This is a genomic window from Rhodococcus sp. T2V (assembly GCF_029269925.1).
Lineage (GTDB): Bacteria > Actinomycetota > Actinomycetes > Mycobacteriales > Mycobacteriaceae > Rhodococcus_F > Rhodococcus_F koreensis.
The window spans coordinates 1-55,636 of the sequence record NZ_JARJBD010000020.1; the positions used below are offsets into that span (position 1 = coordinate 1).

General features: G+C 66.5%; 57 protein-coding genes and 1 pseudogene (1 of these 58 cut by a window edge). 25 read left to right on the top strand and 33 right to left on the bottom strand.

Translation table 11 applies throughout. From position 1 onward, the window contains the following. Positions 1-78: 78 nt before the first annotated feature. The 3 genes and pseudogenes from P3H15_RS18320 to P3H15_RS18330 form a co-directional block, all read left to right on the top strand. Positions 79-561: pseudogene (locus tag P3H15_RS18320) on the top strand (transposase); the annotation flags it as partial. Positions 562-654: 93 nt separating this feature from the next. After that, entirely contained in the window at positions 655-1,005 is a 351-nt protein-coding gene (locus P3H15_RS18325; RefSeq protein ID WP_276138543.1) for a peroxiredoxin, read from the top strand. 95 nt (positions 1,006-1,100) lie between these two features. Next, positions 1,101-2,066, top strand: coding sequence for a nucleoside hydrolase (locus P3H15_RS18330; RefSeq protein WP_276138544.1), 966 nt, complete (start codon positions 1,101-1,103; stop codon positions 2,064-2,066). A gap of 218 nt (positions 2,067-2,284) precedes the next feature. Here the strand turns inward: P3H15_RS18330 and P3H15_RS18335 are convergent, their stop codons facing one another. The 4 genes from P3H15_RS18335 to P3H15_RS18350 form a co-directional block, all read right to left on the bottom strand. Continuing rightward, complete coding sequence (locus P3H15_RS18335) at positions 2,285-3,004, bottom strand: DUF3105 domain-containing protein (RefSeq protein WP_276138545.1); 720 nt, start codon at positions 3,002-3,004, stop codon at positions 2,285-2,287. Further along, the gene (locus P3H15_RS18340; protein ID WP_276138546.1) at positions 3,001-3,234 is read right to left on the bottom strand and encodes a hypothetical protein; all 234 of its coding nucleotides are present in this window, start codon (positions 3,232-3,234) and stop codon (positions 3,001-3,003) included. The genes P3H15_RS18335 and P3H15_RS18340 overlap by 4 nt, the downstream gene beginning before the upstream one ends. A gap of 50 nt (positions 3,235-3,284) precedes the next feature. Next, a complete protein-coding gene (locus tag P3H15_RS18345) occupies positions 3,285-4,481 on the bottom strand; it encodes a hypothetical protein (RefSeq protein WP_276138547.1) in 1,197 nt (398 codons plus the stop codon). Between the two features lie 144 nt (positions 4,482-4,625). Next, positions 4,626-4,877: a hypothetical protein gene (locus tag P3H15_RS18350; protein WP_276138548.1), complete on the bottom strand. Its 252-nt coding sequence runs from the start codon at positions 4,875-4,877 to the stop codon at positions 4,626-4,628. Positions 4,878-5,179: 302 nt separating this feature from the next. Here P3H15_RS18350 and P3H15_RS18355 point away from each other — a divergent pair, with 302 nt between their 5' ends. From P3H15_RS18355 to P3H15_RS55515, 3 genes are all read left to right on the top strand, one after another. Then, positions 5,180-6,052 carry an alpha/beta fold hydrolase gene (locus tag P3H15_RS18355; protein WP_276138549.1) on the top strand — a complete coding sequence of 291 codons (873 nt, stop codon included), beginning with the start codon at positions 5,180-5,182 and terminating at the stop codon, positions 6,050-6,052. Between the two features lie 129 nt (positions 6,053-6,181). Continuing rightward, positions 6,182-7,372, top strand: coding sequence for a hypothetical protein (locus P3H15_RS18360; protein WP_276138550.1), 1,191 nt, complete (start codon positions 6,182-6,184; stop codon positions 7,370-7,372). A 258-nt stretch (positions 7,373-7,630) separates the two neighbouring features. Next, entirely contained in the window at positions 7,631-8,146 is a 516-nt protein-coding gene (locus tag P3H15_RS55515) for a hypothetical protein (RefSeq protein ID WP_346348788.1), read from the top strand. Positions 8,147-8,189: 43 nt separating this feature from the next. On the opposite strand, the gene P3H15_RS18370 is transcribed toward P3H15_RS55515, so the two are convergent. From P3H15_RS18370 to P3H15_RS18385, 4 genes are all read right to left on the bottom strand, one after another. Further along, a complete protein-coding gene (locus P3H15_RS18370; protein WP_276138551.1) occupies positions 8,190-8,444 on the bottom strand; it encodes a hypothetical protein in 255 nt (84 codons plus the stop codon). Between the two features lie 5 nt (positions 8,445-8,449). Continuing rightward, the gene (locus P3H15_RS18375; RefSeq protein ID WP_276138552.1) at positions 8,450-8,644 is read right to left on the bottom strand and encodes a hypothetical protein; all 195 of its coding nucleotides are present in this window, start codon (positions 8,642-8,644) and stop codon (positions 8,450-8,452) included. A gap of 97 nt (positions 8,645-8,741) precedes the next feature. Further along, positions 8,742-9,071 carry a hypothetical protein gene (locus tag P3H15_RS18380; protein ID WP_276138553.1) on the bottom strand — a complete coding sequence of 110 codons (330 nt, stop codon included), beginning with the start codon at positions 9,069-9,071 and terminating at the stop codon, positions 8,742-8,744. 221 nt (positions 9,072-9,292) lie between these two features. After that, a complete protein-coding gene (locus P3H15_RS18385) occupies positions 9,293-10,048 on the bottom strand; it encodes a GntR family transcriptional regulator (RefSeq protein WP_276138554.1) in 756 nt (251 codons plus the stop codon). Positions 10,049-10,193: 145 nt separating this feature from the next. On the opposite strand from P3H15_RS18385, the gene P3H15_RS18390 reads away from it, so the two are divergent. Beyond that, complete coding sequence (locus tag P3H15_RS18390; protein ID WP_276138555.1) at positions 10,194-10,904, top strand: tyrosine-protein phosphatase; 711 nt, start codon at positions 10,194-10,196, stop codon at positions 10,902-10,904. Positions 10,905-10,941: 37 nt separating this feature from the next. Here P3H15_RS18390 and P3H15_RS18395 read toward each other — a convergent pair whose 3' ends face one another. Beyond that, a complete protein-coding gene (locus tag P3H15_RS18395) occupies positions 10,942-11,424 on the bottom strand; it encodes a DUF1707 domain-containing protein (protein ID WP_276138556.1) in 483 nt (160 codons plus the stop codon). A 103-nt stretch (positions 11,425-11,527) separates the two neighbouring features. Here P3H15_RS18395 and P3H15_RS18400 point away from each other — a divergent pair, with 103 nt between their 5' ends. After that, the gene (locus P3H15_RS18400; protein WP_276138557.1) at positions 11,528-12,046 is read left to right on the top strand and encodes a PadR family transcriptional regulator; all 519 of its coding nucleotides are present in this window, start codon (positions 11,528-11,530) and stop codon (positions 12,044-12,046) included. Between the two features lie 39 nt (positions 12,047-12,085). On the opposite strand, the gene P3H15_RS18405 is transcribed toward P3H15_RS18400, so the two are convergent. From P3H15_RS18405 to P3H15_RS18415, 3 genes are all read right to left on the bottom strand, one after another. Then, a complete protein-coding gene (locus P3H15_RS18405) occupies positions 12,086-12,616 on the bottom strand; it encodes a hypothetical protein (protein ID WP_276138558.1) in 531 nt (176 codons plus the stop codon). Between the two features lie 78 nt (positions 12,617-12,694). Continuing rightward, positions 12,695-13,792, bottom strand: a complete 1,098-nt coding sequence (locus P3H15_RS18410; protein ID WP_276138559.1) for a calcium:proton antiporter — start codon at positions 13,790-13,792, stop codon at positions 12,695-12,697. A gap of 45 nt (positions 13,793-13,837) precedes the next feature. Further along, positions 13,838-14,437: a TetR/AcrR family transcriptional regulator gene (locus P3H15_RS18415; RefSeq protein WP_276138560.1), complete on the bottom strand. Its 600-nt coding sequence runs from the start codon at positions 14,435-14,437 to the stop codon at positions 13,838-13,840. Between the two features lie 107 nt (positions 14,438-14,544). Here P3H15_RS18415 and P3H15_RS18420 point away from each other — a divergent pair, with 107 nt between their 5' ends. Continuing rightward, positions 14,545-14,925: a hypothetical protein gene (locus P3H15_RS18420; protein ID WP_276138561.1), complete on the top strand. Its 381-nt coding sequence runs from the start codon at positions 14,545-14,547 to the stop codon at positions 14,923-14,925. 147 nt (positions 14,926-15,072) lie between these two features. On the opposite strand, the gene P3H15_RS18425 is transcribed toward P3H15_RS18420, so the two are convergent. Beyond that, the gene (locus P3H15_RS18425; RefSeq protein ID WP_276138562.1) at positions 15,073-16,458 is read right to left on the bottom strand and encodes a DUF2252 domain-containing protein; all 1,386 of its coding nucleotides are present in this window, start codon (positions 16,456-16,458) and stop codon (positions 15,073-15,075) included. 175 nt (positions 16,459-16,633) lie between these two features. Here P3H15_RS18425 and P3H15_RS18430 point away from each other — a divergent pair, with 175 nt between their 5' ends. Genes P3H15_RS18430 through upp form a run of 3 tightly spaced genes read left to right on the top strand, consistent with a single transcriptional unit; the run spans position 16,634 to position 19,817 of the window. Then, the gene (locus tag P3H15_RS18430) at positions 16,634-17,905 is read left to right on the top strand and encodes a GTP cyclohydrolase II (protein WP_276138563.1); all 1,272 of its coding nucleotides are present in this window, start codon (positions 16,634-16,636) and stop codon (positions 17,903-17,905) included. Then, entirely contained in the window at positions 17,902-19,167 is a 1,266-nt protein-coding gene (locus P3H15_RS18435) for a URC4/urg3 family protein (protein WP_276138564.1), read from the top strand. The genes P3H15_RS18430 and P3H15_RS18435 overlap by 4 nt, the downstream gene beginning before the upstream one ends. Before the next feature lie 20 nt (positions 19,168-19,187). Next, positions 19,188-19,817 carry a uracil phosphoribosyltransferase gene (gene upp / locus P3H15_RS18440; RefSeq protein WP_072943378.1) on the top strand — a complete coding sequence of 210 codons (630 nt, stop codon included), beginning with the start codon at positions 19,188-19,190 and terminating at the stop codon, positions 19,815-19,817. A gap of 106 nt (positions 19,818-19,923) precedes the next feature. On the opposite strand, the gene P3H15_RS18445 is transcribed toward upp, so the two are convergent. The 4 genes from P3H15_RS18445 to P3H15_RS18460 all read right to left on the bottom strand — a co-directional run bounded on the left by P3H15_RS18445 (position 19,924) and on the right by P3H15_RS18460 (position 24,211). Next, on the bottom strand, positions 19,924-21,336 hold the full coding sequence (locus P3H15_RS18445; RefSeq protein WP_276138565.1) for an FAD-binding oxidoreductase: 1,413 nt from the start codon (positions 21,334-21,336) through the stop codon (positions 19,924-19,926). A 7-nt stretch (positions 21,337-21,343) separates the two neighbouring features. Then, a complete protein-coding gene (locus P3H15_RS18450) occupies positions 21,344-22,813 on the bottom strand; it encodes an APC family permease (protein WP_276138680.1) in 1,470 nt (489 codons plus the stop codon). A gap of 289 nt (positions 22,814-23,102) precedes the next feature. Further along, on the bottom strand, positions 23,103-23,501 hold the full coding sequence (locus P3H15_RS18455; RefSeq protein ID WP_072943381.1) for a hypothetical protein: 399 nt from the start codon (positions 23,499-23,501) through the stop codon (positions 23,103-23,105). Positions 23,502-23,689: 188 nt separating this feature from the next. Next, positions 23,690-24,211, bottom strand: coding sequence for a DUF1931 family protein (locus P3H15_RS18460; RefSeq protein WP_276138566.1), 522 nt, complete (start codon positions 24,209-24,211; stop codon positions 23,690-23,692). A gap of 133 nt (positions 24,212-24,344) precedes the next feature. Between P3H15_RS18460 and P3H15_RS18465 the strand changes: the two genes are divergently transcribed. From P3H15_RS18465 to P3H15_RS18475, 3 genes are all read left to right on the top strand, one after another. Further along, positions 24,345-25,880, top strand: coding sequence for a hypothetical protein (locus tag P3H15_RS18465; RefSeq protein ID WP_276138567.1), 1,536 nt, complete (start codon positions 24,345-24,347; stop codon positions 25,878-25,880). Positions 25,881-26,158: 278 nt separating this feature from the next. After that, positions 26,159-27,289, top strand: a complete 1,131-nt coding sequence (locus tag P3H15_RS18470; protein ID WP_276138568.1) for a hypothetical protein — start codon at positions 26,159-26,161, stop codon at positions 27,287-27,289. 15 nt (positions 27,290-27,304) lie between these two features. Further along, on the top strand, positions 27,305-30,136 hold the full coding sequence (locus P3H15_RS18475) for an FtsW/RodA/SpoVE family cell cycle protein (RefSeq protein WP_276138569.1): 2,832 nt from the start codon (positions 27,305-27,307) through the stop codon (positions 30,134-30,136). On the opposite strand, the gene P3H15_RS18480 is transcribed toward P3H15_RS18475, so the two are convergent. From P3H15_RS18480 to P3H15_RS18490, 3 genes are all read right to left on the bottom strand, one after another. Next, a complete protein-coding gene (locus tag P3H15_RS18480; protein ID WP_276138570.1) occupies positions 30,137-31,126 on the bottom strand; it encodes a rod shape-determining protein in 990 nt (329 codons plus the stop codon). Between the two features lie 111 nt (positions 31,127-31,237). Continuing rightward, positions 31,238-32,584 carry a permease prefix domain 1-containing protein gene (locus P3H15_RS18485; RefSeq protein WP_276138571.1) on the bottom strand — a complete coding sequence of 449 codons (1,347 nt, stop codon included), beginning with the start codon at positions 32,582-32,584 and terminating at the stop codon, positions 31,238-31,240. Next, positions 32,584-32,946: a PadR family transcriptional regulator gene (locus tag P3H15_RS18490; protein ID WP_072943389.1), complete on the bottom strand. Its 363-nt coding sequence runs from the start codon at positions 32,944-32,946 to the stop codon at positions 32,584-32,586. Before P3H15_RS18490 ends, P3H15_RS18485 begins: the two co-directional genes overlap by 1 nt. 141 nt (positions 32,947-33,087) lie before the next feature. Here P3H15_RS18490 and P3H15_RS18495 point away from each other — a divergent pair, with 141 nt between their 5' ends. Beyond that, positions 33,088-33,831, top strand: coding sequence for a Clp protease N-terminal domain-containing protein (locus tag P3H15_RS18495; protein WP_276138572.1), 744 nt, complete (start codon positions 33,088-33,090; stop codon positions 33,829-33,831). An 84-nt stretch (positions 33,832-33,915) separates the two neighbouring features. Here P3H15_RS18495 and P3H15_RS18500 read toward each other — a convergent pair whose 3' ends face one another. Then, on the bottom strand, positions 33,916-34,839 hold the full coding sequence (locus P3H15_RS18500; RefSeq protein WP_276138573.1) for an AraC family transcriptional regulator: 924 nt from the start codon (positions 34,837-34,839) through the stop codon (positions 33,916-33,918). 155 nt (positions 34,840-34,994) lie between these two features. On the opposite strand from P3H15_RS18500, the gene P3H15_RS18505 reads away from it, so the two are divergent. After that, positions 34,995-36,077 carry an aldo/keto reductase gene (locus P3H15_RS18505; RefSeq protein ID WP_276138574.1) on the top strand — a complete coding sequence of 361 codons (1,083 nt, stop codon included), beginning with the start codon at positions 34,995-34,997 and terminating at the stop codon, positions 36,075-36,077. A 3-nt stretch (positions 36,078-36,080) separates the two neighbouring features. On the opposite strand, the gene P3H15_RS18510 is transcribed toward P3H15_RS18505, so the two are convergent. Genes P3H15_RS18510 through P3H15_RS18530 form a run of 5 tightly spaced genes read right to left on the bottom strand, consistent with a single transcriptional unit; the run spans position 36,081 to position 41,545 of the window. Continuing rightward, positions 36,081-36,953 (bottom strand): hypothetical protein, encoded by an 873-nt coding sequence (locus tag P3H15_RS18510; protein WP_276138575.1) that lies wholly within the window; start codon positions 36,951-36,953, stop codon positions 36,081-36,083. 57 nt (positions 36,954-37,010) lie between these two features. Next, on the bottom strand, positions 37,011-38,465 hold the full coding sequence (locus tag P3H15_RS18515) for an NAD-dependent succinate-semialdehyde dehydrogenase (protein ID WP_276138576.1): 1,455 nt from the start codon (positions 38,463-38,465) through the stop codon (positions 37,011-37,013). A gap of 48 nt (positions 38,466-38,513) precedes the next feature. Next, positions 38,514-38,789, bottom strand: a complete 276-nt coding sequence (locus P3H15_RS18520; RefSeq protein WP_276138577.1) for a hypothetical protein — start codon at positions 38,787-38,789, stop codon at positions 38,514-38,516. Positions 38,790-38,810: 21 nt separating this feature from the next. Then, positions 38,811-40,076, bottom strand: a complete 1,266-nt coding sequence (locus tag P3H15_RS18525) for a bifunctional 3,4-dihydroxy-2-butanone-4-phosphate synthase/GTP cyclohydrolase II (RefSeq protein WP_276138578.1) — start codon at positions 40,074-40,076, stop codon at positions 38,811-38,813. Continuing rightward, entirely contained in the window at positions 40,073-41,545 is a 1,473-nt protein-coding gene (locus P3H15_RS18530) for a cytosine permease (RefSeq protein ID WP_276138579.1), read from the bottom strand. Before P3H15_RS18530 ends, P3H15_RS18525 begins: the two co-directional genes overlap by 4 nt. Before the next feature lie 261 nt (positions 41,546-41,806). Between P3H15_RS18530 and P3H15_RS18535 the strand changes: the two genes are divergently transcribed. Continuing rightward, positions 41,807-42,466 carry a GntR family transcriptional regulator gene (locus P3H15_RS18535; RefSeq protein ID WP_276138580.1) on the top strand — a complete coding sequence of 220 codons (660 nt, stop codon included), beginning with the start codon at positions 41,807-41,809 and terminating at the stop codon, positions 42,464-42,466. Between the two features lie 88 nt (positions 42,467-42,554). On the opposite strand, the gene P3H15_RS18540 is transcribed toward P3H15_RS18535, so the two are convergent. From P3H15_RS18540 to P3H15_RS18550, 3 genes are read right to left on the bottom strand one after another with little or no spacing between them, the layout of a single operon-like run. Further along, positions 42,555-43,058 carry a flavin reductase family protein gene (locus P3H15_RS18540; RefSeq protein ID WP_276138581.1) on the bottom strand — a complete coding sequence of 168 codons (504 nt, stop codon included), beginning with the start codon at positions 43,056-43,058 and terminating at the stop codon, positions 42,555-42,557. Between the two features lie 28 nt (positions 43,059-43,086). Next, a complete protein-coding gene (locus tag P3H15_RS18545; RefSeq protein WP_276138582.1) occupies positions 43,087-43,512 on the bottom strand; it encodes an ester cyclase in 426 nt (141 codons plus the stop codon). Beyond that, the gene (locus tag P3H15_RS18550) at positions 43,509-45,080 is read right to left on the bottom strand and encodes a BCCT family transporter (RefSeq protein WP_276138583.1); all 1,572 of its coding nucleotides are present in this window, start codon (positions 45,078-45,080) and stop codon (positions 43,509-43,511) included. Before P3H15_RS18550 ends, P3H15_RS18545 begins: the two co-directional genes overlap by 4 nt. 300 nt (positions 45,081-45,380) lie before the next feature. Here P3H15_RS18550 and P3H15_RS18555 point away from each other — a divergent pair, with 300 nt between their 5' ends. The 7 genes from P3H15_RS18555 (at position 45,381) to P3H15_RS18585 (ending at position 51,258) form a co-directional block, all read left to right on the top strand. Further along, positions 45,381-46,010, top strand: coding sequence for an amino acid synthesis family protein (locus P3H15_RS18555; RefSeq protein WP_276138584.1), 630 nt, complete (start codon positions 45,381-45,383; stop codon positions 46,008-46,010). Continuing rightward, positions 46,007-46,558 carry an amino acid synthesis family protein gene (locus P3H15_RS18560; protein WP_276138585.1) on the top strand — a complete coding sequence of 184 codons (552 nt, stop codon included), beginning with the start codon at positions 46,007-46,009 and terminating at the stop codon, positions 46,556-46,558. The genes P3H15_RS18555 and P3H15_RS18560 overlap by 4 nt, the downstream gene beginning before the upstream one ends. Before the next feature lie 13 nt (positions 46,559-46,571). Continuing rightward, positions 46,572-47,303, top strand: coding sequence for an alpha/beta fold hydrolase (locus P3H15_RS18565; RefSeq protein WP_276138586.1), 732 nt, complete (start codon positions 46,572-46,574; stop codon positions 47,301-47,303). After that, on the top strand, positions 47,296-48,783 hold the full coding sequence (locus tag P3H15_RS18570; RefSeq protein WP_276138587.1) for an aldehyde dehydrogenase: 1,488 nt from the start codon (positions 47,296-47,298) through the stop codon (positions 48,781-48,783). Before P3H15_RS18565 ends, P3H15_RS18570 begins: the two co-directional genes overlap by 8 nt. A 91-nt stretch (positions 48,784-48,874) precedes the next feature. Next, complete coding sequence (locus P3H15_RS18575) at positions 48,875-49,918, top strand: LLM class flavin-dependent oxidoreductase (RefSeq protein WP_276138588.1); 1,044 nt, start codon at positions 48,875-48,877, stop codon at positions 49,916-49,918. A gap of 172 nt (positions 49,919-50,090) precedes the next feature. Continuing rightward, positions 50,091-50,762 (top strand): GntR family transcriptional regulator, encoded by a 672-nt coding sequence (locus tag P3H15_RS18580; protein WP_276138589.1) that lies wholly within the window; start codon positions 50,091-50,093, stop codon positions 50,760-50,762. A gap of 70 nt (positions 50,763-50,832) precedes the next feature. Then, on the top strand, positions 50,833-51,258 hold the full coding sequence (locus P3H15_RS18585) for a hypothetical protein (RefSeq protein WP_276138590.1): 426 nt from the start codon (positions 50,833-50,835) through the stop codon (positions 51,256-51,258). Positions 51,259-51,302: 44 nt separating this feature from the next. Here P3H15_RS18585 and P3H15_RS18590 read toward each other — a convergent pair whose 3' ends face one another. The 4 genes in view from P3H15_RS18590 to P3H15_RS18605 are tightly spaced (at most 38 nt apart) and all read right to left on the bottom strand, a layout consistent with a single transcriptional unit that may run on beyond the window. Further along, complete coding sequence (locus P3H15_RS18590) at positions 51,303-52,313, bottom strand: substrate-binding domain-containing protein (protein WP_276138591.1); 1,011 nt, start codon at positions 52,311-52,313, stop codon at positions 51,303-51,305. 38 nt (positions 52,314-52,351) lie between these two features. After that, positions 52,352-53,776 (bottom strand): sugar porter family MFS transporter, encoded by a 1,425-nt coding sequence (locus P3H15_RS18595; RefSeq protein ID WP_276138592.1) that lies wholly within the window; start codon positions 53,774-53,776, stop codon positions 52,352-52,354. 24 nt (positions 53,777-53,800) lie between these two features. Then, positions 53,801-54,751 (bottom strand): sugar phosphate isomerase/epimerase, encoded by a 951-nt coding sequence (locus P3H15_RS18600; protein ID WP_276138593.1) that lies wholly within the window; start codon positions 54,749-54,751, stop codon positions 53,801-53,803. 28 nt (positions 54,752-54,779) lie between these two features. Next, positions 54,780-55,636: the 3' portion of a Gfo/Idh/MocA family protein gene (locus tag P3H15_RS18605; RefSeq protein WP_276138594.1), read on the bottom strand. The gene runs 313 nt beyond the window's last position; 857 of the gene's 1,170 nt are visible here — the last part of the coding sequence; its start codon lies off the right edge, out of view; the stop codon is at positions 54,780-54,782.

Below are 55,636 nucleotides of genomic sequence, written 5' to 3' on the forward strand. Positions count from 1 at the left end.
GCCACCCACCACAACTACCCGGCAGGAATCACCCACGAATGAGTCAGTAGGGCCCCAAAACAACACTTTATTATCTTACAGTCACATTACTCGACGAATCTGATGGCGCAGACCCCGAAGGCCTCGTGGCCTTGGGTGAAGACGTTGCTGCACTCGGTCTACGACCAACCCGACTCCGATTCTGTTCATGCCCAATATGATCGAATCATCGACGCCCTGTCGGAGAAGCTGCCGAAGGTCGCCGACCACCTCGACGCCGCACGGTCGGACCTGTTGGCATTCACCGCATTTCCCAAGCAGATCTGGAGGCAGATCTGGAGCAACAATCCGCAGGAGCGCCTAAATAGGGAAATCCGCAGGAGAACCGATGTGGTCGGGATCTTCCCCGATCGCACCGCCCTGATCCGGCTCGTCGGGGCGGTCCTCGCCGAGCAACACGACGAGTGGATCGAAGGACGCCGCTACCTCGGACTCGACGTACTCGCCCGATCCCGCGGCGACAACACCACCACTACCGAACCGAACCAGGAGGTGACACCACCCGCGGAACTGACCGCATAACCCCACGAGGAGTCACACGACGACTTCGTACACCACGCCCCGGGACTTGACCGGTGTCGCGCGGCGAAGACTCGGATCCATGACTAATAAGCAGTGGTCAGTCTCACCACCGGTCTCGAGGACGCCGAGAAGGTGACGGTTGCGTTTCTGGTCGCGGTCGGCGCGGCAGAACAACAGCGCCAGACGCTGATATTTCTCACGAAGGAAGCGGTACGGCTCGCGCTCGACGGCACGATCCAGGGCGTCGCCTGCGAGGGTTGCCCGCCGCTTCCTGATCTGGCTGCACGATTCGAGAGCGCGGGCGGCTCGTGCATGGTGTGTCCGATCTGCTTCGAGGCCAAGCACCTCGACAAGGACGCGCTGGTATCCAATGCCGAACTCGCCGGCACGGTTCCGATGTGGAAGTGGATCGGTGACGAGGGGGCGGTCACGTTCAGTTACTGAAGCGGCAGGGGTGCGAGCGCTGCTGACTCGGTTACACTGCGCGCGAGTGCATTCGAGTCCGATCCGATGGCGGATCGCGGGGACAGGACGGGGCAGTGGTCGATCGCTACGTACTCGTCGACACCGACGCCGGCGTCGACGATGCCCTTGCCCTGCTTACCATTGCGCACGACCCCTGCGCCGAGATCGTCGGTGTCGGAAGCGTGTTCGGCAACTGCACCGAAACACAGGCCGCGTCGAATGCCCTCACTGTCCTGTCCGTCGTCGGCCTTCGCGACGTTCCGGTGTGTATCGGACTGCCGCGTCCCGGGCCTCCGCCCGCAACTCCGTCCGCACACGGTGTCGACGGACTCGGCGACCGCGGCCATCGACCACCGCCGGGCATCGGTCCGGCGTCCGGTTCCGCCGTCGAGCAACTTTTCCGCGCCGCGGAAGACCGGCCCGGATCGGTGGACCTGCTGTGTCTGGGACCGCTGGCCAACATCGCCGCCGCCGTCACACGCGACCCACAGATCCTGACGCGGTTCCGGTCCGTCACCATCATGGGCGGAATGGGAGCCGCCTCGCGGAGAAGTGCCGAGGCCGCATTGCAACCACCGTTCCTCGGCAAAGGCGACACGAACACCAACCACGATCCGGTCGCGGCCGCGACCGTCGCGGCGGCGCCGGGGCCGATCACGTGGGTGGGAACGAATGTCACCGGCCGACTTCGACTGAACTGGGCCGACCTGGTCGCTTGCTCCGCATCGGGGAAGGTCGCGACCTTCGTCCGCGACATCACCGAGGACTACCACCGGTACTGCACCAGCGCCTACCGCGCAGCGCACCCGATCTACACCTCACACGATTCCGTCGCAGCCGCCGTGATGCTCGACCCGAGGGTCGTGCTGTCCGCCACCGACGCCCAACCCCGGGTACACCGGGTGGACGGGCGGTCGAGTGTGTGGGGCGTCACTCCGACGCGGGGGCCTGTGCACCGTTTCGTGACCGACGTCGATTACCGCTCGATCAGAGACCGGATCGCCGCCACGCTCGACGCAGACATTCCCCGAAGCGACTGACGGTACGCGCGCCGCGGCGGACACTGGCGCTCATACGGTGGCATCGAGCAGATGCAGTTCATCCGCCACGATCAGATCGACCTCGTCACTGGTCAGACCTGACAACAGATGTGCCGACAACATCGCTCTCACCTCCTCATTGTGCTTCTATCAATGAGTCGAACGAGCAATCGCGATATCGACACCGTCGCCGAAATTCTCGGCAGGAATTTCCGGCGCTAGTTGCCGTTCACCGGAACTGCATCCGCACCCGGTGCGGAGGGATCGAACGGCGGCGGATCGGCGGGGTCGAATCCGCCGCGCACCGTCGAGCAGGTCGCTCCGGGCTCCGGGTACGTGTTCGGGTTCTGTCGCAGAGCTAGGAGGAAGTCGGCGATCCGCTGGTCGCGGACATCGTCGAGTCGGAGTTGGTGACCCCACGACTGCAGCGACACCGCCGAACCGAGACCCGGGTACGGCGACATCAGGGTGTACGGTTCGCCTTCGACGTGCGCCGCCAGTGCGGTGATGTCGTCGGCGCTCAGACGATCCGGGTCGTAGGTCACCCACACGGCCCCGTGCTCGAGGGAATGCACGGCGTTCTCGGTGCGGATCGCTTCGGGATAGACAATTCCGGTGCACGTCGCCCAGTACTGATCGTGTGCGCCACCGAACGGCGGACTCTGGTCGTAGGCCACGCGTTGCGGTGCCTGAACATGGTCGGCGGGCGGATAGTCGACGGTGACGATCCCTTCGATTCCCAGCGACGGGTCAGGGTTGTCCGCGCTGGGAGTGAAGTCGTGGGCTTCATGGGCGTCGTCGGGTCCGGCGGTCAACGCATACACACCGACGGCGACCGCCGCCACCGCCACCACGGCGGCCACCAGCCAGGACAGGCGCCGCCGCGGGCCGCCCGGCTTCGGGTGGGATTGCGGGCTCTCGCTGCGGTCGTTCGTCATCGCCGATCCTTCGTCTCACCGGGCGCCCAGACCGCGCATCCCATCTGCGAAGGATGGTAGCGGACGGGTGCGGTGGGTCCGGTTGCACGACGGTGCGGGTGATCTACCGCAGCGCCATTGCCGCGCTCCGAAGCGCGCGCGAGTTCGTAGTCGACGATGCGCAGCATGTCCCGGCCGTTCTGGGCCAGGAACCGGATGCCCTCGTTGGTGGCGATCGTGTCGGCGATCACCAGCGGGACAGGGTATTCACGATAGCGCGGTCACGCTGCTTCGCGCACGGTCAATGCTGCGCAGAGCGCGAGGATCGATCAGCGCGAATTGTCCGGAGACGCTGAACCAGGAGGCCGATCAAGACGCGCGGCACACGCGGCGCAACTTCCAGGAGCAACCACCGGTACTCGAGAATTCGCTGCTCGCGGGGAGTGCGGTCGAGGATGCGTTGCAGAGCGGCTTCCAGCTCGGCGTCGTGGATTCCCCGGGCGCGCATCGCGTCGAGGTTCTCCTTCGCGAAGGGAAAAGCCCCCGATGTGACGTGCATGCGGTTCATTCTCTCGATCGGGATCGTATGGGGAAGCGTCTCACACCGTTTCAGTCCTCCGGCGATGTACAGGTTGATCATTGTGCGGATGCACTTTTCGCACTTGCCGCAGTTGTAGTCGCCGTCCCAGTTCAAATTGCACACGCGCAGGTGGCGCATCGCCAGGTCGCTGTCCTTGATGGCCTCGGCCTTGTCGATCCGGTTGGCCTCCGTACCATCCTGAACGATTTCGAGGTTTCCGCTCGACCACAGCGGATCGAGATCCGGATGACTCCCGTGCGGGGTCATGTTGCCCGTGTCGTAGGACCCGGACGCGGCCACAATCACCTTGCGCAGGTGGGGTGAGAGAAGGAGCGCCACGTGTGCGAGCGCAGCGCCATGTGCGGTGCTACCCCAGTTGTTTCCGTGTCTCGTGTGGAGAAACTGGAGGTCGGTACGAATCTCGATCAGCTCTACTCCCATCGCGACAGCAACTTCGCGCGCACCTGCCGATATTCGCTCGTATGGTTTCGGGCGACGAGGATCGATGTCGAATCCGTGCACCAGGATGAGATGCGTGATCTCGGCTCGATTCTTCAGAACGGAGTAGAACGCGTCGAGACCGCCACTGAAGAAGCATCCGACGCCGCCGCCCTCACGATCGCTTGTTGACATGACGGGCGCGACGACGCTCGGGGTGTGGAGTTGTGGGTACCACGAGTGCAGTAGGTCACGTGCCTGTTCGGCACCGGACAGTGCGGCAGGATCGACGGGGGCGTCGAGCGTCAAGTCCTGCTCGGTCGTCATCGCCACCACGACTCCCGGGGGCAGCCATGGCGTTCCGCTCCGATCCAGGGAAACGTTGGCCGATGTCTGCACGGTGAAGTGCTTGCCATCGATGGAGAACACCGATTTGATGACGTTCACCTCGACGAGGTCGATGGATGCTTGCACTGCCATGCCTTGATCCCTCTCTTCACGGTGATGATGCCAGGCACGCGCGTCCCCGGTCATCACACCACCGAATCCCGATTCCACCGTCTTCCGTCGAAGTGTGCCGGACTGGCACGATCTTCCCGAACGTGACCCGCAAAGTAACCCCGCTCAGCTGTGTTCAGGCTGATCGAGCTCCGGCGCGGATCGCACGGTCGCTGCGTACGGTACAGGCTGTGTCGACCACTGGGTCAACGGGTTGGCAGTTACAGCAATGGTTTTGAGTGGTGATGACGCCGCGGACGTCGGGACCTCGACGCGCCCCTCGGCAGTGGCGGCCTCGATACCTTGCTCGGGTACCCGCAAACCAACCCCGCGCTCGCGCAGTTGCGCGTCGAAGGTGGTCAGGTGGGTGCAGCGCATCGACCCGACGGTCCGAGTCCAATTTCGAAGGGGTAGTGCAAAGTTCCAGTTCGTGAGTTCGCCCGGTAACCGACCTGAGGTATTGGAGATCCGTGAATTCCCGCACTCGTCCCGTCCGTCTGTCATCACTGCCGATGGGGATGGCGAGTCGATTGTCGATGCTCTGTATGGTGAATCAGTTCGAATCAGTAACTGTGCCAACTTCCGAGAGACCACCGAGCAGGAAAATAGGCGCGTAGCGGTGTATTTCGAGGCGTGACACGTCGCTGCCGCACAGCGCCCGACCGAAGGGCCGTTCCACCATGCCTGTTGACAGTAAGTCCAGCTTTGTTCTCATCGCCGATCGTCGGTTGCATTACTGCACTGCCGGAGATGGGGCGGTGTCGGTGTTCTTCGAGGCTGGGATGGGGAAGAGCCGATCGACCTGGTCGCTTGTTCAACCACTGGTTGCCGAATTTGCACACACCATCGTGTACGACCGCGCGGGGCACGGACTCAGCGACCCCGACGAGACCGGACGCGATTTCGATCGGATACTCGACGACCACCTGGCCGTCCTCGACGCCACTGTCGACCGCCCCTGCGTCGTGGTGGGACACAGCTACGGCGGCCCGGTGGTACGCGTGGCGGCGAACCGTCGACCGGACACGATCAAGGCCGTCGCTCTGGTCGACGAAGTGTCGGAGATCTGCAAACCCGAGCGGATGATGGCAGCCATGCGAGGTGCTTCGGTGCTGTACGGTTCGCAGGTGATTCTGGCGCGGTTGAAACTTCTTCGCCCGCTGCTGGGGAAGTCCTACTACCGCTTCTTGCAGGGTGCGGCGCTGAGGGAAGCGGTCGACGAGGGATCGACGATGAACTCCGTCCGCGCTGCGCGGGCCGAGTGGCGAGCCTTCCGCGAAAGTTTCACTGCGCTTCACGACAGTGGCCCCCATATACCCGACGTCTCGCTCACCACGATCTCGTCGAACAGGATCCCACCCGAGAAGGATCGCGATCGCGATTTCCTCGGCGCCGCGCACCGCCGAACCGCGGAACTCTCCCCGTCCGGACGGCACGTCTATTCGGTGAACCGGCATCACTACATTCCGCTGGTCGAACCCCATCTCGTCGTGAAGGAGATTCGGGACTTGGTCAGGCAGGTAGGTGCCGCTGCGGGGCCCGGTGATCAGTGACACCGACTTCCTTCGTCCCCGGTCCCACTCAATGGTTGCTCGGCCGACCACGACACGGTGCGGTAACTTGCGAGAGTCACACAGAGCTGAACGAGGAACTCGAATGAATACCTATATTGAGGTGCGGCAATGGAACTGAAGGCTTCGGTGTCGGTTGACGACACGTACCGCTCGACTGCGGAGCTGGTGATCGACGGCGAATCGTTCACTGTGTGGACCGAGTCCGACGTGGCTGTCGATGTCACCGGTACCCCGTGGCTGCCCACGCTTCGTGTGACAGCGATGCGAAAAGGGTTGCAACTCGCAATCACCCCGGCCGTCGACAATACCGCGTTGGAGGGCAGCCTGGCCGCCCAAGACGTGCTGCTCGGCTGGTTCCCGGAGATGCTTCAGCGCACCTCCACGCAGGCCGAGACCGCGGCACCCAGCCCGCCGGCGCAGGACCGTAGAGGGGTCGGGTGCTTCTTCTCCGGTGGCGTGGACTCCTTCTACACCGCACTGAAGCATCTCGATGAGATCACGCACTTGATCATCATCCACGGATTGGACATCAGTCTCGACAACCACGTGCTGTGGGAGGAGGCGGTCGATCGGGCCCGGACGATGGCGACCGAACTCGGAAAGGAACTGATCGAGGTCCGATCCAACGTTCGCCTGCTCCACTCCAAGCACGGACCGCACTGGCAGAGCCAGGCACACGGCGCCTTCCTCGCCCACGTTTCGCTACTGTTGTCCCCTCACCTGCGTAAGGTCTACATTCCGGCGTCCGACGACGAATCGCGGCTCGCCCCGCTCGGGACGCATCCCGACCTCGACCCCCTGTGGTCGAGCAGTGATGTCGAGATCGTGCACGACGGCATCGAAGCGGACCGTGTTGCCAAACTGGCCCGCATCAAGGAGTCCGCGGTCGCCATGAATCACCTACGGGTGTGCTGGTGGAATCTGGCGAGCAAATACAACTGCGGCAGATGCGAGAAGTGCCTGCGGACGATGATCGGACTCCACATCGTGGGTGCATCCGGACAGTGCACGAGCCTGCCCCGGGAGATCCCGTCGAGGGCGGTCCGCCGCATGTACTTGAACGCTGCCGGGGAGGGCGGTGAGCTGTTCGCTCGCGAAAACCTCGAGCGGCTGGCGGAACTCGGCGAAACCGATACCGAACTCGTCCGATCCCTGAACTATGCGGTCGACCGCAACAAGTTTCAGGAATTCCTCGTGACCGCCCGTTTCTACGTCATCGACGTGGGATTCGGGCTGGTGCGATACCAGGCACGAAAACTCTTCGGCAGCAACCGGCCGGCCAAGACGACGGCTTCATGAGTCCGACGATCGCGGGCTGAGCCGTCATGTGGCGGTGCTGCGATGGCCGCATTTCGTAGCCGGGAGCATCATCTCGGTGACGTGCTCGTCGATGACGACCGTGTCGAACGGATTGGCCACGGGGCCATGCTAGCTGGCCCGAGCGGCGTCGATTGCAGCCAGTGCCTTGGGCGTCGCGGCATTGGGTCCGACGTGCGCTGTCGCCGATGAAGTAGGCAGCCGTTCACGGTCGCGCGGTCCTTCGCCACGCTGGACCATCTGACGGAGGGACGCGCCGCCTGGAACGCGGTGACTTCGTTCCAGGAGCCGGAGGCGCGAAACGTCAACCGGGACGAGCAGTTTCCCCGTGATCAGCGCTGCGAGCGCGCGGACGAGTTCCTCGAGGTCGCGGGCAGGCTCTGGGATTGCTGGGAGGACGACGCTCTCGTCCTCGATACCGAACAGTCGTTGCTCGCGGAACGCTGGTCCGATGTGATCTTCTGCAGCCACGCGTCACTCGAGTCCGCCCGGGACTTCTACACGGAGATCAGGGACCGGGTGGCGGCGCACGGACATCCCCGTCACCCACATCGAGGTGCACGCGTCCCATCGACGGGGTTCCGCCGACCCGACTCGATACGATTTCACGGAAGTGCGCATCGATATTCGCGGCGTCGAGCAGTCGACGGCGGACGCATTGGCTGCGAAGTTCGCAGCCTCCTGCCCGATCTACTACACCGTCAGGCGGGGGAGCGGCATCGAGTTGATCGTCACCGCCCAACCCGGGCCCCGTGAATCGAATGGGGGTGCCCGGCAGCGCGCGGCTGGCTCAGCCGATTCAGAGTGACGGGCGGGGGCGGGAGATCGCGGAATCGATCATGGCGACGATGTCGCGCTGTGAAATCGTGTCGCCCAAGCCGTTCGTTTGAGCGGCCTCGATGAGGTCGTCGGTGAGGCTGTCGAACAGCAGTGCCGTGCGGGGGTCGGCCCGCAGGGGTCCCTGGGTTTCGAGGGCGCGGAGCGCATCGACCGTGTCGCGGTAGTCGGCGAGGCCGTCGCGCGGCGGGAGCAACTGCATCGCGTGCACGTTCATCGTGCTCAGCTCCGAACCAGGCTGTCCGACAGTCGCGCTTCCTGCAGCGCTCGACTGGTGGGATCGCAGCGGTACTGCCCGGTCGTGGTGTGCCGGTAGCCCGGGCCGTCCTTCGCGACGGCGTGCCCGCAGTAGCGGCATTCGTGACCGTGCTGCCCGATGCGGATGGTTTCGATGGTGGGATATGTGTTGGTGGTCATGGTCTCGTTCGTCGGTGTGGGTGGTGTGATCAGTGCAGCGGTGGGGTCGGGTCGGGCCGGGGTGGACTTCGCGGTGACATTGCCGCCGGCGCGCGGGTCATGCGTATTCGACGACGGCGTCGGCCGACCCGGCGTGGGCGCTTTGTTCCAGGGCTTCCCAGACGAGGTCGTAGCGCTTGAGGGTTATTTCGTCTGCGTTGGCGAGCAGGGCGCTGAGGAGGGAGTGCGGGTCGTCCTGCCAGGAGTCCAGGGCGTCCGCGACTGTTCTGTTGCTGAACAGGCCCGATTGGGCGAGGGCGTGTGTCCACTCGTCGAACAGCCCGCGGTGGATGCGCTCGACAGTGTCGTGGTCGAACCCGTCGGCGACGAAGTCGCGGGCGAAGGTGGCCGTGACGTAGTCACCGCAGGTCATCGGTTGTGCGTTCATCGGTGCGGGCATCCTCCGTCAGTGGCGGCGTCGGACCATCGGGCGACTCCGTGCTTATGGGTGAGACAGCTCACATCGTCGCCCATGCGGGGTGTGGGACACATCGGCCGAATCACCGGGGGGTATACCTATTTCTGGTCCGCGCAGCCCCTGCCCGGTTGGCGCCCGGGAGTGTTTGGCCTGGTCACAGCGTCGAGGGCCCGCCCTCCGGATATACCCGGTCAGTCTTGCGCGGCGTAGTTCGCGACGAACCTCACCCGGTCGCTGCGACACGCGCGGTGGATGTACACGGTGGGGGCGTCGTCCTCGTCGAGATTCAGGCCGTCGCGAAGAAGGACCGCCGCACCCGGCGGTACCCCGAGCAGTGCTGCTACCTGCGGAGACGCTGCGCCCGCGGCGAATGAACGCCATGCCGCCTTCAGTCGGACGCCGTAGACGTCGCGCCACACGGTGTACAGCGGGGAGCCGTCTCGCAGGTGCCGGTCGATGTCCGCGAAGCGGCGGTCGTCCATCCAGACCGAATTCGCGAACCACGGCTCACCGTCCACCGCGAGCACCGTGTCGACGCGGCGCAACCGGCATCCCGGCAGATACTCCTCCGCCTGCGGTGCATTACCGCCGAGGACGATCTCGCTCGAGACGAGCGACTCGGTCAGTGTGCGGCCCACGGACCTGAACGCCTCGCTGAGGCCGTCGGCATCGTTGATGAAACGGGCGGCGAGTTCGATGGGGAAGTGCCGGGGCGGCGGGGCGACGAACGTGCCGGACCCCTGCTTGGCGACAAGCCGCCCGGCCCGGGTCAGTTCGCCGATCGCCTGCCGCACCGTGAGCCGGTTGACGCGGAGTTCGGCCGCCAGGTCGGTCTCGGGCGGCAACCGGTCTCCCGGCTGCAACGTGCCACCGTCGAGTCGCTGCAACAAGACGTCCTGCACCTGCCGGTAGAGCGGCACCCGACCGGTCGGCGTTTTGCTCGGCATTCCATAAGTCTAGAGGACCCATCGATGGCAAGGCTCGGGAGTGATGCCCGTCTTTCCAGGCCAGGTGCATTCAGCTGCCGATTGTCCGGGAAGGTGGGATAGGCTAGTTGTATAGATGAATATGCCTATTCGGAAAGAAGCTCGTATGACCGTGACCGACCTCGACATACTTCCCAACCTGCGTGACCTCGGCGGACTTCCGCTTGCCGGGGGCGGTCGGACGCGGACCGGAGTGCTGTATCGCAGCGCACTGCCAGCGCCGGGCGACGCCCGCCCCACCGTGGTCGACGAATGGCCCGTCCGCACCGTCGTCGACCTCCGCAGCCCCCGCGAGTTCGCGACCCGGGAGCACCCGCTGCGGTCGGCCGAGACGGTGGTGCACCAGATCTCCCTGTTGTCAGACGCCGAGGTCGCCGCGCCGAATCAGGGGGCGAGGCTCGCCGACATCTACCAGGGCATCCTCGTGAATGCGGCGGAGCGACTTGTCGACGTTCTGCAGGTGGCGGCCACCGCGCCCGGCCCGGTGCTACTGCACTGCGCGGCCGGCAAGGACCGCACCGGGGTCGCGGTTGCCCTGCTGTTGCGCACCGCCGGAGTCGAGCCCGAGCGCATCGTTGCCGACTACGAATCGACCAACGAACACATGGCTGCCGTCCTGGCGCGCATTACCCGTTTCGCCCCTGAACTCGGTCAGGCGCATCCCCACGACCGCGATCTGCGCGGTGCCGTCCCCGAGGCGATCGAGGGTGTCCTCGCCCGCTGGGATGCGCACCCGGGCGGCGTTCACGGGTGGCTGAGGAAGCGCGGTGCCGCCGACGAGACGATCCGACTCTGGACCACGCGTTTCACCGGGTGACGCAATTCGGATGAGCGGGACGGGTGCCGGCAGCGGCTCACCGACTCGCGGCGGCTCTCATCCGGTCGTCGCGCAGAGCGTCGGTGAATCTGGTGCACCCGCTCTCGCGGCCGAGCAGGGTCCGGCCCAGAAGCACCAACCCCCACGGGCCAATCACCCACACCGGCCAGAAGTAGATCATCACCCCGGTAGCGAGCGCGATGATGCCCCAGATCACGATATTGATTCCGCCCGCGACGGCCCAGGCCAGCCACTCGATCTGCTGGTGACCCGGGATGCGGCGACGCGCGGGTCGGTTGGGTTGTGTCGCGACCGGGGCAGCGGCAACTGCTGGGGCTGCGGACGGTAGGTCACGCAACACCTGATGCGCCTGTAGCCGGGTGGCCGATCGATAGACCTCTGCCACCCGCTGGTCGAACTCCTCGATGGTCAGCCGCCCGGCGGTGAGGTGCCGCCCGAGTTCACCGACGACCTCGTCGCGTTCGGAATCGGATATCCGGATGTTGTCCGCGTACTGCATCGGACCCTCCTCGGCGTTGACGTTCCACTGTGGAATGTCGCTACCACCATGATCGATATGACACAGTGGAATGTCAACCCTCGATCGAGCGAAGGACCGCGAGATGGACGAACGCCCCCTCAACGCCACCGCGGCGTCGCTCCTCGGCTTCCTGCACGAGGGTTCCAAGACCGGATGGGATCTGGTGGTGACCGCGCAGGAACGCATCGGCAAGTTCTGGTCGATCACGACCAGCCAGGTGTACCGGGAGCTCGCTGCGATGGAGCGTGCCGGTTTGATCGAGGCAGGGGAGCGCGGTGCCCGCGAACGCAAGCCCTACACGCTCACCGACGAGGGTCGCCGGGCGTTCGCGGAATGGATCGAGCGCGAACCCGGCCAGGAGAACATTCGCTATCCGTTGCTTCTCACCGTCGCGTTCGGCGCGCACCTTCCGCCCGAGCGATTGGCCGCGATGCTGGACACGCACCGCGCGGCCCACGAGAGTCAGCTCGCCGAGTACGAGCGTGACGCCGCCGTGCACGGATCCAACCGATTTGCGCTGGCGACACTCGACTTCGGGATCGTGTACGAGCGCGCAGTGCTCGACTGGTTCGACCTGGTCGAGGACCGGCTGGGGCAGTGAACGTTCGATCGCGCCTCGCCGGGTGCCGGTGTCGGGCAGTCAGCCGATCACGCCGTCCTCGGTGGCGACGGCCGTCGGCAGGTCCACTCGTCGCGGAGTCCCGGCCTCATCGTGGATCACGGTGACAAAGGCCGGAAACACGATTCGCCACGAGCCGGCGACGGGAGACAGCGCGCTCGCGGAGAAATCGGCCCACTCCTTCGGCAGCAGCGTCACCGCGACTTCGTCCAGCCACTGCGGCGTCGGGACCCGCCGATTCTGCTCCTCGGCGGGATCGACGACGAATCGCACGTTGGTGGCGATTCCCGTTCCGACGTTGCGGAGGCGGAATCGGTCGACGGGTCCACGGATGCGCTGGACGTCGAACTCGACTTCCAGCGGCCGTGGGAGCGCTTGCTGCGCGGCTTCGGCGATGCGGGTCATCGCTTCGAGTTGCTCGAGCGCCGCATCCAGTGCGACCTCCGCTTCGCGCCTGGCCTGATCGGCAAGACTCGCTTTCCTCCACGCTGCGGCAGCGGTGGCGCCGAGCAACACCGCAGTCGCCGCGCTGACCCACGATGCGGTTCTCATGCGCGGAAACTTACCCGAACGCGAATCCGGCGGGCGCGCTGGTGACGTCTCCACGGGCGGCGAGGTAGCGGACCGCGCTCAAGGGTTGACCGAGAGAAACACGTACGCGGCCAACAGCACCAGGTGGACGCCGCCCTGGAGTCGGGTGGCGCGGCCGGGTACCACCGTCAGCATGCCCACCACCACGGTGATCGCGAGCAGCACGACCTGGGTCGGACCGAGGCCGAGGAGAAGCGGCCCGTCCAGCCAGATGGACGCGACGGCGATGGCGGGGATGGTCAAGCCGATGCTGGCCATCGCGGATCCGAAGGCCAGGTTCAAGCTGATCTGGATCCGGTTTCGCTGCGCCGCCCGCACCGCGGCGAGGGTTTCCGGCAGAAGCACGAGCAGCGCGATGACCACACCGACGATGGATTGTGGCAATCCGGCATCCTCGACCGCATCCTCGATCGCGGGTGATTCCACTTTCGCCAACCCCACGACTGCGCACAGCGCCACGACCAGCAGGGCGAGGCTCATCCCGGCCATCCTGCCGGTCGGGGGCGCAGAGTTCCGGTCGCCGGTTTCCGGTTCGTCGGCGATGACCGGCAGGAAGAAGTGCCGGTGCGGGCCGGTCTGAGTGAGGACGAACATCCCGTACAGCACCAGCGAGGCCACCGCCGCGAATACCAATTGGGCCGAGGAGAATTCGGGACCCGGCCGGCTCGTCGTGAAGGTCGGGAGCACCAGACTCAACGTCGCGAGTGATGCCACCGTCGCCAGTGCTGCGCCGGTACCCTCCGCATTGAACAGCGCGACTCCGTACCTTCGCGAGCCGACGAGCAGCGACAACCCGGCGATGCCGTTGACGGTGATCATCACCGCCGCGAACACGGTGTCGCGGGCCAGCGACGCCGTCGCCGGACCACCCGAGATCATCAACGTCACGATCAGTCCGACCTCGATGACGGTGACCGCGACCGCGAGAATCAGCGATCCGAACGGCTCACCGACCTTGTGCGCAACCACCTCGGCGTGATGAACCGCCGCGAGCACCGCACCGACCAGGACCGCCGCGACGGCGAGCGCCAGGACTGTGCCGATGTGGCGGCCCCACGTCAGACCCAGCACCGCAACCGCGACGGGTGGTATCACCAGCGGCCACTCCGCAGCGACCGACCGCCACCCGAATGCCATGACTAGACCTTGCCAGCTCGATCTGCTTCGGTGCACCGCAATGGGTCAGGTCCGATCGGTCCGGGCGATCGCGGCGCGGGTGGCGGCTTCGACGGTCATCACGATGAATTCGCGTCTTCGTGAATCCCGGTCGTCGCCACGAGAACGAGGCTGCGAGAACAGCCGGTCCGCGGTCTGGAGCGTGACCCAACCGTCGACCAGTGTGATCACCGTGATGAGGAGTTCCTGGGCGTCGGCCTCGGAAAGGTCGGTGGCTTTCCGTGCTCCCGCAACCAGCGCCTGCGCGTGCTTCCGACGGGTTTCCTCGGCGACCGGTTCCTCGAGTTCGAGGCCTTCCCAGAACAGCAGGCGGGTGAAGGCCGGGTGCGTGCGCTGGTAGTCGAATCGACGGCCGGCGTAGTCGGCGACGGCGGACACTCCGTCTCCGGACAGTTCGACGGCGGCGAGTGACGCCGTCAGTTCACTCTCGACGACGGCGCTGAAGAACGCCTCTTTCTTGCCGAAGTACTGGTAGATGCGCTCTTTGTTCACGCCTGCTTTCGCGGCGATCCGGTCGACTCGACCGCCGGCCAGTCCGAACGCACTGAACTCCTCGGCGCCGGCCTCGAGCAGGAGTCTCTTGGTTCGTTCGGTATCCCACGCCACCGGTGAATCCTACGACAAACTCCAACTGTTTGGTTGCAAGTTGCTTCGCCACGCTTTACGCTCCAAGTGCAACTGAATAGTTGGAGTTTCGGAAGGCTGCCTCAGAGATGGAATCTCTCGCTCTCGCATCCGCAGTGGTCGAGCAACTCGCCCCGGCGGCGACGAAGCCGCGCCGCACGCGTGCGGGCCGCCCTGTCCGGGACGTCGCTCCGGTGCCGTCCATCCACCTGCGGGTCGCCGTCACCTGGGTCTCGATCTTCCCGCTCGTCACACTGGGCATGACCGTCATGACGCTGTCGGGCCCGATCACTGCCGCCTGGCCGACCTGGCTTCGAGCCTTGTCGTTGACCGGTGTCGTCGTTCCCACCGCGGTCTATTTCGTCGTGCCGCGAGTGCTTGCCTTGTCCCTCCGGTGGGTCAGCTGGCGGCGACGGAGGTCCGCCGCTGCAGAGTCCGGCCGGGAGATTCGTGTCGGAGGGGCGAGGTAGGTTTCTGATTGCGACGAAACAGGTCGCCACTCACACTCACGAATCCGAGGCGTGCCGGCTCGGGTGGATACGAGGCGCAACCGCGCGTCGTATCTCGGGGGAGTGGCGATCTGTCTCGGCCCCGACGATCGAGCTGGTCGTGCCGGATCAAACCGGTTCGGCGGCGATCCGCCCCGATTTCACCGCGGCCACCAGCACCGCGTGGTCGGCTTCGGTCTGATCGGCGTAGCGGACGGCATACCGCCCGATCGCCTCGTCCAGTTCCGTGTCGCCGGCGAAGTATCCGGCGAGCGCCCGCGGATCGAGGGAGCGGGTGTGTGCACGCGCGAGCAGGGCGCCGGCCAGGCGGCCGTAGTCATCGAGATGATCCTGCTCGAGACCGGTTGGATCGATGTCGCCTTTCAGATTTCGGAACTGCCGCACGATGTAGGGGAGACCGCCGATGGTCGTCCAGCCCAGGAGGATGTCCGATTCCGCCTGCACCAGCCGGGCGCCGTGCACAATCCGCTTACCCTCGTGCTTCGGTTCGTCGACCGGCAGGTACGCCGCCAGTGCGGACGGCCGGGCCTGTTTCAGTTGGAGTACGAGCACCTCGTCCCGATTGCCGTGCAGCAGGGCGATATAGCTGCGCAGACCCACGCTGCCGGTTCCGACGATCCGGAAGGCGACGTCGGACACGGCGAATCGGGTGATCAGGTTCCGTCGCGACTCCCGAAGCGACTCGACATAGCGTTCCAGCCCGTCGGTCACCGCATCGGCGGTCGTGCGATCCACGTGGGTGAGGATCGGCGGATCGTCGATGAACCGTCGCCTGCGGATCCCGGTCTCGTGGTTCTCTATGTGGGCGGTCCATTTCGCCGCCACCTTCTCGCTGGTGTTGCGTCGCGCTTTCTGCGCGGCCTTGTCGAAGTCGTCGAGCAGAGCGTCGGCCTTCGCCCGCGCAAGCACCGACTTGTCCGGCAGCGCATTCCAGGACTGGAGGAACGGAAGTTCGGCGAGATCGCGGATGGTGCGCCGATACGACTTGACGGCGTCTTCGGCGGCCTCGGCGCACCCGCTCTCGGTCACACCGCCTTCGCGTCCGGCGAGTACCAGGCTGGCGGCGAGACGCTTGAGATCCCATTCCCACGGACCGGGGAGCGTCTCGTCGAAGTCGTTGATGTCCATGACAATGTGACCGTCCGGTGTCCCGTACAGGCCGAAGTTCGCCGCATGCGCGTCACCGCACAGCTGCGCCGTCAATCCGGTGACCGGAGAGGCGGCGAGGTCGGCCGCCATCAGACCGGCGGCGCCGCGGAAGAAGGCGAACGGCGAGGCGATCATCCGCCCGATCCGCAGCGGGACGAGATTCGCCAGCCTGCCCTCGTTGTCGGCCTCGACGAAGTCGAGCACATCCGGCCGTCCGGCGCCGGCCGCGGCGTGATCGTGTGCACGCGACGGCACGGTTGCCTGCAACGCGCCTCCACGCGCGAAGACGTCGTCCGCCTCGTCCTGGGTCCGCAGGTTCACGGCGCGCGCTCGATTCTTCGTCACCACGGCGACACTATCGGAGGCATGTGCGCGGTCTGAACGCTCGGCGCATTCGCCGCACGACATTGTGGCTGAAGAGTGGTTATGCTTCGGTTTCCGGTGGCAGGCAGCATCCGGCGCCGGAGATACGTTCCGGAGGCATGCCGTGCCGCCGGGCCTTCCTTGACGGAGGAATGTCATGTCCGCTGAACCCGTTGCCGCGACGCCCGAAAACCCCGCCGGCCACATCCGATTGACGTCCCACAGCGGTGGCGTCGGGGCTATTCCGGTCCACTGGGGCGCACCCACGGCGTCCGAGCGCGGTCCGGTGGTCGGCACCACCACCAATCGCGCCCACCGCAACGTGATCGGGACGCACAGCGGTTCGTACAGCATCTACCGGGCTCTGGCGGTCGCGTCGGGTGCACTGTCGCGCCACCACAAGGCCGACCTCACCAACACCGCGCCCACCAACGCCATCGGCCCGTATCCGCAGTGGAGCGAGCCCGGCAAGATCGTGAGCCTGGACCCGTGGGGTGCCACGGTCGCCGAGGTCTTCGCGGCCGAGTTGGCGGCGGGGCACGACATCCGGCCCAGCATCGCCGTGACGAAGGCGCACGTGATCCTGCCGGAGATCATGGAGGCCATCCAGAAGGGTCGCCTGCACCCGGACGGCCGTTTCCTGCTGCCCAGCGGTGCTGCGCTGGTCACCAAGGCGGCGATCGAACCCGTCTGGCATCTGCCGGGTGTGGCGGAGCGCTTCCACTGCAGCGAGACGGATCTGCGCCGCGTGCTGTTCGAGGAGACCGGCGGCATGTACCCGGAGCTCGTGACGCGTTCGGATCTCGAGGTGTTCCTGCCCCCGATTGGCGGGCAGACCGTGTACATCTTCGGTGACGCGCGAGACCTGGCCGACCCCGAGGTGGAGCTGACCGCGCGGGTGCACGACGAGTGCAACGGCTCGGACGTGTTCGGCTCCGACATCTGTACGTGCCGTCCGTACCTCACACACGCGATCGAGGAATGCATCCAGGGTGCGCAGCGTGGCGGTGTCGGCCTGGTGGCTTACTCGCGCAAAGAAGGTCGCGCGCTGGGCGAGGTGACCAAATTCCTGGTCTACAACGCCCGTAAGCGCCAGGTGGGCGGCGACACCGCCGACCAGTACTTCGCCCGCACCGAATGCGTGGCAGGCGTGCAGGACATGCGCTTCCAGGAAATGATGCCCGACGTGCTGCACTGGCTCGGCGTCCGAAAGATCCACCGCCTGGTCTCCATGAGCAACATGAAGTACGACGCCATCACCGGATCGGGCATCGAGGTCGGGGAGCGGGTGGACCTCCCCGCCGACCTGATTCCGGCCGACGCGCGCGTGGAGATCGACGCGAAGATGGCGGCCGGCTACTTCACCCCGGGCGCGGTGCCGGACGCCGAAGAATTGGCGAAGGTCAAGGGGCGGGAGTTGGACGAATGAGCGTGACCGGCGTCGGTCCCGCACTGGACGTCGGGCGGGCCGAGGGTGCGGCCGCGGCCCTGCGCACCACGTCCGCCGTGCGGGAACGCGCGCAACTGCTGCTGTGTCGCGCGCGCGAGGACGGTTCACGCTGGTTCGGCGTGGACGACGACGCGCTGCAGACGGCCGCGGGCGAGGTCGTGGACGTCACGCGTGCCCGCTATCCGGACCTGAAGATTCCGTACCACAGCCGGTGGCGCCATTTCGAGGTCGGCGGAGTGGAGCGAAAGGCCGGGCTGGACGCACGGCTGGCCGCGCTGGACGCGTCGGGCCGCGCCCGCGCCATGATCGACCTCGCTGTTGTCAGCGTGCTGCTCGATGCCGGCGCCGGTCCCGACTGGCGATACCGCGAGGTGGCCAGCGGGCAGCACTTCGCCCGTTCCGAGGGTCTGGGCGTCGCGAGTTGGCACGCCTTTCTGGGCGGGCTGTTCTCGAGCGACGTGACGCGGCCGCTGCAGGTCGATGCGGCCGGACTGCGTGCCTTGGACGCGGACCGGCTGGCCGAGGCGTTCCAGGTGGGTCCGTCGAATCCGTTGGTGGGACTCGACGGTCGCGTGCTGTTGCTGCGCCGACTGGGCGAGGCACTCGCCGCGCAACCCGACGTGTTCGGTCCGCACGGCCGGCCGGGTGGCCTGTTCGACCTACTGGTTGCGTCGCAGGGGCCGGCCGCGTCGACGGTGGCGGCCCACGACATCCTGTCGCAGCTGCTGAGGTCGCTGTCGGGCATCTGGCCTGCGGGCAACGCCATCGGCACCGAACCGTTGGGCGACTGCTGGCCTCACGAGGCAGTGGACGGTCCGGGTCTGACCCGGGGCTGGGTGCCGTTCCACAAACTGTCGCAGTGGCTGACCTATTCGTTGCTCGAGCCTTTCCAGTGGGCCGGTGTGCAGGTCGTGGGGCTGGACGCGTTGACGGGCCTGCCCGAATACCGCAACGGCGGCCTGCTGCTGGACACCGGCGCGCTGCGCCTGCGCGACCCTGACTGGGCTGCGCGGAGCTGGGCGGCGGGCGACGAACTGGTCGTCGAGTGGCGCGCATTGACGGTCGCGCTGCTGGACGAACTGGCCCCGCTGGTGCGCGCACGCCTGGGTCTGGATGCCCGGGAGATGCCGCTGGCCTGCGTCCTCGAGGGCGGCACCTGGGCGGCGGGCCGCGCGCTGGCACAGCGCACGCGAGGCGGGCTGCCTCCGCTCTCCGTCGTCAGCGACGGCACGGTCTTCTAGAACGAAACGAGGACGAACACATGGGGACAGTACACCTGATCGACCACCCTCTGGTGCAGCACAAGCTCACGATGATGCGCCGTAAGGATGCCTCCACCAACAGCTTTCGGCGCCTGGCGAACGAGATCTCCGCGCTGATGACGTATGAGGTGCTGCGCGACATCCCGATGCAGGAGGTTGAGATCGAGACGCCGCTCGAGGTCACGACCGGCAGGGTCATCGACGGGAAGAAGCTGGTCTTCGTTTCCATTCTGCGCGCGGGTACCGGCATCCTGGACGGCATGCTGACGATCGTGCCGGGTGCGCGCGTGGGGCATATCGGTCTGTACCGCGATCCGAAGACCCTCGTGGCGGTCGAGTACTACTTCAAGATGCCCGGCGACCTGCACGAGCGCGACGTGGTAGTGGTCGATCCGCTGCTGGCCACCGGCAATTCCGCGGTGGCGGCGGTGGAGCGGCTGAAGGAGTGCGGTCCCAAATCCATCAAGTTCGTGTGCCTGCTGACCTGTCCGGAAGGTGTTGCCGCGCTGGACAAGGCGCATCCCGATGTGCCGATCTACACCGCGGCCGTCGACCGCCAACTCGACGAGCACGGCTACATCCTGCCCGGCATCGGCGACGCGGGCGACCGCATCTTCGGCACCAAATAGCAGCTGCGGTCGTTGCCGGTGGTGACGCGGGGAACCGCAACGCGAGTCAGGAGCCGATTACTCGTCGGTGAGGTCGTGCTCGATACTGTCCATCCGACGCTTGCGTTTACGGGCTCCCCAGGCCTTGCGACTTCGGTTGACCGCCATCGCCACAGCGTAGGGCTCGCGACGGGTCGGCAGGCGACGGGGGCACGCTCTGCTCGAAGGTGAACACGTTCTCCGGGTCGTAGGCGGCCTTGACCTCGCGTAACCGCTCGCGGTGGGAGCCGTAGTACTCGCGCTCCCAGTCCGACGCGGACGCGTTGGGCACGTTGACGTAGGCGCCGTCGCCGTAGGGGCGCAGCGCGCGCCAGAAGTCGGCGGCCCAGCCCAGCGCCACCGAGTTCAGGGCGGGGTCGTTCCACGCCGCGCCCGGCTCGCAGTAGAACAGCGCGTCGCGGTGCGGGAACGCGGATCCCCCTGGCGGCGCGTGCCGCACGGCCCCGCCGAAGCTCGAGCAGAAGAAGTTGCTCGGCGGGCTGGGTGTGTTGTCCATGAAGCGGACGATCAGGTCGATCGCCTCATCGGGGAACGGGTGGGTGACGAACTGGGAGTAGAACTTCCAGAGGGCGACGTCGTTCGGACCCCTGTCCACGTCGCCGTACACGGTCGGCCAGGCGCCCTCCGTTACCGTCACCTCGGGACTGCCGATCGTCAACAGCGAGCGCAGTTGGTCCTCGAGTTCTTGCCGCGAACCGCTGTGCAGCAGTGCAGAAAGCTCGACCGCGGTGGAATCTGTCTCTAGTGCGCTCGTCAGCCGTTCGTCGGCGACCGGCGCCTCGCGCTGCCATGCTCGAAGTAGGTCACCCAGGTCGCCGTGACCGGTCCACTTCGCGACCAGGAATGTGACGTCAGACAGCTCGTGCAGCTTCAACGTGTAGGACGTCGCGATTCCGAAGTTGCCGCCGCCCCCACCGCGGCACGCCCACAGCAGGTCGGAGTTGCTGTGCTCGCTGGCCTCCACGACCTTCGCCGAGCGCGCGCCGTCGGCAATCACGACCTCCGCGGCGAGCAGGTTGTCGCAGGCCATGCCCATGCTGCGGGTCAATAGTCCGAAGCCACCCCCGAGAATCACACCGCCGAGTCCGACGCCGCCCTCCGAGCCGGTCGGAACGGCGAAGCCGTGTCGTCCGAGCGCCGCGACCGTCTCCATCTGCGTCAGACCCGTTCCCACCGTCGCCGTACCCGCCGATTCGTCGATCTCGATGTTCTTCATCCGGCTGACGTCGATCACGACGCCGCCATCGAGTGATGACCACCCCTCGAGGCTGTGGCGTCCGCTGCGGGCGCGGAGGGCGATGCCTTCTTCTCGGGCCCAGCAGACCGCGTTGACGACGTCCTGCGTGTCGCAGCAGAACACGATGGCCTCGGGGTAGCGGGAATACAGGCGGTTCCAGCCGACCCGCGCCTGCTCGTACCCGGAATCGCCCGGACGCACCACGTCACCGGTGAGCACGGTGGCGGCGGTCAGAGGCGTCATATCTCGGTCAGTGCGCGAAGACATCGGCGTCTCCGGGTTCGGTGTCCAGTACCTCGCGTTTGAATATCAACAGATATGCGAAATACACCCCGCCCGCGAGGAGCAACCCGATCGCAATCAGTATCGAGGTCAACGCACTCGAAGGCGACACGATCACGAACACCACGAAGGCCGACCACACCAGTGCACAGATTGCGATCGGCAGTTCGAAGCGCCCGAGATCGAACGCGCCCGCCCTACGATCCAATCGTTTGCGGACCGCGAGATACAGGACGATTATCCCGCCGTAGAGGACTGCCGAGATAACCGTTCCCACCGTGAGCAACTCCAGCAGTGCGCCGCCAGGCAGCGCGGCCATCAGGACGACCCCCACGACGACGATCAAGATGGTCGCCGGAATGGGTGTCTGCGTGCGCGGATTGACCCGGCGCATCAGCCGGTGAGCGGGGAAACGCGCGTCGCGCGACATCGCGAATACCATCCGCGAGCAGGTCGCCAAGGTCACCATTCCCGCGCCGAAGAAGGCGAACACGATCGCGACCAGCAGTGTCCGCTCCATCACCGGACCCAGCTGATCGCGCAGGATCGCCGCCACCGGCGTGTCACTGTCACTGATCCTGGGAACATCTTTGATCGCGATCGTGAGCGCGATCAGAAACACCAGCCCCAGCACCGCCGCGGCCACGACCGACCCCACGATCGCGCGCGGGACGCTGCGAAACGGATCTTTGGCCTCCTCAGCCATGTTCGCCGCGGAGTCGAAGCCGACGAGGGTGGCAAGCCCCATGATCGTCGCAGCCATCAATCCGCCGCCGACGGCGAAATAGTTGGGGGCGCCCTCGGTGACACCACGGGAGGTGAGATTGCCGACGGAGCCTTCGCCCGTGATCGCCACGGCGACGAAGAGCCCGACCGCCAGCACCACGACGATCACCAGTTCGAGCCCGACCGCGCCCGACGTGATCAAGCCGACGAGGCGCGTCGAGAACACGACAAGCACAGCTTGGACAAGCACCACGGCGAGAGTGATCATGCGCGCCGTGCCCTCGTCGGGCTGCATGCCGAACAGCGGCATGAGGGCGGAGCTTGCCATCGCATTGTCGACCGTCACCACGCCGAGCGCCAGGTAACAGAAGGTCAGCCATCCGAACAACCAGCCGACCTTGGGGTTGGCGAGCCGTGACGCCCATTGGTAGGAAGAGCCGCTGAGTGGGATGCGGGCCGCGAATTGGGCGATCACCAGCGCCACCAGGGTCTGCCCCAACGCCACGACGATCCAGAGCCAGATCCCCACCGGCCCGGCGTCGCGAAGGACGTCGTCGTATGTGCCGAAGATCCCGACCGCCACCGAGATGAACGCGAACGAGACCGCGAACACCTGAAAGGAGCCCAGAGTGCGCTTCAGCTCCGGTTCGTAACCGCAGTCCTGACATTCTTGATCGGCGGTCTGCGAGCCCAACACTTCTTCTGCCGTCATCTCGGCCGCCTCACGTTCGATCGGGAACTGCGGAGAGGGTGAATCGTTTCGAAAAGACCGCGACAACGCGACTCGTTCCACGATCAGAGCGAGACCGGTCTGTTTCATCGTCCTCCTCGCGGGGACGGATGTCAGTGATGATTCGTCTTTCTAAATACTCCGGCTGCGCACGGTACGCGTCGTCGCACACACCTCGGCCGCCGGTGCCATTGGCTCCGGCGGCCGAGAATCTGCAGATCCATGAATCCAGAGTCGTCTACTCCAGGTGGTACTCCAGGTCGTCGTCACATCACATCCAGGGCATGTCGGGATCGAGCGGGTGGGAGATCACGCCGTCGTCGGGCTCGAGGGGGTAGTTGACCTGATGGATGGTCGCGGATGCGGGTCCGAAGAGGGACGTGCCACCGGGCTCGACCAGGGTGGTGCCCGGCTCGACGAGGGTGACCTGCGGGGGCACGTCCTCGTCGGGGGCGTCGCATGCGACCATGGGCCATGCGTTGGCGCAACCGATACGGTCCCTGACCTCGACCTTGTACGGGGAGAGCCCGGAGTCCGGGGAGACGACCTGAGGCGACGTCGACTGCGCGGGTGCGGCGACGGCAGTGGCGCTCTGGCCCAGGAACATTCCGAGTCCGAGGGCGGCGCCTGTTGCGGCGGCAGCGGCGATGCGGGTCTTGGTCGAGTTCATTGCGTTTCTTCTGAGCGTGGTGGGGGTGGGTTTCCGTGTCCCTTGTGGACTGACACCAGTCTTCGCCGTTACAGGGCCCCGCCAACTCCCCCCAGAGGGGTGGTCGGCCGTCCATCCGGGGGTGGATGTTTGCACCCCCAGGGGTGTTCACACAGCTGTGAACGGACAGTGGCCCGTCGCCGGCGACGTCAGAGATAGAGGTCGACGAGGGTGCTGACCAGCGACCAGTGCGTGGTCCGGGCCCGCAGGGTCCTCAGCTCGGGGTAGACGATGCGGAAGGTGCGCGCGAGGGCGACGCCCAGTCCGCCGGTGATGTCGGGGAGCCCTGAGCGGGTGTCGGCCGCGAGGACGCCGTCGAGTGGCGGGTAGGCGGCCAGTCGCGCGAGGATCGGGTCGACCCGAAGGTGCGGGCCGAGCTCCCGGAACAACCCGATGTTTTCCTGCAGGCCTCTGGTGATCGGCAGGTCGGTGAGTTCGATGACGTGCCGGTGCTGGGCCGCTGCATCCGACTGGGCGACCAGCAGCAGGTCGTACAGTTTCCCGGTGACGACGTCGTCGAATCGGTGAAAGTCGTCCCTCACGACGCCGATACTGGCGGCCACCCGGAAGATGTCCTCGAATTGGTCGAACGTCATGAGCGACCCGTGGCTTCCGACCTCCACACCGTCCATCAGGTGATCATCCTCCCCGATACGCCCCGGCTGTGTCATGTTCATTCTTCCGCCGGACGTCCTGCCGAGGTCACGGATGTCGCGCTCTGGAATCGCGTTGTCCGGCACGAACTCCTGAGTGGCCGGCCGACCGGGTTGTGCACGACCACCGACAGCGAGTACAGCGAAGGGTATGGGCCGGTGGGTGCGGCGCGGGGCGCGGTGGTGGCCGTTGGCGGCCGCTGCGGTGCTGGTCGTCGTGTTGGCGCTGTGCGGGGTGGTCCCCGTGTGGCCGGGACTGTTGCACCTCGTCGCGCTGCCGCCGCTGGATCAGTTCGCAGACCTGCGACTTCTGCTGGTACGCACCGACTCGTGGTCGCAGTGCATCGTGCTGCTGGGCGTCGTGTCGGCCGTGCGGATCATGCTGATGGCCTGGCTGCTCGGTGGACTCGACACGAGGCGTATCCGCTTCGCCGCGGCGTTCTACGCGACTGCGTTCGGTCCCGTCCTGCTGGCGTCGTGCGCCGACGCGACCGCCTACGCGATGCTGTATTCGCGGGCGTTCTGGCCGGCGGTAGCGCTCGTCGCGGTGCTGGTGTCGATACTCGGGCCGGTGCCGTGGCAGGGCGGCGCCGGTCTGCGCGCGGCCATGGGGCGGGCGTGGCGCCGGGGCCTGCGAATCGAGGTGATGGTGCCGTATTGCGCGGCGATCCTCGCACTGGGCGCCCTGGCCGACCGCGTGCCTGGCCTCACCGTGCTGCTCGTGCCGGTATCGGCAGCGGCAACGGGACTGACTGTGTGGGCGATGGGCCGTGCGCCGCTGAGGCGGCCCGCCGCGGCGCTTGCCGCGGTGCTCGTCGCATCGACGATCGTGTCGGTGATCTTCGTTCGGACCCGCGCCTACGAAGATCCGGAACCCGGACCACGACAGGCTGGTTCGCTGCTCGTCATGTCCGGCATCGACTCGCGTTCGGGGGAGGGGACGATCCACCGGGCCGACGTGCAGCGGCTGGGGTATGAATGCGAACAGGTGTACTACTTTTCCTACGCCGGAACCGGGGGCGGGCAGCCCCGGCGCGACGCCACGTGCCCGATCCGAACGGGCGCCCCCTACGAACCGGCCGATACCCATCGGCCCGTGGAGGAACAGGTCGCCGTGTTCGCCGAGCAGGCGGCGAACCTGCAGCGGCCGTTGACCGTTGCCGCGCATTCGCACGCCGGCTGGATCGCGTGGGAAGCGGTCGCCGCAGGTCGGGCACAGGTGGACGTGCTGATCCTGGTGGGTGTGTTCCCGGAGACCCCGCTCGGATTTCCGCCGCCGGAAGTCGACCGACCGGGCAGGGTGTTCGGCGACCTGTTGCGGTGGGCGGTGCCCGCGATCGACGTCGTCTTCTTCCCGTTCGACCCGGACACACCCGCCGCGCGCCAACTGCTCGGTACCGCGGGTACCGCACAGGCCGTTTTCGGTGAGGTACTGCCCGAGGACGTGCGCGTGCTGAGTATCGTGTCGGCCGCCGATCTTCCGCTGATGCCGCACGGCTGGCGCCTGGACGTCGAACGCAACGGCTGCCCGGTTCGCGCCGCGCACTCGTCTCTACCGACCTCCGCCGCCTTCGACGATGAGGTGATCCGGTTCCTGAACCACCGGGATCCTGTGCCCTGCCCGGCATGGCGGGACTGGGGTGCGGTCGTGATGCAGGCGTTCGGTGTGCCCCCGAGTGCACGCTGACGAGATTGTGCGGAAGCGGACGGGACGATTTCGCGGACGCCGGAGCATCGGCCGGAGTTAAATGGAATGACGCAGGCGAAAAGGATTTCGGCACAGGGTAAGCCCAACTCAAGGTCCGTCGCCGCCCGCTCCGGTCTCGTACCCACGGCGCGGGAGGCCGAGCGTCGGGGTGCGCGATGATCGAAGCAGTGACAGGGCTCCTCACGAGGAGAAACGAACCCGCCGATGCTCGATCCGAACCGCCCGAACAACCCGATCACGCCGCCCCTGTCAGTGGCGTGGCACTCGGAAGGCTCCTCGCGGCGGCGATTCTGTCACCGGCACAGGCGTCGCTGCTCGTTGTCGATGCGCTCGATCAGCTCGAACCGGTGCGCAGCGAGGGGCAGGACCGCATCCGTCTCCGGGACGTGACGGTGTCCGACAGCGGGCATCTCACGATCGAGTACGCGCGCGGTGCGGTGTCCGGGCACGACGTGACCGAGGAGGTCGCCGGGCTGTTCCGGAGCATCGCGACGAACTGTCGCGGTTCGGCACTGCCCGACCGGTTGCACGAATCGCTGGTCGAAACAACAGATCTCGACGTGCTGCTGCAGCGAGTTCGTCTGGCTGTCGAACCCGGCGTCGATGCCGCCGAAGAGCAGCGGAAACGCTGCCAACTCGCCCGGCTGGTCGCGGCGACCAGGGGACGGCCGCGCCCGCACGACCAAACAGTGGAGGAGCGGACGGCCGGTGAGAAGCCGCCGCCGGTGGCCACCGGTTCCACTCTCGCATCGCCGGGCTGGTTCCCGCCGGTCCGGAATCCGTGGCATCGCAGGAAGAGACGGCCCTCGCGGAGACAGGGAGCCCTCGGGCTCGTCGCGATCCTGATACTCGTAGCCGCAGTGTGGATGGCTCCCCGGGCGTGGTCGGACATGCGGCGCGGGTGGGACGCCGTCCTGAATCCGGTGAATCCCGAGGAGCAGAATCAGATTCGACCCGTGTCGCCGCCACCGGAACCCTCGGCCGAACAGCCCACGCCGGCTACGACCGATGCCGGACGAGTGCCGCCACCCGTCGACGTCGGTGCTCCCGGCAGCGCCGGGCCGATCACGCTCGTCACGGCCACGCGCGCCAGTGGGGAGTGCGGGCCCGGGCAGGCGTGCGAGATCCGGGTCGACGTCCACCTCGATCCGGCGGCGATTGTCGATGCCGTGACCTGGAGGGTGAACGTGTACGACCGCTGTTCGGGCGAGGTGCGGGCGGGCGGCGACGTGTCGGAGCGCGTTCAGTCCGGGTCGCAGCAGGTGTACGGCATCGTCCGGACCGATCTGCCGCCCGGGGCCGCGCTCGCCGTCGCGGCGATCACGAGCGCCCCGGCGACAGCCGCGTCCGAGCCGCTGCTGATGCCCGCCGAGAACGCACGCTGCTGAGTGCCGGGGGCAGCCATGCAGGACGACAAGCGCGAATCCGACCCGTGGATCGTGGGGGCGGCGATCGTCCTCGTCGTGCTCGGACTCCTGAATCTCACGGCGACCGGGATGACGGGGCACGCCGTTCGCCATCTCCTCTTCGCGGTGGCCGGACTCGCGATCATGTGGGTGGTGTCCCGCCTGCGGATCAGTGACCTCCGCGCCTTCGGCTGGGCGGTATTCGCGGTGGCGACCCTGTTGCTCGCGGCCGTTCCCCTGGCGGGGGTTGCGACGAAGGGCGCGCAGCGCTGGCTGAACTTCGGCGTGTTCACCGTTCAGCCTTCCGAGTTGGCCAAGCTAGCCCTGATTCTGGTGCCCGCGGGCATGCTCGCGGGTGGGTTCACGCTCGCACGATTCGTCGCGACTCTGGCGATTGCAGCGGTGCCGGTGGCACTCGTCGCGGTCCAGCCGGACCTGTCGACGGCCGTCGTGCTCGTTGCGACGACCGGGTTCATGCTCATCCTCGCGCGGGTCCCGCTGCTGCCGCTGGTCCCGTTGTTCGTGATGGGGATCGCGTCGCTGCCGCTCGCGGTGCTGTTCCTCCGGCCGTATCAGCTCGAACGGGTCCACGTGTTCCTGTCGAGCAACGCCGACCCGGCAGGCGCGGGGTGGGCCGAATTGCAGGCGAACATCGCGATCGGCAGTGGCGGCCTGTGGGGTCTGGCGCGTGACCCGCTGTACGACGTGCGGGCACAGTTTCTCCCCGAATCGGAGCACGATCTGGCGTTCGCCAGCCTGGTGTACGGGTGGGGTCTGATCGCCGGCCTGGCCGTCGTGGTGGCGACGTCGGTGATCGTGTGGCGGGCTGCACTCGCCGCGCGCACGGCACGGACCCGGGAGGCTGCACTCGTCGCTGCCGGAATCGGTGGGTTGTTCGGAATCCACGCGCTGGTGTCGATCGGTCAGAGTCTGTCGCTGCTGCCCCACACCGGAATGCCGATTCCGCTCTTCAGCTACGGCGGGACGGCCGCGATAGTCGGATTCGCCGCCATCGGACTGGTACTCGCGGTGCGCCGAGACGGCGTCGCGCGACCGCTGTGGGCCCCCGACCCCCGGCGCCGGCGCCGCCCGCGCGGAATGTCGGCGGGCACGATGACGATGATCGCCGCACTCGTCGCCATGTCGGTGTTCGCTTGGCAGGTGCAGCACGACCGGGGTGCGGAATATCGGGCGATGAGTGATGCACAGATGATGCGGTGCATCCGCCTGCCTGCCGAACGCGGACTGATCGTCGACCGCAACGGTGTCCCTCTCGTGGTGAACGTCGCCGAGTACGCCGTTGCCGTGGTCGCTCGGATGTTCGAGGACAGCGACGACGACGCTCGCAACCGGCTCGCCGCGTTGCTAACGAAGTCGCCCGACGAGTTGTCGGACCTGATCGACGCCGGCGGTGAGGGCGAAACCCAGGTGGCCGTGGGCACAGTCGCGCCCGACCAGGCTCGGCGCATCGTGGATGCGCACCTTCCCGGTGTCCTCGTGGTGCCGTCCGGTCGCAGGCAGTACCCGTACGGCGCCGTACTCGCGTCCATCCTCGGACACGTCGGGGTCGCCGACGCCGACGACATGGAACGCTGGCCTCACCTCGCACTCGGATCACGGGTCGGCAAAGCGGGACTCGAGAAGCAGTACGACGCTCTGCTCCGCGGCAGCGACGGCACACAGTGCATGTACGTCGATCCGTCCGGCAATCCGGTGGCCACCGGCGAGCGCGTCGACCCGGTGCGGGGCCACGATCTGCGCCTGCATCTCGACATCGGTGTGCAGACCCTGGCCACCGATGCGCTCGTGGAGGCGATGCGCACCAGTAAGGGCGACCTCGGCGCCGCCGTCGTGATGGATGCGCGGACCGGAGCTGTGCTGGCTCTCGCCAGCGTCCCGGGCGCCGACAACAATGTCTACGGACCCCCGGCCGACCTCGTCGCGCTTGCGGCGCAGAGCCAGACCCCGGGCCCGAGTGCGTTGGTCAACAACGCCACCCAGACCGCGGTCCCGCCCGGCTCGACATTCAAGATCGTCGTCGCGTCGACGGATATGCAGTATCCGGTGCTGTCGCCCGACGAGGTGATCGAGACCGGCGCTGCCTACACCTATGGTGGCCACACTTTCCGGAACTGGCAGCCGATGGGCCCGAACAATATGCTGCAGGCGATCCAATGGTCCGACAACGTGTACTTCTACAAGCTCGGTGAGCTCCTGGGCCCGGAGAAGATGGCGGACGTCGCGAGCCAACTCGGCGCGGGACGGCGGTCCGGGATCGACCTGCCCGGCGAGGCGGAGGGATTTCTCGGCACCCCGGAGAACGTCGGAAGCATCGGGGCCACGTGGTATCCCGGGTCGACGCTGTTGATGGGTATCGGGCAGGGCACGGTCAGCGCGACCCCTATCCAGGTCGCGCGATGGACGTCCGGGATCGCTACCGGCGCGATGGTGACCCCTCAGCTCGCCGCGGCGTACGGGCCGGATTTGATCCCCATCCCCACAGCGGCACCACAGCGGCTCGCGTTCGCCGACCGTCTCGATCCCGTCCGGGCGGGAATGCGGGCGTCCGCGGCGGCCGGGACCGCCGGGCAACTCGCGGACCTCCCGGTACCGGCCGGCGCCAAGACGGGAACCGCGGAGGATCCGTCGGCGCCGGGAGAGGGACTGAACGCCTGGTTCTCCGCGGTGGCGCCATTCGATGCCCCCGAGATCGTGGTGACGGCGCTGGTCCGTGGTGGTGGTTTCGGGTCGGCGACTTCAGGCCCCGTGGTCAAGAAGATTCTCGAGCACTACTTCCCGCGACCACCTGCTCCGGCACCGAACCGGTGATCAGCTGCTGTAGGCGGCAACGACCTCGGGGTGCACGAGACAGGCGGTGGCGCCTTCGGCGACGCAGGTGAGGGGGCGTTCGGCCGTCTTCACCGGGAATCCGAACGCCTCCTCGATCAGTTGCGAGAGGCCACGCAGCATCGCCCCGCCGCCGATGACGAGCAGCCCCTCCGACATCACGTCGCCGATCGCCTGCGGCGGAAGGTCTTCGAGGCATTCGGTCAGGGTATGGACGATTCCGGCTGTGGTCGCCCGCAATGCATCCACGATCTCCTCGGTTTCGAGCGTGACGAACCGCGCCCGGCCGGTGGCGGCGTCGCGGCCCTCGACGACGAGTGACTGCCCTTCGTCGGTGTCCGGTGCGCCCAGCTTCGCGCGCTCGGCGGTGAGCTCGCCGACGACGATGTTGTGCTCCTCCCGCAGGTAGTGGTACAGCGCGTTGGTCAGTTCGTCGCCCGCGAGTCGGCAACTGCGGTGGGAGAGAATGCCACCGAAACAGATGGCGGTGATTTCCGAAGTGCCGCCACCGATGTCGACGACAAGGTGGGCGCGCGGTTCGAGCGGGTTGATTCCGCAGCCGAGGGCACCCGCGACCGGCTCGGGCACCAACCCCACTTTTCGCAGGCCGGCCTCGTGCCCGACCTCGAGCAGTGCCCTGCGCTCGAGCGGAGTGGCGCCGGCAGGCACCGAGATGACGGCCTTGGGCCGCACCCCGTATCGCCTGCCCGGCGACACCCGTTTGACGATCGCCGTCACGAAGGTCCGCGCCGACTCCAGGTCGACGATCACCCCGTCACGCAACGGCCGCACCGGAGTTATTCCGATAGGCGTACGGCCGACGAGACTTCGCGCCTCGGTGCCGATGGCGAGAGCACGGTTCGGTTCCTTCGTCCGAACCAACATGAAAGAAGGCTCGTTCAGTACGATGCCGTCGTCGGGAGTTCCGACGACAGTGTTGGCAGTTCCGAGATCGATACCAAGTCCACCCACGTCGGCCTCCAGAGGGATTCCAGCGAGATGTGCTTGATGTTACGCAGCGGCAGCGTCATTCGGAAGGTATCGCGCGCATTGGAAGAATCCCGGTAAGCGGTCACGACGTGGTCACGCGAAGTCGAACAGTGGTGGAAGCACGCCGACCATCAACGCCGCCCACACACCGAACACTGGGAGGTAACGGGTCTGCCAGCGTTCGGTGGAGCCGAATTCCCGGCGGCCCCGAAGGAACCCGAGGACGAGAACGGCCGACCAGGTCAGGTTGACGAGGAGAACCAGGTTCATTCCGAGTGCGGCCACCTTGTTCGGTGTGAAGCCGAATTCCGCGATTCGAGTGAGCATGGCGAACAGCATCAGCAGGTCGACCGCGAGGGCGCTCACGACGAGGAGGAGTTGGAGGCGGTCGAACAGGTCGGGCGGCAGGTAGGGGTCGCGGGCGGAAATCGCGTACAGCAGCAGGCCCAGGACGACGACCAGGATGAGGTCCATCAGGATCAGCAGGTTCCGGTCGACGTCGACCACGCTGCCGGTCGTCGCGAATGCGACGAGCAGCACCAGCAGCATGAGAGTCGTCAGTGGTGTGAACACACGCGTGAGGACGGGGGCGATGTTCTCCACGACGTTCTGTTTCGCCTCCACGAGCCATGCGGCGACGATGACCGCACCGGCCGCTCCGAACGGCAGCACCCAGTCCTCGACGACCCACTCGACGCTCAGGCCGAGGGCGTCGAAAGCATTGACCGTCAGGCCGATGAGCACGCCGCCACCGAGGGCGAGGAGGGTCAGGTAGACCACCCATTCGCCGGTGAATCGAATGAAGTCCATCCGCCGCCGGTCCGACCGCCACTGGCCGCCGACGTACGCGACGCCGACCGCGAACCACAACGCGATCGGTGTGTGGATCGCCGCGATCACCTCGGTGGAGCCGTTCGAGACGAACGGGAAGACGTTCACCAGCACCGCCGCCAGGGCGAACGGCACCACCAGTGCCGCGGCCAGTCGGAGCGTCACCTTCCGTTTCCACGCGAAGTACGTGGTGAGGAAGGGAAGAACGAACAGGCTGACGTTGCGGGCGAGGTCCTGCTCGTCGAGTGTCGCCAAGCCTGCCTTCAGGGCGAGTGCGGCGCCGACCGCGAACCCGAGAACGACGAACAGTTCACGGGTGGGACGAGTGCGACCGCCGTCGGGCGCGGCGGGCAGCAGGACGAGTTGCTTCCACAGCCGATCGGAGTGCTCCCGCGCGAACTCGCGGGAGATGTCGTCCACGTTGCCCATCCGTTTGACCGCGACCAGGAACGCCTCGTCGGTCTTCAGACCGGCGGCGGACAGATCCGAAATCTGATCGCGGAGATGGTCTTCCATCTCATCCGTGTCGGCGGACGATATCACGTGACGGCGCTCGACGTACCCCCGCCACTGACCGATCTGCGATTCGAGTTCCTTGTCGGTATCCATCACGACCATCCTTCCGCGGGTGCCGGGGGCAGTTGGACGGAGCGCCACACCTGGCTCAGCGCGTCCGCGACCACGTCCCACTGGGCGCGCCGTTCCGCCAGCATTTCCCGGCCCGTATCGGTGATCGTGTAGTGCTTGCGCCGGCGCCCGCTGTCGGAGGCGCCCCACGACGCCGACACCAATCCCAGCCGTTCGAGCCGATGCAGCAAGGGGTACAACATGCCGTCGGTCCACTGAATCCGACCGCCGGACAGGTCGTTGACTCGCTTCAGAATGGCGTACCCGTAGGACTCGCCCTCGGCGAGAATTCCGAGTACCAGGGGAGTGGCCGACGCGGCCACCAGGTCTTTCTCGATATGCATAGAACACCTATCCCTAGAGCTGCTAGCCATCAACGTAGCAGACCGTCCGTCGCTCATTGCGCGTTCGGCGCGGACCGGCGTGAATACGTCGATCGACAACCTGGGGTTGACGCTTCGGAGTCGTCAACTTAGGGTTGACGCATGGAGAATTCAACGCCCGTCACCCCGCCCATCCGCCTCGACGACCTCATCGAGGCGATCAAGAAGGTGCACTCGGAGGCCCCGCTCGAGCAACTCACCGACGCGGTCCTCGCCGCCGAGCATCTCGGCGAACTCGCGGACCACCTCATCGGTCACTTCGTCGACCAGGCCCGCCGTTCGGGGGCGTCGTGGACCGAAATCGGCAAGAGCATGGGAGTCACCAAGCAGGCCGCACAGAAGCGGTTCGTCCCCAAGGACCCCGGGCAGGCCTCCGACCTCGATCCGAATCAGGGATTCAGCCGGTTCACTCCCCGCGCACGGCAGGTCGTTGTCGTCGCGCAGAACGAGGCCAGGGCCGCGAACAACTCCGAGATCCTGCCTCAGCATCTCGTCCTCGGACTCCTGACCGACCCCGACGGACTCGGCGCCCGGGCGATCGCCGCGCAGGGCGTGGATCTGGATACGGTCCGGCACGCCGCGACCGCGACGTTGCCGCCCGCCGCCGAGGAGGTGCCCGCACTCATCCCCTTCGACGCCCAGTCGCGCAAAGCGCTCGAACTGACGTTCCGTGAAGCACTTCGTCTGGGGCACAACTACATCGGAACCGAGCACATTCTGCTCGCCCTGCTCGAGGTCGAGGACGGGGTCGGTGTGCTCGCCGGCCTGGGCGTCGACAAAGCAGCCGTCGAGGAGAACATTGCCGCCAACCTCGCCGCCATCGTCGCCGCCCGCACCGAGGAGTGATCCCCCGACAGAGCGTAGACGGCGCCGCCCGCGACCGGGGCAATCCGTCGATGCGCTGCATCGAGATGGGCAATAGGCGACAGGTCAGGGCAGCGGTCCGGCGTGGGACAGTGCGGTCCTGGTGCGTAATCCCTGGGCGTCCTGCCCCGGGGAGGCACCGAACAGGCGGCGGTATTCGCGGTTGAACTGCGAGGGGCTGTCGTAGCCGACGAGATGTCCGACTCCGGCGACGTCACCGGGATGGGCAACCAGCATCGAGCGGGCCTGCTGCAGTCGGATTCGCTTCTGAAACTGCAAGGGGCTCAGTGCCGTAACGGCACGAAAGTGCCGGTGAAATGCGGATGTGCTCATGCTGGACAACCGCGCGAGATCGTCGATTCGCATCGGCTCGGCGTAATTGTCGCGGATCCAGTGGATCGCCCGGCTGACATGCGACAGGTCGCTGTCGGCTACGCCGATCTGGCGGGCGGTGCTCCCGTGCGGGCCGGTGAGCAGTCGCCAGAGGATCTCCTGCTCGACGAGTGGAGCGAGCACAGGCGCATCGGCGGGATGATCGAGCAGTCGCAGCATCCGCGCCGCGGCGTCGAGTAGATCGTCGTCTGCGACGCCGGTTGCGATCGCCGGCAGGCCGCTCGTTCCACGGGACCACCGTTCGGTGGGGGCCTGCAGCACCAGCGCGGCGAGGGCGGCTGGGCGCAGCACCAGGCCCATGGCCAACGACGGCGCGCCGTCGTCGACGTCGATGTAGTTGCCGGTGACGGGCAAGTTGGCGGTGACGACCAGACACTGCCCGGCCCGGTACTCGAACACCCGGTCGCCGAGCAGCAGTCGCTTGCCGCCCTGGGCCATGATCACCAGCAGTGGCGCCGTCAACGAATACTCCGGCGCCGCCGAGTCCGTCGTCACTTTCGACAACAACAGCCCGGCGATCGGCGTCCGAAGATCGGGCCGGGCGTGGGCCGCGATGCTGCTGCGGATCTCGTCCAGCAGGTCGGGTGAGGTGCGCACACTTCACGAAAACATCCGCGTCGCAGTCCGGCAACCCGATCGTGGCGATCTCGGGAGGATCGTGCAATCCCCGGCGTGGATCGATCTACCACGGTCACCGCAGTTCGCGTTTCGATGGACATGCACATTCCGACCGACACCCCATGGAGCAGATCATGCGACTCGATCACTACGTCACCCTCGGCCGCTCAGGGCTGAGGGTCAGCCCGTTCGCCCTCGGTGCGATGACTTTCGGCGAGGACGCCGGCGGCGCCGGCTGCAGCGTGGCGGAATCCGAGAAGATCCTCGCCACCTATCTCGATCTCGGCGGGAATTTCATCGACACCGCCAACTTCTACACCAACGGCCATTCGGAGAAGATTCTCGGCGACTTTTTCGCCGCCCACCGCGGACACCGCGAGCGCGTGGTGCTGGCATCGAAGTTCTTCGCGAACCTGTTCCCTGGCGACCCGAACGGGGGCGGTGCAGGCCGCGCCGCCGTCATCGCCCAGCTGCACGAGACACTCCGCCGCCTCCGCACCGACTACCTCGACGTGTACTGGCTACACAACTGGGACCGCCACACCCCGATCGAGGAAACCCTGCGCACCCTCGACGACCTGGTCCGTGCCGGCAAGATCCGCTATGTCGGGATCTCCAACAACCCGGCGTGGGTGACCGCGCAGGCCCAGACCACAGCGCTGTTGCGCGGCTGGACGCCGTTGATCGCGATGCAGGTCGAGTACTCCTTGCTGGCACGGACTGTAGAGGGCGAACTCGCGCCCCTCGCGCTCGATCAGGGAATGGCACTGGTGCCGTGGAGCCCACTGAAGAACGGGTTCCTCTCCGGCAAGTATCGGCGCGGCACCGAGGTCACCGACTCCGCCCGCACCGCTTTCGTCGGCGGCCCGACCGATGCCGAGTTCGTCGTCATCGACGCCGTCGCCGCAATCGCCGACGAACTCGGGACCACCTCGGCTGCCGTCGCGTTGGCCTGGCTGCGAGGCCGATCCGGGACCGTCGTGCCGATCCTCGGCGCCAGGCGCGTCGAACACCTGACGGACAACATCGCCGGCCTCGAGGTGAGCCTCGGCCCCGAGCATCTCCGCGTGCTCGACGACGTCTCGGCTCCCACGTTGAACTATCCGGCGCCGATGCACGGCGAACTGCGGGCGATGCTGCAGTTCGCCGGCAGCACCGTGGACGGGGAACGGTCCACCGTGTACCCGCCGCTGCTGCAGAGCGACGTGCGGTACTGACAACTACCGGCGCGCCGGTACGAAGCGCCGGACCGCGCGGATCGTGGCGGCCGGTCGCGCCGGATGCCACACTTCGCGATCGGTGTACGACCAGGCATAGGTCGGGCTGCCGTCGCGTATGCAGTCGAGCAGCCGCGGTTCGTCGAGCTTGTCGGCCGACCATTCGTACAGCTGCTGCAGGCGCGGCCCGATCAGGCCGTAGTCCAGCAGCTCGCCGAGGTTGTGCTCGGCGGCGACGTACGCGGCGACGTCGTCACCGAGTGGATAGCGGTCGGGGAGAATCCGCGAAAGGGAGAGGAAGATCCCGGTCATCGACAGTCGCGGATCGCCGAGCAGGGGGCCTGCCGGCGCAAGCCGCCCGAGCGCCAGACGTGGCGCAGCGACCAAGGCGTGGGCGAAGAGAACGCGGAGCAGCACGACGTTGAGAAAGAAGCGCTCGGGACGGCTCTCGGTTTCGGCGAGGTTGCGATGGTCGAGGTAGGCGGAGACGATGCTCGCATTGTGGGCCCGGTACCACGTGCGTGCGGTCGGATCGGCAACGAACAGCATCCACAGGTCGACCGCGTGCGATGACGGCGTCCCTCCCATTCCGCCGCTCCGGGCGACGGCCTCGCACCCGTCGCGCAGCAGTCGCTCGTTGACTGCCCGCCACCACGGACTCCCGGGAGGCGTCGCCTCGAGTGCGGCCAGCACGCCGCGGCCGACCTGCCAGCGCATGAACGACAGCGCCGCACGGCGAAACGGCAAATGCCGCGGTGCGTTGCCCACCGGACCGTGATACGTGCGGGCGCTCAGCTCGAGGCGGGCATCAGGGTCGTCACGCACGGCGTGGACCTGGCCGAGTGCCCAGTCTGCGGCGGAACCTCGCGAACTCACCGTCCCATTGTCGGACCCGGCCCGTCCGGGAGGAAGGGCAGGACGAGTCGAAACACGTCACCGGAAGGCGATGTACTTCACCTCGAGGTACTCCTCGATGCCTTCGCTGCCGCTTTCCCGGCCGAGACCGGATTCCTTGACACCGCCGAAGGTTGCGGCGACGTCGGAGATGATGCCCCGGTTCACACCCACCATCCCCGCCTCCACAGCGCCGGACACTCGAAGCGCTCGCTCGAGTCCCTCGGTGTAGATGTAGGCGGCCAGGCCGTATTCGGTGTCGTTGGCGGCGGCGACGCCTTCCACTTCGCCGTCGAATCCGATGATGGCGGCGACCGGACCGAAGACCTCTTCTTTCAGGATCCGCGCGTCTGCCGGTACCGAGCTGAGAACGGTCGGCTCGTAGAAGTATCCGGAACCCGCCCCTCGGTTGCCGCCGGTCATGACCGTGGCGCCCTTGCTCACCGCGTCGTCGACCAGGTTCGCAACGCTCGACCGCTGCTTCTCGCTGACCAGCGGACCGACCTGGATCCCGTCGCGGTCGCCGGGACCGACCGCGAGCGCACGCATCCTTGCCGTGAGTTTCTCACTGAATTTGGCGAGTACCGCGTTGTCGACGTGGATGCGGTTCGCGGCCGTGCACGCCTCGCCGCCGTTGCGCATCTTTGCCGCCATGGCCCCTTCGACGGCGGCGTCGATGTCGGCGTCGTCGAAGACGACGAACGGGGCGTTGCCGCCGAGTTCCATCGACGTCCGCAGGACCCGGTCGGCGGCTTGTTTCAGTAGCACCTTCCCGACGCCGGTCGAGCCGGTGAACGTCACCTTGCGCAGTCGGGAGTCGTCGAACATCGGTGTCGTCAGGGCGGCGGAGTCCGACGTCGGGAGGACGGACAGCACGCCGTCGGGCAACCCCGCGTCGCGGAAGACCTCGGCGAGCAACAGCATGGTCAACGGGGTTTCCGCGGCCGGCTTGACCACCATCGTGCACCCCGCGGCCAACGCGGGCCCGATCTTGCGGGTTCCCATCGCCAACGGGAAGTTCCACGGCGTGATGGCCAACGTCGGACCCACCGGTTCCTTGGTGACCAGGATTCGCCCGTTGCCGGTGGGAGACTGGGTGTAGCGGCCGTTGATTCGCACGGCTTCCTCGGAGAACCAGCGCAGGAACTCGCCCCCGTATGTCACCTCGCCGTGGCTTTCCGCGAGCGGTTTGCCCATTTCGAGGGTCATCAGCAGTGCGAACTCGTTGCGGCGCTGATTGATCAGCTCCCAGGCGCGGCGCAGGATATCGGACCGCTCACGCGCCGGGGTGGCGGCCCAGTCCGGCTGAGCAGCGGCCGCGGCGTCGAGCGCGACCCCACCGTCCTCGGGTTGCGCGTCGGCGACATGGACGAGAACCCTGCCGTCCGCGGGATTGTGAACACTGAAGGTGCTGCCGCCCGAAGCCGGTATCTGCTTTCCGCCGATCCACAGATCGGTGGGCAACGACGCCAACAGCGTCTGGGTGTCGATCACTTCATTCCTCCTGTGGTGAATATTCTGTGCCCGGGCGTGGAGCGGCCGTCAATACTGTTCGGTGTCGACGAATTCGCAGATGCTGGTGACGGGCGTGTCGACGAAGCCGGCGCGTGCGACGACGTCGCGAAGAGCGGGATCGGCGAGGAACTTCTCGGCCGAGGCACGGTCGGGGAAGTCGGTCAGGACCGTCACGTCGTTGCCGGAGCGGAAGATCCGGTGGCCGGTGGCTCCGTGGGCCCGGCGGTTGACCTGGTGTCCGCCGAACACCGCGCGCCAGGTGTCGAAGTCGTGCACCTCGTGCCGGGTGATGAGTGTGGTCACAACAGTGTCTCCGTCACGTCTTCATGCGTGCTGGGTGGCGACCGGGTGTGTGACCGGTGGCCGGTGTCCCAGACGTTCGGTCTTGGTCTGCAGGTAGAGCACGTTGTCGGGAGTCGGTTCGATGTGCAGGGGAGTGGTCCGCAGGATGCGGGTGCCGTACGCCGCCAGCGCCGACTCCTTGTGCGGGTTGTTCGACATCAGATTGACGGATCGGATCCGCAGATCCGCCAGAATCTTTGCCGCCGTGGCGAAGTCGCGCGCATCGACGGGCAGGCCGAGGGCCGTGTTGGCGTCGACCGTGTCGTAGCCGCGTTCCTGGAGACCGTAGGCCCGCAGTTTCTGAACCAGTCCGATGCCGCGCCCTTCGTGACCGCGCAGGTAGACGACCACTCCGGCACCGACGCGGGCGATCTCGGCGAGAGCCTGGTCGAGTTGGGGGCCGCAGTCGCAACGCTGGGACCCGAACACGTCGCCGGTCAGGCATTCCGAGTGGACCCGGACCAGGACGTCGTCCTGGTCGGCGACGTCACCGAGGGTCAGGACGAGATGTTCCGTGCCGTCGCCCTCGGCGACCGCGACGGCCTCGAAGATCCCGTGCGGGGTGGGAAGGCGAACGGCGGGGCTGGACGCGATGGGCGCCGTCCACCGGCGGTATCGGACGAGGTCGGCGATGGCGAGCTTGTGCAGTCCGTGCGTGGAGCAGAACTCGTCGAGGTCCGTCCCACGGGCCATGCTGCCGTCGTCGTTGACGATCTCGCAGATGGCGCCGGCCGGACGCATCCCGGCCAGGTCGGTCAGGTCGATCGCGGCTTCGGTGTGCCCGGGGCGTTCGAGCACGCCGCCCGGTCGGGCCCGCAGCGGGAACACGTGCCCGGGCCGGGTCAGTTGTTCGGTGCGGGTGTCGGCAGCGGCGAGCAGTCGGATGGTCCGGGCCCTGTCGGCGGCCGAGATCCCGGTGCTGACACCGTCGCGGGCGTCGACGCTCACCGCGTACGCGGTGCCCTTGGGGTCCTCGTTCTCCGTGCACATCGGGGGCAGCCGCAGCGCGTCGAGCCGCTCACCGGCCATCGGCACGCACAGCACCCCGGAGCCGTGCCGGATGGTGAAGGCGACGAGTTCCGTTGTCGCACATTCGGCGGCGAAGATCAGATCGCCCTCGTTCTCCCGCTCGTGATCGTCGACCACGACGACGGCGTGTCCGGCGGCGATCTCGGTGAGGGCGCGTTCGACGTCGGCGACGAACGCCGGCACCGAGGTCGGTACGGTCTCGAATGCCTGCTCGGTCATCGCCGCTCACCGCCCGAGGTGACAGGTGTCGAGGCGACGTCGGCCACCGTGTCCACGCGCCCGGTCGGCTGACGCTTCGGACGGCGCCGAACTCCGGGAAGCATGTAGGTGAGCATGTATACCACCGCGGCGGCGGCGAAGCCGACGACGTAGGTCAGGTCGCCCCACTCGGGGTGGTGGACCGTGACCCAGCCTTGGTAGAAGGACAGGTTCCAGAAGGGAACGGAGGCAACGACGCCTGCGATCCATGCGGCGAATCCCCAGTTCAGCACCAGGGTGTCGTCATAGAGTTCACCGATCCGGGACTTGTCCTTCCGGCCGCCCACGAAGTAGTCGAGCAGCAGCGCCGCACCGAACGGAGCGATCAGGTAGGCCCCGAGGAACAGGAAGTTCTTGAACTTCGCCTCGAAGCCCTCACCCGCCCAGAGGCTGATGGCGTAGGCGACGACACAGATGGCGATGACGGCGGTGCGGCGGCTGACCGGAATCCGCAGCGTCTGCACCGAGATGGCGCCGCCGTAGACGTTGAGGAAGTTCTGCGAGAACGAGGACAACAGGACGACGATCAGCGCGACGGGTGCCCACGAACCGGTCAGGCGTGCCAGCGCTCCGATGGGCTCCTCACCCGAGACGGCCGATCCGCCGAGCAGTGCACCGGCGATGCCGAGCCAGGTCAGCGTGATGAAGTTGCCGGCCAGCGTGTAGGCACCGGCGCGCTTGGCGGTGCCGTCGTCGTCGGGGAGGTAACGCGAGTAGTCCGACGCGAACGGCCACCAGGCGATGAGGAACGACATGAAGAAGCCCGCGAACGTGATCCATCCGCCGGTGCCGCCGATGTAGAACGGAGCGTCGGGGTTCGCGTCGAAGCCGACTGCGTCGCTGTTGGTCACCGACACGACGGTGATCAGGACGAATCCGAAGAACAGCACGAACGACAGGATCTTCTGCAGGAAATGGATCATGTTGTACCCGAAGACGGCTACCACCAATTGAATGCTCACGAGCGCCAGCGCGGAGAGCCAGAACGGGATGCCGGGCGCGAGTTCGTGCAGAGCCTGCGCACCGAGAATGATTGTCACTGCTGCCCAGCCGATGCCGGCGAAGACGTTGATGTACGCCACGGGGACGAAGTTGCCGAAGAACCCGAGCGGACCCCGCGACTGGATCTGCTGCGGAACGCCGAGTCGGGCGCCCATCTGCGACAGGATGCCCATCACGGCAGCGCCGACCAGGGAGCCCAGCACGATCGCGGTCACTGCCGAGGTCAACGAGAGCCCGAAACTGACGGCCGAGAAGCCCAGCACCATGATCGGGAAGTTCATGCCGGCGGCGAACCAGATGGAGAACTGGGAGCGGGCCGTGCCGTGCCGCTCGACGTCGGGAATGTGGTCGACACCGTACGGCTCGATTGCGGCGACCTTGCTGCGGTAGCGGCGGTCTTCGGTGTCGGGGGAGGAAGGCTGAGACATAAGAACCTCTCTGGTTGCCATGATGTATGGCAGAGGACGTTGTGTAGATCACTGTGCAGAACCGTTGCGATGAAGTCAACCCCCGTCATCAACCCGTCACAGGCAGTAATCCAAATGTCATTGCAGGAATAGGAGCAATCGGACAAGCGGACTTCTTGACCAGCTGCGATCGGCGACGGTAATTTGTGGGAAGTATTGCCATGCAAGATGGCAGTTCGGTCTGGAGGTATACGGATGGTCGTCGCGTCGACCCGAAAGCTTGTGACCACCAATTTTCAGGAGCGGGTAGCCGACGGGCTCCGGCAGATGATCATCACCGGTGAGCTCGGGCCCGGTGATGCGCTGTCCGAGGTGAACCTCGCCGAGACCTTCGGAATCAGCCGAACTCCCGTGCGCGAGGCGCTCAAGCAGCTGCAGATCGAGGGACTCGTGGAGATCCGATCCCGCGTCGGCACATTCGTTGCAGCCCCGTCCCGGCGCGAGATCAACGAGCTGTTCGAGATGAAACAGCTCCTCGAGGGCGCCGCCGCGCGGCTGATGGCCGCCCGCGGCAGCATTCCCGAACTGAACGCGATGAGATCCAACGTTGAGGACGCGGACGCGGCAGTCCTCGCAGGCGACACCGCACGGTACGCCGACCTGGTCCGAGAGTTCCACGAGATCCTGATCGTCGGCGCGGACAACGGCAAACTCGCCACCCATTATCGAATTCTGATGAATCAGTTGGCATACGGTCGTCTCGTGAAAACGTCACTGGCGCAACCTGGTCGCTCACTCGACTCCGAACGCGAACACCATCGGGTGCTCGACCTCATCATCGACAAGGACGGTGCGGGCGCCGAGCAGCTCATGCGGCAGCACGTTCAGGCAAGCCATCACGCGGTAATGGCCGGGCTGGACGCGACGGGTCCGGCGAGCTGACCGACGTAGTAGCGAACAATCCGCGGGCCCACCTGATCGACAGGTGGGCCCGCGTTCGTCTCCGGGTTCGTCCCGGCGGCGGCCGGGATCATCCCAGCGGGGTGAGAGCCCCTCCGTCGAAGAACTTTCCGGTGCTGTAGATCATCGGAGTCTGCTCGGTCACCGCGGCATGGAGGACACGGCAGATGAACACCGTGTGAGTGCTTGCCTGCAGTCGCTCCCGGATCTCGACCTCCATCTGTGCGCTGCTGCGCTCGATCAGCGGACTTCCGTAGGGTCCGGGCCGCCAGTCGAGGTCGGCGAACTTGTCGGCGGACTTGGATGCGAAGCGACTCACGACATCCATTTGTGCGGTCGACAGAATGTTGATCGCGAGATGATCCGCGCGGAAGAGGCAGTCGTGTGTGTTCGACGTACGCTGCACGCAGACCATGACGGTCGGCGGGTCGAGTGAGATGCTGGCAAAGGCGTTGACTGCCAGACCTTTCGGCGTGTCCCCGTCCAGTGAGGTGATGACGGTGACGCCGGTGACGAACTGGCGGTTGACCTGCTTCATCAGGTCGATATCGGCGTTCTGCTGAAGTGGTGACATGGTGTGTTCTCCGTGTTGATGCCGTGGGTCAGTCTTGGCCGACGGTGATGATGCCGAGTGCGGACAGGAGTGCGCGGGGGTCCCAGGTCACGAACTCTTCGACGATGCCGTCCCCGTCGAAGCGTGCGAACGTGGCCCCGCTGACCTGGACGCGTTTGCCGGTCGTAGGGATGCCCATGAACGCGCCGGTGTGACTGCCTGCGCTGTGCCAGCGGATCGCGGCGCGGTCGCCTTCGAGGACGATGTCGTCGATCGTGGTCTTCAGATCGGGGAAGGCGGCGCGCGTCGACAGGATCGACGCCTTGAATGTCTCGCGGTCCTGAGCGGACCCGTGGGTGCCGTGGCGCTGGTAGTGCGGGTCGAGGATGGTGTCGAAGGCGTCCACCTCCCCTCGGTCCCAGGCTGCGTCCCACACCTTCACAATCAGCTCACGCCGGGTGGTGTCATCGGTCATTTCATGTGTTCCTTTCGGTCGGAAACGAGTTCTTTCCAGAACGACACCGTCAAGCCGGCGACGATCACGAGGAAGGGGAGGGAGGTCACGATCACGGTGTTCTGCAAGGCATTCAGTCCGCCTGCCAGCATGAGCACGATAGCGGTGACACCGGTGAGTACGCCCCACAGTACGAGGATCCAGCGGGCCGGGGTCAGTGAGCCGTTCGAGGTCATCATGCTCAGCACATAGGTGTTCGCGTCGGCGCCGGATACGAAGAATACGACGACGAGAACGATGGCGATTACCGAGGTCACCGTGGCGAACGGGTAATGCTCGAGGGTGGCGAAGAATGCGCTGTTGATATCCGCCGCGGTGCGCTCGGCGATGTCGCCGCCCTCGTACATGTCGATGTGGATGGCGGTGCCGCCGAACACTGTGAACCACGTGAAGAAGACGGCGCTGGGCACGACGAGAACTCCCATGATGAATCCTCGGATGGTGCGTCCGCGTGAGATGCGGGCGAGGAAGACTCCGACGAACGCGCCCCATGACACCCACCACGCGAGCATGAAGTAGGTCCACCACTGCATCCACTCGAGGTCGCCGAATGCGGTGCCCTGCAGGCTCATCCGGAAGAAATCGCTCGCCCACGTGCCGAGGGACTCGATGTACAGATTCGCGACGAATACCGCCGGGCCGACGATGAGAATGAAGACGAACAACGCGATCGCCAGCGCGGTGCTGCATTGGCTGAGGAATTTGATGCCCTTGTTGACACCGGTGACGGCCGACAGCGTGAACAACGCTGTGACGACTGCGATGATCAGCACCTGCGAAACCGAGTCCACCGGCGTGCCGAACAGGGTGGCCAGCCCGTTGTTGACCTGGAGTGCGCCGAGTCCGAGCGACGTGGTGGTGCCGAACAGCGTGGCGAATACCGCGAGGACGTCGATGGTCTTGCCGAGGGGACCGTTCACACGTTCGCCGAGCAGGGGATGGAAAAGCTGGCTCACCAACGTCCGCCGGCCCTTGCGGTGTGTCGAGTAGGCGATGGCCAGGCCGAACACTGCGAAGATGGCCCACGCGTGCACGCCCCAGTCGAAGTACGAGTACTGCATCGCGCGCACGGCGGCGTCGGTGGTTCTCGGCTCCGCGAGACCGTGTGGCGGCGACGCGAAGTGTGAGATCGGTTCGGCGACGCCGTAGGAGATCAGGCCGATCCCCATGACCGCGCTCAAAATCATCGCGAGCCAACTGGGCGTCGAGAACTCCGGCTTCTCGTCGTCGCGGCCGAGGCGGATGTCGCCGGCGGGGCTGAACGCGAGGAAGACCAGGAAGACGAGGATGCACAGCGTCACTACGAGATACGTCCAGCCGAAGGTGGACGTCATCCAGTTGAGCGAGTCGGTGGTGACCTCGTTGAGGTTCTCGGTGAATGCGACAGCCCATGCTACGAACAGCGTCGAGACGCCGACCGACGTCCAGAAGACGCTGCCGAGTTCGTTGCGGCGGAATCGATTCCCGAGTGATCGATTGCCGCGACCGGGGATGCGATCGCCGCCGCCGAGTGCAGCGATGGGTGCCATCTCCGATGCGCTGTCGGCCGTGGTCGGTTTCGATGGGGTGTGACGGTGGCTCGATATGGGGGTCGTCTGAAGCGACTGGCCGCTGCTCGGCTGCTCTACCATGCAAGAGATTATTAGGCGCGTCACATTCGCCTGTCAATGACGGAATGCGATCGCCGCGAACCCGACGGGTCTGCTTGCTGGTTCAATGGTGTTTGAACTGCGAATATGTGGTGCATCTCCTGGTTGGCGACGACGGATTTGCGCGGCCGGTGGCGACTGCTCTTGACCGAAGAGTGAGCCATGACTACGGTACGTTGTATGCAAGAGCGGAATCGGAATTGTATTGAGGCGGGCATCGAAATCCGCAAGCTGTCGCTCTATCGCGAGGAGATCGTGACCGAGGCGGGGGCAGCCCCCGCTCGTCCGGCATATCGCGCCAGTGTCGCGGCCGTGGTCACGAACCCCTGGGTGGGCACCAGTGCTGCCACCGACCTGTCCGGCGCGGTCGGCGAAATCGCCCCTCGGCTGGCGAAGTTGCTGACCGACCGGCTGATCGAGACGCTCGGCGGCGCGGACCGGATCGAGGCATTCGGCAAGGCTGCCATCGTCGGCACCGCCGGAGAGATCGAACACGGCGGCGCCCTGATCCACACGCCGTACTTCGGGAACCTCGTCCGCGAGTTCCTGCAGGGGGAGTCCATCATCTGCTTCGCCGACACAAGGGCGGAGGCGGGCGAAGAACTGATCGTCCCGATGTGGCACAAGGAGCACGCCGCCACCCGAAGTCACTACCAGACCGTGAGCGCGCGAGTGGCGGATGCGCCGCGCGCTGACGAGATCGTCGTCATCGCAGCGGCGTCGACCGGCCCCCGCCCGCATCCACGCATCGGCGACCGGGCAACCGACCCCGCTATCACCGCTCAGAACCTGGAGGCAGTCCTTTCATGAACGTTCGCAAGATCATCACCGTCGTCGAAGAGATCCTGACCGAAGGCGGCCGCCCCGTCTCGCCCGCCGCTCGCGTGGCCATCGTCGCGGCGGTCATCGACAACCCCTGGGCTGGGCAGGGATTCGTCGACGACCTCGGACCCGGAATCGACGACACCGCGTCGGCTGCGGGCGCACTGCTAGCGCCGAAGGTGCTCGAAGCACTCGGGGCGCCGGCGGAGGCGTACGGTAAGGCCGCGATCGTCGGCCTCAACGGGGAGATCGAGCACGGCTCGGGGCTCATCCACACGCTGAAGTTCGGTGACCACTTCCGCAAGGCGGCGAACGCGACGACCCTGCTGCCCGCCGTCGAGAAGCGCGGGCCCGCAGGCATCGTCTTCGACATCCCGCTCAAGCACATCACCGACGCGACGATCCGATCCCACCACCAGACCGTAGAAGTGCGGATTGCCGACGCGCCGCACCCGAATGAGATCGTGATCGCACTGGCCGCAGCCGCCCAGGGACGCCCCCAGCAGCGTCTCGCTCCGCTCACGTCCGAGCAGTAACCGGGTACGTTCCATGAGCAAGCCAACCATGGTGCTGTTGCACGGCGTCGGGCTCGATCACACGATGTGGGAGCCCGTCGCCGCGCTGCTCGCAGACCGGTACACGGTGATCACGCCCGACCTGCCCGGCCACGGCTCACGGCCACCCGCCGCGGACGGCACGACCCTTGCCGACCTCGCCGACGGCGTCGCCGACGACATTCCCCCGGGGTCGCACCTGGTGGGCTTCTCGCTGGGGGCGCTCGTCGCCCAGCATCTCGCGCTCGACCGCCCCGAACTGGTGGCGACGCTGACGTCGGTGAGTTCCGTCTGCCGGCGCACAGACGACGAGCGCACGGCGGTGCTGGCCCGATTGCGCACCGCTCGTGACGATTTCGCAGCAAGCGCGGCGGCGTCGATCAACAGGTGGTACGCCGGTACCGCGGTCGGGCCGGAGTGGGTCCGCCGGACCCGGGACACGTTGTCGGCGAACGACGTCGCATCCTTCGTGAACTGCTACCGGGTGTTCGCGACGGCGGACGCGGAAGTCGGTCCGGCCCTCGAGTCGATCACCGTGCCCGGCCTCGCCGTGACCGGCAGCGACGATCCCGGTTCCACTCCGGAGATGACACGGCGGCTCGCGTCGGCGTTGCCGCACTGCAGGCCGGTGATCATCCCGGACGCGCGGCACATGCTTCCCATCGAGCGTCCGCAGGCGCTCGTCGACTGCATCACGACCTTCATCGGAGAGCACGCACATGTCTGACCTCGAACAGTTGCACCACTTCATCGGCGGAGAACACGTCGCGCCCAAATCCGGCGAGTACTTCGAGAGCACGAACCCGGCCACCCGGGAGACGCTGTATCGGGCCGCCCGGGGAAACGCGGCCGACATCGAGCGGGCCGTCGCGGCGGCGAAGACGGCGTTCGACGACCCCCGCTGGCGCGATCTCAGCCAGACCCGGCGCGGTCATCTGCTTCGTCGTCTCGGCGATCTCATCGCGGAGAACGCCGAGGAACTCGCCCGCATGGAGGTCGTGGACAACGGCAAGCTGCTGCGTGAGATGCGCGGGCAGTTGGCCACGCTGCCGGAGTATTACTACTACTACGCCGGACTGGCCGACAAGATTCAGGGCGACGTCGTTCCGACGTCGGACCGTCGGGTGCTGAACTACACCTCGCGCGAGCCGCTCGGTGTGGTGGGTGCGATCACGCCCTGGAACTCGCCGCTCACGCTCACGACCAGCAAGCTGGCTCCCGCGCTGTGCGCAGGCAACACCGTGGTCGTCAAGCCTTCGGAGTACACGTCGCGGTCGGCGCTGCGACTTGCCGAGCTGACGCTGGAAGCGGGCTTCCCGGCAGGCGCCGTCAACGTCGTGACCGGTTTCGGCGCCGAAGCCGGTCAAGCACTGGTCGACCACCCCGATCTCGCGAAGATCTCGTTCACCGGCAGCACTGCGACGGGCGCGCGGATCGCGGCGGCCACGGCGAGCCGGTTCATCGGATCGACGTTGGAGCTGGGTGGGAAGTCGCCCAACATCGTCTTCGAGGACGCGAACGTGGCCAACGCGGCGATGGGCGTCGTCGCGGGCATCTTCGCGGCCGCAGGGCAGACCTGCATCGCAGGCAGCCGGGTATTCGCGCATCGCGCCGTCTACGACGAGTTGCTCGAGCGAGTCACCGAGCGCGCGAAGACCATTCGGATCGGTGACCCTCTCGACGACGCAACCGAACTCGGACCGCTCGCCTTCGCAGACCAGCGTGACAAGGTGGCGGGCTATGTCGATCTCGGCCGTAGCGAAGGAGCACGGGTCGTCACGGGCGGCCGGGCCTGCGACGGCGGGCTCGGCGGGTACTTCTACGAGCCCACCGTCCTCGTCGACGTCGACAACGACATGCGGGTGGTGCGGGAGGAGATCTTCGGTCCCGTGGCCGCGATCATGCCGTTCGAGACCGAGGAAGAAGTGATCCGGCTCGCCAACGACACCGACTACGGCCTCGCGGCCGGGGTGTGGACGACGAACCTGTCGCGGGCACACCGCATGGCCTCGCGACTCGAAGCCGGGACGGTCTGGGTGAACACCTACCGCGCGATGTCGCCGATGTCGCCGCGCCAGGGCTTCAAGAGCAGTGGCGTCGGCATCGAGCACGGCACCGAGACGATCAAGGAGTACACGAGGCTCAAGAGCGTCTGGATCAACACGAGTGAAGATCCCGTAGCGGACCCGTTCACCATGCGGAGCTGACCGCACCGAACTCTGGGCAGCACGATTGCCCGACGGCGCCGACACGCCGGAATTGCACACCAACCACACGATTTGCAGAGGAGGAACAGCAATGAGGTTTTCGCTGTTCGTGCACATGGAGCGATGGGACGAAAGCGTCAGCCACCGCCAACTGTTCGAGAACCTGACCGAGCTGACGCTGATGGCCGAGGCCGGCGGATTCGAGACCGTGTGGATCGGGGAGCACCACGCAATGGAATACACCATTGCGCCCAGCCCGATGCCGCTGCTGTCCTATCTGGCGGGTCAGACGTCGACCATCCGGCTCGGCGCCGGCACGATCATCGCGCCGTTCTGGAACCCGATCCGGGTGGCGGGTGAGTGTGCGCTGCTCGACGTCATCAGCAATGGCCGCATGGAGGTCGGTCTGGCACGCGGCGCCTACCAGTTCGAGTTCGACCGTCTGGCAGACGGCCTGCCTGCCGGCGAAGGCGGCAAGCACCTGCGCGAACTCGTGCCCGCGGTCCGCGAACTGTGGAAGGGCGACTACGCCCACGACGGCGAGATCTGGAAATTCCCGACCTCGACGAGCGTGCCGAAGCCGGTCCAGCAACCGATGCCACCGATGTGGGTCGCCGCCCGCGACCCGGCCTCGCACGACTTCGCGGTCGCGCAGGGATGCAATGTGATGGTGACTCCGCTGATGAAGGGTGACGAGGAAGTCGCCGACCTCAAGAACAAGTTCGAGACGGCTGTCGCGAATCATCCCGAGGTGCAGCGGCCCGAGATCATGGTGCTCAGGCACACGTACGTGCACTCGGCCGACGATCCGGAAGGCTGGCGGCCGGCCGCGGAGGGCATCCAGAAGTTCTATCGGACGTTCGACGCGTGGTTCGGGAACAAGAAGGCCCCGGTCAACGGCTTCCTGGAACCGAGCCCGGAGTCGAAGTTCGCCGAGCGGCCCGAGTTCTCCCCGGAGTCGCTGCACAAGACCGCGATGATCGGGACTCCGGAGGAAGTGGTCGACCGTCTGCGGTATTACCAGGAACTCGGGATCGACGAGTTCAGCTTCTGGGCCGACAACACCCTCTCGCACGAGGAGAAGCGCAAGTCGCTCGAGTTGTTCATCAAGGAAGTCGTCCCCGCGTTCCGCTGACACGCACCGGCGTCGGCTCCGACACGTGGGAAACGCATCCGCCCGGGCCACTGGCGGCCCGGGTGGGTGTCGGGAACGTCCGCTGGGGCGCGCCGCGGTAGCGCTCGGAGCGAACCACCAGCAATGTACGGTTGACATGCAAGATACATGGCAGACCGGTGAAGGGGGAGCGATGGATGTCGCGGCGTCGCGGAGACTCGACACGAGCAACTTCCAGGAACGCGCGGCCGACGGAATCCGGGAGATGATCATCTCGGGCGAGCTCGCACCGGGACAGTCGCTGTCCGAGATTTCCCTCGCCGACACCTTCGGGATCAGCCGCACCCCCATCCGGGAAGCTCTCAAACAGCTTCAGATCGAGGGCCTGGTGGAGATCCGCCCGAGGGTGGGAACCTTCGTCGCGGTCCCGTCCCGGCGCGAGATCAACGAACTGTTCGAGATGAAACAGCTTCTCGAGGGTGGCGCCGCCCGATTGATGGCGGCGCGCGGTGACGTCCCCGAACTCTCCGCGATGAAGGCCAACGTCCGCGAGGCCGACGCCGCCGTAGAGGCCGGCGACGTCGAGCGGTATGCCCACCTGGTCCACGAATTCCACGAGATCCTCATCGTCGGTGCGGACAACGGCAAGCTCGCCACCCATTACCGCCTCCTGATGAACCAACTCGCCTACAGGCGGCTCGTGAAAACCTCCCTCTCACAACCCGGCCGGTCACTCGAGTCCGAACGTGAACACCACACTGTCCTCGAACTGATCATCGCCAAGGACGGTATCGGCGCCGAGAACTACATGCGACGCCACGTCCACGCCAGCCAGCAGGCGCTGATGTCACAGCTCGACAGCTGACGCTCGCGGCGACGCGAAGAGAACGGGTGCAGAGCCCCCGAGGGCAGGCCACGCGGAGGGGGAGGAACCGATGACCGCAGCTCATGCCGTCTCGATCGCGGTGACGTTCGTCTGGCTGGGGATGGTCATCGCGATCTCGTTCCTCGAAGCACCGCTGAAATTCCGTGCACCCGGGGTGACCGTGCGGCTCGGGTTGGGGATCGGCCGTCTCGTATTCCGGGCGCTGAACGTCACCGAGATGGTGTGGGCGGCGTTGCTCGTCGCCGGACTCCTCATCGAGGGGCCACCGGCCCGGGTGGTGATGGCAGGCGCCACCGCGGTTGCGGTGCTGGTGGTTCAGCTGGTCGGGGTCCGGCCCCGGTTGACACGTCGATCCGACCGCGTCCTCGCCGGTGAGGACGTCCCGCGGTCTCACGCGCACTACGTCTACATCGCTCTGGAAGTAGTGAAAGTCGTCGCTCTGTTCGCAACCGGGGTGCTGCTCCTCGGTGTATGACCGGGTGCACCGAAGGGCCGATCACCGGGAGCGGGGTCCCGCGCTCAGCGTGTGCCGTTGGCGGCGTACCCGGCGACGGAGTCGATGTTGGTCCGGTCGATGAAGGCCGGGCCTGTGAGTACGGGCTGTCCGCCACCGATGGTGTTGCCGTTGTTCAGGTACAGCCAGAGGGAGTCGACCGCGAGATAACCCTGCAGGAAAGGCTGTTGGTCGATTGCCCATTCGACATCGCCCGCCTGGATGGCCTTGACGAGGTCGGCGTTGGTGTCGAAGGTGACGATGGTGGCGTCGCTGCCGGCGGTCTCTTTGGACTGCACGGCGGTGAGGGCGATGGCGGCATCGAGCGCCACGACGTGGTCGATCGTAGGGTCCTGTTGGAGCTTGGCGGTGATGGACGCCTCGACGGATGTCATGTCTTGGCTGTTGACATTGAGAACCTCGGTATTGCCGCCCGACAGTCCCTGCGCCACACCGGCGCAGCGGGCTTCGAGTGAGACGTTGCCCTGTTCGTGGTTGATGCAGAGCGTTCTGCGGGTGCCCTCGGAAGCGAGACGTTCGCCGGCGGTGTGGCCGGAGAGGGTTTCGTCCTGGCCGAAGTACTGCTGAACGCCGAGGTCCCGCCAGATGTCGTATCCGGCGTTGAAACCGACGAGGGGGATACCGGCGTCCTCGGCGGCGCGGACCGACGGGCCCATGGCGTCAGGTTTGGCCAGGGTGAGTGCGATCCCGTCGACCTTGCTGTCGATCGCGGATTGGACGAGGTTGACCTGGTTGGGGGCCTGTGGGTCGGACGAGTAGCGCAGTTCGATGTTGTCCTTGGCCGCGGCGGTCTCGGCGCCCTTGCGGATCAGGTCCCAGAAGGCGTTGCCGGGGACTCCGTGGGTGATCATCGCGATGGTCGCCGCGGGGGTGTCGGCGGTTCCGGCGGAGATCCCGCCGCCGGTATCTGCGGGTTTTCCGCCGGTGCTCGAGCAGGACGCGGTCAGCAGGGCCACGGTCGCGAGGGCGGCAGTGGCGAGTGTGATGAGGCGGCGACGCCTCCGGGCAGGGCTCATATCGGGTCTCCTCGTTCGTGAGCAGTCGGGGCGGGTGGTCAGCGACGGGGGTGGGCGCTTCGGAACTCGTCTTCGAACTCCTCGAGGGATTTGCCGCGGGTCTCGGGAACCATGGTGGCGACGAAGACGATGCCGAGTACACCGATTCCCGCGAAGACGAAGAAGGTGTGTGCGATGCCGAGCGCGGACACGAGCGGCGGAAAGCCGAATGTGACGACGGCGTCGGCGACCCAGAGTACGAATACCGACAGTCCCATCGCGAAGCTGCGGAGCGCCAGCGGAAACATCTCGGCGAGCATCAGCCAGACCAGAGGACCGAGCGTGCCTTGCATGGAGAAGACGAACAGCACCACGAACACCAAGATGATGTACGGCTTGATCGCGTTGTCGGGCAGCAGCAGTGCGGAGGTGCCGACGAGCACGTGGAACGTCACGATCAGGGAGAGTCCGCCGATGAGCATGGTGCGGCGGTCGACTCGGTTGACGAGCAGGACGCCGACGATGATGCCGAGCATGCTGAACAGCCCGTTGGCGGTGTTGGCGATGATCGCGCCGCCGCTCGAGAATCCCGCCGTCTGCAGTAGTTGGGTGCCGTAGTACATGATCGAGTTGATCCCGGTGAACTGCTGAACAATTCCCAGGACGGCGCCGATGACCACCAGGCGGCGGATCCACGGCACGGCGAGGTCGCGCCATCCGCCCGTGTGCAGGATCTGCTCCTCTTCGGCGAGGGCGTGGACCTCGGCCATCTCGGCGTCGGCCCGTTCATTCGAGCGCACCTGTCGCAGTACGTCGAGTGCCTCGCCGTCACGACCACGGGACGTGAGCCATCGCGGACTTTCCGGCATCCTCAGCATGCCGATCAGCAGCGCGAACGCCGGCAGGACCGAGACGGCGAGCATGTAGCGCCAGACGTTGTGGTGGTGTCCCCAGGTATGCATGATGCCGGCGTTGACGATGAATGCCGCGAACACTCCGCCGACGATCATGATCTCGTTTCGGGAGACGAGGCTACCGCGCCGCTCGGCCGGCACGAGTTCGGCGAGGTAGACCGGAACCGTGGCGGAGGCACCGCCGACGGCGAACCCGAGGACGAAGCGGAACGCCGCGAGGGCGGGCCAGGTCGGGGCGAACACACACCCGAGGGTCCCGATGATGAAGATCCAGGACAGCATCAGCAGGTTGTGGCGGCGTCCGTGACGGTCGGACAGCCGGCCGCCGACCAGGGCCCCGAAGGCGGCGCCGAAGATCAGGATGCTCACGACGAAACCGTCGCTGAGCGGACTCAGCCCGAGGTCTGCCTTCATCGGGTCGCCGGCGCCGTTGATCACGCCGGTGTCGTAGCCGAACAGCAGGCCACCGAACGACGCGACCACCGTGACCACGCCGAGCCGCCTCGTGTGCGGCCCGGGTCTGTCGGGTGGGAGTACGACGGGAAAGGTCAGAGTGCGGGTGATGTTCATCGTGCGGTCTCCGATTCGGCGGGATCAACGCTCGGCCGGCGGCAGGCCGATGCCGGCGAAATACTCGCGGGTGCGGACGGCGATGGCCTGCGCGCTTCCGGGCGGGGCGGGGTACATGTCCTGCTCGATGATCAGTCGCAGGTCGCGGCCCAGTGCGGCGAGGTCACGCAGCAGCGGTTCCATGGTGGGCACGCCGAGCGGCGGTTCGACCATGGCGCCGCGCTGGACGGCCTCGTAGAACCCGACGCGATCGGTGCGGGCCTGGGCGGCCACCCCGGGGTCGACCTGCTTGAGGTGGATGTAGCTGATGCGGTCCGGGTAGCGGCTGATGATCTCGCGGTTGTCGCCCGAGCAGTAGGAGACGTGTCCGGTGTCCAGGCACAGCGACACCGTCTCGGGATCGGTGTCGTCGAGGAACTTCTCGATGAACGCCTGGGTGTCGACGTGGGTGTCGACATGCGGGTGGAAGCCGGCGCGCACCGCGAATTCCTCTTCGACGAGGCGGCCGAGTGTCGAGTGGCCCTCGACGAGGTCGCCCCACTGCTCGGCGGTCAGCTCGGAAGGTTGGGTGAGTGCACCGGTGTGCAGGTCGGTGTACTGCTCGGGCAGCACGACCAGATGGTGAACGTCCATGGCGGAGAGTAGTTCGCAGACCGAGAAGGCGTCCTTGCGGCCGTGCTCGAAGGCGTCCCCGCCGTGGTGCAGCGCCGTGCCGACAGTGCCGCCCGTCAAGGTCAATCCACGTTGTCCGAGCTCGTCCTTCAGTTGCTCGGGGTGGGTGGGCAGGTAGCCGTACGGGCCGAGTTCGATGGTCTTGAACCCGGCCTCGACGACCTCGTCGAGGAACGTGCTCCAATGCGGTTGCTGGGGATCGTCGGGAAACCAGATGCCCCAGGAGTCGGGGGCGGTGCCCAGACTCAGGCGGGAGTAGGCGGGGTTCGGACGGGTCTCGGTGGCGAGGTCGGGTGTCGTCATGACGGAATCCGTTCTGTGGAAGGCGTGGTCAGGCCGGTGTGGGGCAGGTGTCGACGGTGTCGAGATCGACGGCGGCTCCGCTCTCGGCGGCGCGCTGCGCGGCGTCGACCGCGAGCATCACGCGGTAGGCGGAGGGGAAACTGGTGTCCATCGGGGTCCGGGCGAGAATGCACCGCACGAAGTGCTGGATCTCGGCGACGAATGCCTCGGCGTATCCGGTACCGACGCCGCCGCCGGGCATCGCCGCCACATCGGAGAAGTAGGGATGTGCCGGGCCGGTGAACACGCGGCGGGGGCCCGACAGCGCCGCCGGTTCGTCGGCGATGTGGACGTGGAACTCACCGGCGGCGATGGAGTCGAACCGTGCGTGACCGTGCGCGCCGTGAACCTCGATGCCCAGCGAGTTGGGGATTCCGGTTGCGACGCGGTTGACGCGGATCTGGCCGACGGCGCCGTTGTCGAGTTCGACTGTCAGCAATGCGATGTCGTCCGTGTCTACTACGGCGGATTCGCCGGTACCGGGGACGGGACGGCGGTCGATGGCGGTCCGCAGGGTTGCCGACAGCACCCGGCGGATGGGGCCGACCACGTACTGCACCGTGTCGATTGCGTGGGTTCCGATGTCGATCAGCGCGCCCGCGCCGGCGGTGTCTTTGGCGTATCGCCAGCTGAACGGGGTCTGCGGGGAGGAACCGTAGTCGGCGTTGTACCAGGCGGTGAAGTTGTGAACGGTGCCGATTGCACCGTCGCCGACCAGGTCGTGCACCGCAGCCAAGCCGGGCAGGCGCCGGAACGAGAAGCCGACACCCGTCACGGCCGGGGACGCTTCGGCCAGTGCCACCAGTTCAACTGCTTCCGCGGAGCTGCGTCCGATCGGCTTCTCCG

What these genes read in the sequence shown, in the direction of transcription:
- P3H15_RS18335 (WP_276138545.1), bottom strand. Translation starts at nt 3,004, where the DNA reads ATGACGAACGACCGCAGCGAGAGCCCGCAATCCCACCCGAAGCCGGGC.
- P3H15_RS18345 (WP_276138547.1), bottom strand. Translation starts at nt 4,481, where the DNA reads ATGGCAGTGCAAGCATCCATCGACCTCGTCGAGGTGAACGTCATCAAA.
- P3H15_RS18350 (WP_276138548.1), bottom strand. Translation starts at nt 4,877, where the DNA reads ATGCGCTGCACCCACCTGACCACCTTCGACGCGCAACTGCGCGAGCGC.
- P3H15_RS18355 (WP_276138549.1), top strand. Translation starts at nt 5,180, where the DNA reads ATGCCTGTTGACAGTAAGTCCAGCTTTGTTCTCATCGCCGATCGTCGG.
- P3H15_RS18360 (WP_276138550.1), top strand. Translation starts at nt 6,182, where the DNA reads ATGGAACTGAAGGCTTCGGTGTCGGTTGACGACACGTACCGCTCGACT.
- P3H15_RS18370 (WP_276138551.1), bottom strand. Translation starts at nt 8,444, where the DNA reads ATGAACGTGCACGCGATGCAGTTGCTCCCGCCGCGCGACGGCCTCGCC.
- P3H15_RS18375 (WP_276138552.1), bottom strand. Translation starts at nt 8,644, where the DNA reads ATGACCACCAACACATATCCCACCATCGAAACCATCCGCATCGGGCAG.
- P3H15_RS18380 (WP_276138553.1), bottom strand. Translation starts at nt 9,071, where the DNA reads ATGAACGCACAACCGATGACCTGCGGTGACTACGTCACGGCCACCTTC.
- P3H15_RS18385 (WP_276138554.1), bottom strand. Translation starts at nt 10,048, where the DNA reads ATGCCGAGCAAAACGCCGACCGGTCGGGTGCCGCTCTACCGGCAGGTG.
- P3H15_RS18390 (WP_276138555.1), top strand. Translation starts at nt 10,194, where the DNA reads ATGACCGTGACCGACCTCGACATACTTCCCAACCTGCGTGACCTCGGC.
- P3H15_RS18395 (WP_276138556.1), bottom strand. Translation starts at nt 11,424, where the DNA reads ATGCAGTACGCGGACAACATCCGGATATCCGATTCCGAACGCGACGAG.
- P3H15_RS18400 (WP_276138557.1), top strand. Translation starts at nt 11,528, where the DNA reads ATGGACGAACGCCCCCTCAACGCCACCGCGGCGTCGCTCCTCGGCTTC.
- P3H15_RS18405 (WP_276138558.1), bottom strand. Translation starts at nt 12,616, where the DNA reads ATGAGAACCGCATCGTGGGTCAGCGCGGCGACTGCGGTGTTGCTCGGC.
- P3H15_RS18410 (WP_276138559.1), bottom strand. Translation starts at nt 13,792, where the DNA reads ATGGCATTCGGGTGGCGGTCGGTCGCTGCGGAGTGGCCGCTGGTGATA.
- P3H15_RS18420 (WP_276138561.1), top strand. Translation starts at nt 14,545, where the DNA reads ATGGAATCTCTCGCTCTCGCATCCGCAGTGGTCGAGCAACTCGCCCCG.
- P3H15_RS18430 (WP_276138563.1), top strand. Translation starts at nt 16,634, where the DNA reads ATGTCCGCTGAACCCGTTGCCGCGACGCCCGAAAACCCCGCCGGCCAC.
- P3H15_RS18435 (WP_276138564.1), top strand. Translation starts at nt 17,902, where the DNA reads ATGAGCGTGACCGGCGTCGGTCCCGCACTGGACGTCGGGCGGGCCGAG.
- upp (WP_072943378.1), top strand. Translation starts at nt 19,188, where the DNA reads ATGGGGACAGTACACCTGATCGACCACCCTCTGGTGCAGCACAAGCTC.
- P3H15_RS18445 (WP_276138565.1), bottom strand. Translation starts at nt 21,336, where the DNA reads ATGACGCCTCTGACCGCCGCCACCGTGCTCACCGGTGACGTGGTGCGT.
- P3H15_RS18450 (WP_276138680.1), bottom strand. Translation starts at nt 22,813, where the DNA reads ATGACGGCAGAAGAAGTGTTGGGCTCGCAGACCGCCGATCAAGAATGT.
- P3H15_RS18455 (WP_072943381.1), bottom strand. Translation starts at nt 23,501, where the DNA reads ATGAACTCGACCAAGACCCGCATCGCCGCTGCCGCCGCAACAGGCGCC.
- P3H15_RS18460 (WP_276138566.1), bottom strand. Translation starts at nt 24,211, where the DNA reads ATGACACAGCCGGGGCGTATCGGGGAGGATGATCACCTGATGGACGGT.
- P3H15_RS18465 (WP_276138567.1), top strand. Translation starts at nt 24,345, where the DNA reads ATGGGCCGGTGGGTGCGGCGCGGGGCGCGGTGGTGGCCGTTGGCGGCC.
- P3H15_RS18475 (WP_276138569.1), top strand. Translation starts at nt 27,305, where the DNA reads ATGCAGGACGACAAGCGCGAATCCGACCCGTGGATCGTGGGGGCGGCG.
- P3H15_RS18485 (WP_276138571.1), bottom strand. Translation starts at nt 32,584, where the DNA reads ATGGATACCGACAAGGAACTCGAATCGCAGATCGGTCAGTGGCGGGGG.
- P3H15_RS18490 (WP_072943389.1), bottom strand. Translation starts at nt 32,946, where the DNA reads ATGCATATCGAGAAAGACCTGGTGGCCGCGTCGGCCACTCCCCTGGTA.
- P3H15_RS18495 (WP_276138572.1), top strand. Translation starts at nt 33,088, where the DNA reads ATGGAGAATTCAACGCCCGTCACCCCGCCCATCCGCCTCGACGACCTC.
- P3H15_RS18505 (WP_276138574.1), top strand. Translation starts at nt 34,995, where the DNA reads ATGCGACTCGATCACTACGTCACCCTCGGCCGCTCAGGGCTGAGGGTC.
- P3H15_RS18525 (WP_276138578.1), bottom strand. Translation starts at nt 40,076, where the DNA reads ATGACCGAGCAGGCATTCGAGACCGTACCGACCTCGGTGCCGGCGTTC.
- P3H15_RS18530 (WP_276138579.1), bottom strand. Translation starts at nt 41,545, where the DNA reads ATGTCTCAGCCTTCCTCCCCCGACACCGAAGACCGCCGCTACCGCAGC.
- P3H15_RS18540 (WP_276138581.1), bottom strand. Translation starts at nt 43,058, where the DNA reads ATGTCACCACTTCAGCAGAACGCCGATATCGACCTGATGAAGCAGGTC.
- P3H15_RS18545 (WP_276138582.1), bottom strand. Translation starts at nt 43,512, where the DNA reads ATGACCGATGACACCACCCGGCGTGAGCTGATTGTGAAGGTGTGGGAC.
- P3H15_RS18550 (WP_276138583.1), bottom strand. Translation starts at nt 45,080, where the DNA reads ATGGCACCCATCGCTGCACTCGGCGGCGGCGATCGCATCCCCGGTCGC.
- P3H15_RS18555 (WP_276138584.1), top strand. Translation starts at nt 45,381, where the DNA reads ATGCAAGAGCGGAATCGGAATTGTATTGAGGCGGGCATCGAAATCCGC.
- P3H15_RS18560 (WP_276138585.1), top strand. Translation starts at nt 46,007, where the DNA reads ATGAACGTTCGCAAGATCATCACCGTCGTCGAAGAGATCCTGACCGAA.
- P3H15_RS18565 (WP_276138586.1), top strand. Translation starts at nt 46,572, where the DNA reads ATGAGCAAGCCAACCATGGTGCTGTTGCACGGCGTCGGGCTCGATCAC.
- P3H15_RS18570 (WP_276138587.1), top strand. Translation starts at nt 47,296, where the DNA reads ATGTCTGACCTCGAACAGTTGCACCACTTCATCGGCGGAGAACACGTC.
- P3H15_RS18575 (WP_276138588.1), top strand. Translation starts at nt 48,875, where the DNA reads ATGAGGTTTTCGCTGTTCGTGCACATGGAGCGATGGGACGAAAGCGTC.
- P3H15_RS18580 (WP_276138589.1), top strand. Translation starts at nt 50,091, where the DNA reads ATGGATGTCGCGGCGTCGCGGAGACTCGACACGAGCAACTTCCAGGAA.
- P3H15_RS18585 (WP_276138590.1), top strand. Translation starts at nt 50,833, where the DNA reads ATGACCGCAGCTCATGCCGTCTCGATCGCGGTGACGTTCGTCTGGCTG.
- P3H15_RS18590 (WP_276138591.1), bottom strand. Translation starts at nt 52,313, where the DNA reads ATGAGCCCTGCCCGGAGGCGTCGCCGCCTCATCACACTCGCCACTGCC.
- P3H15_RS18595 (WP_276138592.1), bottom strand. Translation starts at nt 53,776, where the DNA reads ATGAACATCACCCGCACTCTGACCTTTCCCGTCGTACTCCCACCCGAC.
- P3H15_RS18600 (WP_276138593.1), bottom strand. Translation starts at nt 54,751, where the DNA reads ATGACGACACCCGACCTCGCCACCGAGACCCGTCCGAACCCCGCCTAC.